The sequence below is a fragment of the Pseudomonas sp. HR96 genome, assembly GCF_034059295.1.
Classification (GTDB): domain Bacteria; phylum Pseudomonadota; class Gammaproteobacteria; order Pseudomonadales; family Pseudomonadaceae; genus Aquipseudomonas.
Window position 1 is genome coordinate 4,878,538 of the sequence record NZ_CP139141.1, and the last position, 57,671, is coordinate 4,936,208.

The 57,671-nt window shown below is 64.4% G+C and carries 50 protein-coding genes (1 of these 50 running past the window's edge); 27 read left to right on the plus strand and 23 right to left on the minus strand.

Features of this window, described 5'->3' with window-relative positions:
• Positions 1-169: 169 nt before the first annotated feature.
• Together SFA35_RS21880 and pmbA are read right to left on the minus strand one after the other, a co-directional pair.
• Positions 170-781, minus strand: a complete 612-nt coding sequence (locus SFA35_RS21880; protein ID WP_320572586.1) for a superoxide dismutase — start codon at positions 779-781, stop codon at positions 170-172.
• Between the two features lie 143 nt (positions 782-924).
• The gene (gene pmbA, locus SFA35_RS21885; RefSeq protein ID WP_320572590.1) at positions 925-2,271 is read right to left on the minus strand and encodes a metalloprotease PmbA; all 1,347 of its coding nucleotides are present in this window, start codon (positions 2,269-2,271) and stop codon (positions 925-927) included.
• 110 nt (positions 2,272-2,381) lie between these two features.
• Here pmbA and yjgA point away from each other — a divergent pair, with 110 nt between their 5' ends.
• A complete protein-coding gene (yjgA, locus tag SFA35_RS21890; RefSeq protein ID WP_320572592.1) occupies positions 2,382-2,903 on the plus strand; it encodes a ribosome biogenesis factor YjgA in 522 nt (173 codons plus the stop codon).
• A gap of 35 nt (positions 2,904-2,938) precedes the next feature.
• Here the strand turns inward: yjgA and tldD are convergent, their stop codons facing one another.
• The 8 genes from tldD to mreB all read right to left on the minus strand — a co-directional run bounded on the left by tldD (position 2,939) and on the right by mreB (position 14,208).
• On the minus strand, positions 2,939-4,381 hold the full coding sequence (gene tldD / locus SFA35_RS21895) for a metalloprotease TldD (protein WP_320572594.1): 1,443 nt from the start codon (positions 4,379-4,381) through the stop codon (positions 2,939-2,941).
• Positions 4,382-4,383: 2 nt separating this feature from the next.
• Entirely contained in the window at positions 4,384-5,280 is an 897-nt protein-coding gene (locus SFA35_RS21900; RefSeq protein ID WP_320572596.1) for a carbon-nitrogen hydrolase family protein, read from the minus strand.
• A 22-nt stretch (positions 5,281-5,302) separates the two neighbouring features.
• Positions 5,303-9,160 carry a YhdP family protein gene (locus SFA35_RS21905; RefSeq protein ID WP_320572598.1) on the minus strand — a complete coding sequence of 1,286 codons (3,858 nt, stop codon included), beginning with the start codon at positions 9,158-9,160 and terminating at the stop codon, positions 5,303-5,305.
• Positions 9,161-9,168: 8 nt separating this feature from the next.
• A complete protein-coding gene (gene rng / locus SFA35_RS21910) occupies positions 9,169-10,626 on the minus strand; it encodes a ribonuclease G (RefSeq protein ID WP_320572599.1) in 1,458 nt (485 codons plus the stop codon).
• A 74-nt stretch (positions 10,627-10,700) separates the two neighbouring features.
• Complete coding sequence (locus SFA35_RS21915; RefSeq protein WP_320572600.1) at positions 10,701-11,279, minus strand: nucleoside triphosphate pyrophosphatase; 579 nt, start codon at positions 11,277-11,279, stop codon at positions 10,701-10,703.
• A 60-nt stretch (positions 11,280-11,339) separates the two neighbouring features.
• A complete protein-coding gene (gene mreD, locus SFA35_RS21920) occupies positions 11,340-11,831 on the minus strand; it encodes a rod shape-determining protein MreD (RefSeq protein WP_320572601.1) in 492 nt (163 codons plus the stop codon).
• A gap of 25 nt (positions 11,832-11,856) precedes the next feature.
• Entirely contained in the window at positions 11,857-12,948 is a 1,092-nt protein-coding gene (gene mreC / locus SFA35_RS21925) for a rod shape-determining protein MreC (protein WP_320579181.1), read from the minus strand.
• Between the two features lie 222 nt (positions 12,949-13,170).
• Positions 13,171-14,208 carry a rod shape-determining protein MreB gene (gene mreB, locus SFA35_RS21930; protein ID WP_008371426.1) on the minus strand — a complete coding sequence of 346 codons (1,038 nt, stop codon included), beginning with the start codon at positions 14,206-14,208 and terminating at the stop codon, positions 13,171-13,173.
• Positions 14,209-14,444: 236 nt separating this feature from the next.
• On the opposite strand from mreB, the gene gatC reads away from it, so the two are divergent.
• The 5 genes from gatC (at position 14,445) to SFA35_RS21955 (ending at position 19,211) form a co-directional block, all read left to right on the plus strand.
• Positions 14,445-14,732 (plus strand): Asp-tRNA(Asn)/Glu-tRNA(Gln) amidotransferase subunit GatC, encoded by a 288-nt coding sequence (gene gatC / locus SFA35_RS21935; RefSeq protein WP_320572604.1) that lies wholly within the window; start codon positions 14,445-14,447, stop codon positions 14,730-14,732.
• Positions 14,733-14,748: 16 nt separating this feature from the next.
• Complete coding sequence (gene gatA, locus SFA35_RS21940; RefSeq protein WP_320572606.1) at positions 14,749-16,200, plus strand: Asp-tRNA(Asn)/Glu-tRNA(Gln) amidotransferase subunit GatA; 1,452 nt, start codon at positions 14,749-14,751, stop codon at positions 16,198-16,200.
• 10 nt (positions 16,201-16,210) lie between these two features.
• Entirely contained in the window at positions 16,211-17,656 is a 1,446-nt protein-coding gene (gatB, locus tag SFA35_RS21945; RefSeq protein ID WP_320572608.1) for an Asp-tRNA(Asn)/Glu-tRNA(Gln) amidotransferase subunit GatB, read from the plus strand.
• Between the two features lie 74 nt (positions 17,657-17,730).
• On the plus strand, positions 17,731-18,108 hold the full coding sequence (locus tag SFA35_RS21950; RefSeq protein WP_320572610.1) for a septal ring lytic transglycosylase RlpA family protein: 378 nt from the start codon (positions 17,731-17,733) through the stop codon (positions 18,106-18,108).
• A 53-nt stretch (positions 18,109-18,161) separates the two neighbouring features.
• Positions 18,162-19,211 carry a calcium/sodium antiporter gene (locus SFA35_RS21955; protein WP_320579184.1) on the plus strand — a complete coding sequence of 350 codons (1,050 nt, stop codon included), beginning with the start codon at positions 18,162-18,164 and terminating at the stop codon, positions 19,209-19,211.
• Positions 19,212-19,219: 8 nt separating this feature from the next.
• Here SFA35_RS21955 and SFA35_RS21960 read toward each other — a convergent pair whose 3' ends face one another.
• The 8 genes from SFA35_RS21960 to SFA35_RS21995 all read right to left on the minus strand — a co-directional run bounded on the left by SFA35_RS21960 (position 19,220) and on the right by SFA35_RS21995 (position 26,590).
• The gene (locus tag SFA35_RS21960) at positions 19,220-20,581 is read right to left on the minus strand and encodes an amino acid permease (protein WP_320572613.1); all 1,362 of its coding nucleotides are present in this window, start codon (positions 20,579-20,581) and stop codon (positions 19,220-19,222) included.
• A 55-nt stretch (positions 20,582-20,636) separates the two neighbouring features.
• Positions 20,637-21,578 (minus strand): AEC family transporter, encoded by a 942-nt coding sequence (locus tag SFA35_RS21965; protein WP_320572615.1) that lies wholly within the window; start codon positions 21,576-21,578, stop codon positions 20,637-20,639.
• 32 nt (positions 21,579-21,610) lie between these two features.
• Complete coding sequence (locus SFA35_RS21970) at positions 21,611-22,357, minus strand: FadR/GntR family transcriptional regulator (protein ID WP_320572617.1); 747 nt, start codon at positions 22,355-22,357, stop codon at positions 21,611-21,613.
• A 63-nt stretch (positions 22,358-22,420) separates the two neighbouring features.
• Positions 22,421-24,157, minus strand: coding sequence for an ABC transporter ATP-binding protein/permease (locus SFA35_RS21975; protein WP_320572619.1), 1,737 nt, complete (start codon positions 24,155-24,157; stop codon positions 22,421-22,423).
• A gap of 77 nt (positions 24,158-24,234) precedes the next feature.
• Positions 24,235-24,795: a response regulator transcription factor gene (locus SFA35_RS21980; RefSeq protein ID WP_320572622.1), complete on the minus strand. Its 561-nt coding sequence runs from the start codon at positions 24,793-24,795 to the stop codon at positions 24,235-24,237.
• On the minus strand, positions 24,788-26,050 hold the full coding sequence (locus SFA35_RS21985; RefSeq protein WP_320572624.1) for an ATP-binding protein: 1,263 nt from the start codon (positions 26,048-26,050) through the stop codon (positions 24,788-24,790). The genes SFA35_RS21980 and SFA35_RS21985 overlap by 8 nt, the downstream gene beginning before the upstream one ends.
• Before the next feature lie 98 nt (positions 26,051-26,148).
• On the minus strand, positions 26,149-26,325 hold the full coding sequence (locus tag SFA35_RS21990) for a hypothetical protein (RefSeq protein WP_320572626.1): 177 nt from the start codon (positions 26,323-26,325) through the stop codon (positions 26,149-26,151).
• Positions 26,326-26,383: 58 nt separating this feature from the next.
• Complete coding sequence (locus SFA35_RS21995; protein WP_320572629.1) at positions 26,384-26,590, minus strand: hypothetical protein; 207 nt, start codon at positions 26,588-26,590, stop codon at positions 26,384-26,386.
• 190 nt (positions 26,591-26,780) lie between these two features.
• On the opposite strand from SFA35_RS21995, the gene SFA35_RS22000 reads away from it, so the two are divergent.
• From SFA35_RS22000 to SFA35_RS22045, 10 genes are all read left to right on the plus strand, one after another.
• Positions 26,781-27,491, plus strand: a complete 711-nt coding sequence (locus SFA35_RS22000; protein WP_320572630.1) for an SIMPL domain-containing protein — start codon at positions 26,781-26,783, stop codon at positions 27,489-27,491.
• An 81-nt stretch (positions 27,492-27,572) separates the two neighbouring features.
• The gene (locus SFA35_RS22005) at positions 27,573-29,171 is read left to right on the plus strand and encodes an ABC transporter substrate-binding protein (RefSeq protein ID WP_320572632.1); all 1,599 of its coding nucleotides are present in this window, start codon (positions 27,573-27,575) and stop codon (positions 29,169-29,171) included.
• 252 nt (positions 29,172-29,423) lie between these two features.
• Entirely contained in the window at positions 29,424-31,022 is a 1,599-nt protein-coding gene (locus SFA35_RS22010; protein WP_320572635.1) for an ABC transporter substrate-binding protein, read from the plus strand.
• A gap of 246 nt (positions 31,023-31,268) precedes the next feature.
• Positions 31,269-32,867 carry an ABC transporter substrate-binding protein gene (locus SFA35_RS22015; protein ID WP_320572637.1) on the plus strand — a complete coding sequence of 533 codons (1,599 nt, stop codon included), beginning with the start codon at positions 31,269-31,271 and terminating at the stop codon, positions 32,865-32,867.
• Between the two features lie 175 nt (positions 32,868-33,042).
• Positions 33,043-34,419: an OprD family porin gene (locus SFA35_RS22020; RefSeq protein ID WP_320572640.1), complete on the plus strand. Its 1,377-nt coding sequence runs from the start codon at positions 33,043-33,045 to the stop codon at positions 34,417-34,419.
• An 80-nt stretch (positions 34,420-34,499) separates the two neighbouring features.
• Positions 34,500-36,095, plus strand: coding sequence for an ABC transporter substrate-binding protein (locus tag SFA35_RS22025; RefSeq protein WP_320572642.1), 1,596 nt, complete (start codon positions 34,500-34,502; stop codon positions 36,093-36,095).
• Positions 36,096-36,175: 80 nt separating this feature from the next.
• The gene (locus SFA35_RS22030) at positions 36,176-37,186 is read left to right on the plus strand and encodes an ABC transporter permease subunit (protein WP_320572644.1); all 1,011 of its coding nucleotides are present in this window, start codon (positions 36,176-36,178) and stop codon (positions 37,184-37,186) included.
• An 11-nt stretch (positions 37,187-37,197) separates the two neighbouring features.
• On the plus strand, positions 37,198-38,130 hold the full coding sequence (locus SFA35_RS22035; protein WP_320572646.1) for an ABC transporter permease subunit: 933 nt from the start codon (positions 37,198-37,200) through the stop codon (positions 38,128-38,130).
• Between the two features lie 10 nt (positions 38,131-38,140).
• Complete coding sequence (locus SFA35_RS22040) at positions 38,141-39,109, plus strand: oligopeptide/dipeptide ABC transporter ATP-binding protein (protein WP_320572648.1); 969 nt, start codon at positions 38,141-38,143, stop codon at positions 39,107-39,109.
• Complete coding sequence (locus SFA35_RS22045) at positions 39,109-40,077, plus strand: peptide ABC transporter ATP-binding protein (RefSeq protein ID WP_320572650.1); 969 nt, start codon at positions 39,109-39,111, stop codon at positions 40,075-40,077. The genes SFA35_RS22040 and SFA35_RS22045 overlap by 1 nt, the downstream gene beginning before the upstream one ends.
• 66 nt (positions 40,078-40,143) lie before the next feature.
• On the opposite strand, the gene SFA35_RS22050 is transcribed toward SFA35_RS22045, so the two are convergent.
• The gene (locus SFA35_RS22050) at positions 40,144-40,527 is read right to left on the minus strand and encodes an OmpA family protein (RefSeq protein WP_320572652.1); all 384 of its coding nucleotides are present in this window, start codon (positions 40,525-40,527) and stop codon (positions 40,144-40,146) included.
• A gap of 243 nt (positions 40,528-40,770) precedes the next feature.
• On the opposite strand from SFA35_RS22050, the gene SFA35_RS22055 reads away from it, so the two are divergent.
• The gene (locus SFA35_RS22055; RefSeq protein WP_320572654.1) at positions 40,771-41,850 is read left to right on the plus strand and encodes a polyamine ABC transporter substrate-binding protein; all 1,080 of its coding nucleotides are present in this window, start codon (positions 40,771-40,773) and stop codon (positions 41,848-41,850) included.
• Here SFA35_RS22055 and SFA35_RS22060 read toward each other — a convergent pair.
• From SFA35_RS22060 to edd, 4 genes are all read right to left on the minus strand, one after another.
• Entirely contained in the window at positions 41,847-43,292 is a 1,446-nt protein-coding gene (locus SFA35_RS22060) for an ATP-binding protein (RefSeq protein WP_320572656.1), read from the minus strand. The genes SFA35_RS22055 and SFA35_RS22060 overlap by 4 nt on opposite strands.
• Positions 43,276-43,998, minus strand: a complete 723-nt coding sequence (locus SFA35_RS22065; protein WP_320572658.1) for a response regulator transcription factor — start codon at positions 43,996-43,998, stop codon at positions 43,276-43,278. The genes SFA35_RS22060 and SFA35_RS22065 overlap by 17 nt, the downstream gene beginning before the upstream one ends.
• Before the next feature lie 77 nt (positions 43,999-44,075).
• Positions 44,076-45,032, minus strand: a complete 957-nt coding sequence (locus tag SFA35_RS22070; protein ID WP_320572661.1) for a glucokinase — start codon at positions 45,030-45,032, stop codon at positions 44,076-44,078.
• Positions 45,029-46,858 (minus strand): phosphogluconate dehydratase, encoded by a 1,830-nt coding sequence (gene edd, locus SFA35_RS22075; RefSeq protein WP_320572663.1) that lies wholly within the window; start codon positions 46,856-46,858, stop codon positions 45,029-45,031. Before edd ends, SFA35_RS22070 begins: the two co-directional genes overlap by 4 nt.
• Before the next feature lie 274 nt (positions 46,859-47,132).
• On the opposite strand from edd, the gene gap reads away from it, so the two are divergent.
• The 10 genes from gap to SFA35_RS22125 form a co-directional block, all read left to right on the plus strand.
• On the plus strand, positions 47,133-48,134 hold the full coding sequence (gap, locus tag SFA35_RS22080) for a type I glyceraldehyde-3-phosphate dehydrogenase (RefSeq protein WP_320572665.1): 1,002 nt from the start codon (positions 47,133-47,135) through the stop codon (positions 48,132-48,134).
• 149 nt (positions 48,135-48,283) lie between these two features.
• Positions 48,284-48,799, plus strand: a complete 516-nt coding sequence (locus SFA35_RS22085; protein WP_320572668.1) for a sigma-70 family RNA polymerase sigma factor — start codon at positions 48,284-48,286, stop codon at positions 48,797-48,799.
• 122 nt (positions 48,800-48,921) lie between these two features.
• Positions 48,922-51,225, plus strand: a complete 2,304-nt coding sequence (locus SFA35_RS22090) for a TonB-dependent hemoglobin/transferrin/lactoferrin family receptor (RefSeq protein ID WP_320572670.1) — start codon at positions 48,922-48,924, stop codon at positions 51,223-51,225.
• Between the two features lie 48 nt (positions 51,226-51,273).
• Positions 51,274-51,876 (plus strand): biliverdin-producing heme oxygenase, encoded by a 603-nt coding sequence (locus SFA35_RS22095; protein WP_320572673.1) that lies wholly within the window; start codon positions 51,274-51,276, stop codon positions 51,874-51,876.
• A 70-nt stretch (positions 51,877-51,946) separates the two neighbouring features.
• The gene (locus SFA35_RS22100; RefSeq protein ID WP_320572674.1) at positions 51,947-52,348 is read left to right on the plus strand and encodes a YbaN family protein; all 402 of its coding nucleotides are present in this window, start codon (positions 51,947-51,949) and stop codon (positions 52,346-52,348) included.
• 102 nt (positions 52,349-52,450) lie between these two features.
• Entirely contained in the window at positions 52,451-54,589 is a 2,139-nt protein-coding gene (locus SFA35_RS22105) for a methyl-accepting chemotaxis protein (RefSeq protein ID WP_320572675.1), read from the plus strand.
• 105 nt (positions 54,590-54,694) lie between these two features.
• Entirely contained in the window at positions 54,695-55,051 is a 357-nt protein-coding gene (locus tag SFA35_RS22110) for a DUF5064 family protein (RefSeq protein ID WP_320572677.1), read from the plus strand.
• A gap of 81 nt (positions 55,052-55,132) precedes the next feature.
• Positions 55,133-55,549: an MbcA/ParS/Xre antitoxin family protein gene (locus SFA35_RS22115; RefSeq protein ID WP_320572679.1), complete on the plus strand. Its 417-nt coding sequence runs from the start codon at positions 55,133-55,135 to the stop codon at positions 55,547-55,549.
• Positions 55,549-56,229 carry an RES family NAD+ phosphorylase gene (locus SFA35_RS22120; RefSeq protein ID WP_320572680.1) on the plus strand — a complete coding sequence of 227 codons (681 nt, stop codon included), beginning with the start codon at positions 55,549-55,551 and terminating at the stop codon, positions 56,227-56,229. The genes SFA35_RS22115 and SFA35_RS22120 overlap by 1 nt, the downstream gene beginning before the upstream one ends.
• Positions 56,230-56,291: 62 nt before the next feature.
• Positions 56,292-57,671 carry the 5' portion of a sigma-54-dependent transcriptional regulator gene (locus SFA35_RS22125; RefSeq protein WP_320572682.1) on the plus strand. The gene runs 129 nt beyond the window's last position, so the window shows 1,380 of its 1,509 coding nt (coding positions 1-1,380); its start codon is at positions 56,292-56,294; its stop codon lies beyond the right edge, outside the window.

Consider the following 57,671-nt stretch of genomic DNA (forward strand, 5'->3'; position numbering starts at 1 on the left):
CACATCGGGCGTGCGAGAGGGGGCGCCAGCGACAGCGTTGGGTAGCCGAGCTAGGCAGCGTGCTCGGCAAACCGCACCATCAGCAACACCAGCCCGGCGATCAGCACCAGCGTGCCGACCACCTTGCGCAGGCGTCGGGGCGCGTCTCGTACAGCCATGAACGCCTCGATCAAGCCAGCGCAGCTTGATAGCGCCGCTCAACCTCAGCCCAATTGACCACGTTGTAGAAGGCGCTGATGTATTCCGGGCGGCGGTTCTGGTATTTCAGGTAATAGGCGTGTTCCCACACGTCGAGGCCGAGGATCGGCGTGTTGCCGTTCATCAGCGGGCTGTCCTGGTTGCCACTGCTCTCGACCACCAGCTTTTTCTCTCTGGTCACGCTGAGCCAGGCCCAGCCGCTGCCGAAACGGCTAAGGGCGGCCTTGGTGAACGCTTCCTTGAAGGCCTCAAGGCCACCCAGCTCGGCGTCGATAGCCTGGGCCACGGCGCCCTGCGGCGCACCACCGCCCTGCGGCGACATCACTTCCCAGAACAATGAATGGTTGGCGTGGCCGCCGCCCTGGTTGATCACTGCGGCCTGGTACTGCTCGGGCAACTGCTTGACGCCGGCGACCAGTTTTTCGATCGGCCACTCGGCGTACTCGGTGCCGTCCACGGCCGCGTTGAGATTGTTGATGTAGGTCTGGTGGTGCTTTGTATGGTGGATTTCCATGGTCTTGGCGTCGATATGGGGCTCGAGCGCATCGTAGGCATAGGTCAAGGCGGGCAAAGTGTAAGGCATCACGATCTCCTGAAAGCTAGCAAACGAAACTCATTATTAATTGTTAATGAGAATCATAGCAACAGGAGATCTTGGGGCGTGTGCCTGGACGAGGTCAGATCGAGCGGCCAGCGGCCGCCCGGACGCGGTATCGATGATCGGCCTCAGCTGCCCGCCACTGTCATCCGCTCGATCAGCACCGAGCCCGTGCGGATGTTGCTGCGCAGTTCCAGGTCGTTGCCCACTGCGACGATCTGCTTGAACATGTCCCGCATATTGCCGGCGATGGTTACCTCTTGCACCGGGAACTGAATTTCGCCGTTCTCGACCCAGAAGCCGGCAGCCCCCCTGGAATAATCACCGGTGACCATATTCAGCCCCTGCCCCATCAGCTCGGTGACCAGCAGGCCACGGCCCATCTGCTTTATCAGCGCCGCCTGGTCCTGGTCGCCGTGGGTGACGAACAGGTTGTGTACGCCACCCGCGTTGGCGGTGCTGGGCAGGCCCATCTTGCGCCCGGAGTAGGTGCTGAGGATATATGACACCAGCACGCCATCCTTGACGAAGGGCTTGGCATAGGTGGCCAGGCCGTCGCCGTCGAAGGCCGAACTGCCCATGGCATGCTTGAGGTGCGGGCGCTCGTCGAGGGTCAGCCACTGCGGGAACAGGGTCTGGCCCATGGAGCCCTCGAGAAACGACGACTTGCGGTACAGATTGCCCCCGGAGACGGCCCCCAGGAAGCTGCCGAACAATCCGCCCGCCAGTTCGGCGGAGAACAGCACCGGCACTTCGCAGGTCGGTACGGGCCGGGCGCCCAGGCGGCTGGCGGCGCGCTCGGCGGCACGCTTGCCGATGCTCACCGGATCGGCCAGCAGTTCGCCTTGGCGATTGACGTCATACCAGTAGTCGCGCTGCATCTGCCCCGAGCCCTCGGCGATCATCACGCAGCTGAGGCTGTGGCGCGTGGAGGCATAGCCGCCGACGAAGCCGTGGCTGTTGCCATACACCCGGCAGCCCTGGTGGGTGTTCAGGGTGGTGCCGTCGGCGTTCTTGATTCGCGCATCCGCCTCGAACGCTGCCGCTTCGCATTGCAGGGCCTTCTCGATGGCCTGCTCGGGGCTGATGTCCCAGGCATGGTAGAGATCGAAGTCGGGCAGCTCGCGGGCCATCAGGGCCGGGTCAGCCAGGCCCGAGCAGTCATCCTCGGAGGTATGCTCGGCAATGGCCAGGGCTGCTGCGACGGTTTCGCGGATGGCCTCGGCGCCGCTGGCCGAGGTGCTGGCCGAGCCTTTGCGCTGGCCGACGTACAAGGTGATGCCAAACCCCTGGTCACGGTTGAATTCGACCGTTTCCACCTCGCGCTGGCGGACCGAAGTGGACAGCCCCTGCTCCAGCGAAACAGCCACCTCACAAGCGGTGGCGCCTTGGCGACGGGCCTCGGCGAGGATCTGTTCAACTTGCTCCTGCAGGGCGGGCAACGCCTGTGGGCCGACGCTCTGAGCTGCGTTCATGCTGTTCTCCACTTCAAATTCTGATTTCGGCAGGGGGTCGATCTACGACCGGGCCGGACAAGCGGCCCCCGACTGGTTATCATGGCGGCGATTATTTTCGGACTGCCCCCATGGTTGATTCTTACGACGACTCCCTCGGCGAGGGAAAAAGCAAAACTCAGGTCAAGCGCGAGCTGCATGCGCTGGTGGACCTGGGCGAGCGCCTTACCACCCTCAAGCCGGACACGCTCAACAAGCTGCCGCTGACCGATGCGCTGCGCAAGGCCCTGGCCGACGCGCCCAAGCACACGGCCAACATCGCGCGCAAACGGCACATCCAGTTCATCGGCAAGCTGATGCGCGATCAGGACACCGACGCCATTCTGGTGCTGCTCGACCAGCTGGACGCCTCGACGCGGCAATACAACGAGCGGTTCCACAACCTCGAGCGCTGGCGCGATCGCCTGGTGACCGGTACCGACGCGGTGCTGGAAGCCTTCGTGAGCGAGTACCCGGATGCCGACCGTCAGCAGTTGCGTTCGCTGATCCGCCAGGCCCAGCACGAGACCGCGCACAACAAGCCGCCGGCCAGCACCCGCAAGATCTTCAAGTACATCCGCGAGCTGGACGAGACCCAGCGCGGTCTGCGCTAGACCCCGCCAAGGCTGGCCAGTGCTGCGGGCGCAGATCATGCGCCCGTGCCGCCCACCGTGATCGCATCGATCTTCAGGGTCGGCTGGCCGACGCCCACCGGCACCGACTGGCCGTCCTTGCCGCAAGTGCCCACGCCGCTGTCCAGGGCCAGGTCGTTGCCGACCATCGACACCTTGCTCATCGCTTCAGGACCATTGCCGATCAGCGTCGCGCCCTTGACCGGCACGGTGATCTTGCCGTCCTCGATCAGGTAGGCCTCGCTGGTGGAGAACACGAATTTGCCGCTGGTGATGTCGACCTGGCCACCGCCGAGGTTGGCGCAGTAGATGCCCTTCTTCACCGAGGCAATGATTTCAGCCGGGTCACTCTGGCCGCCGAGCATGTAGGTATTGGTCATGCGCGGCATCGGCAGGTGTGCGTAGGATTCGCGGCGACCGTTGCCCGTGCAGGCGACGCCCATCAGGCGGGCGTTGAGCTTGTCCTGCATGTAGCCCTTGAGCACGCCGTTCTCGATCAGCGTGGTGCATTCGGTCCGGGTGCCCTCGTCATCGACGCTGAGCGAGCCGCGACGGCCGCTCAAGGTGCCATCGTCGACGATGGTGCACAGGCTCGAGGCCACCCTTTCACCGATACGACCGCTGTAGGCCGAACTGCCCTTGCGGTTGAAATCGCCTTCCAGGCCATGACCAACGGCCTCGTGCAGGAGTACCCCGGACCAGCCGGAGCCAAGCACCACCGGCAAGGTGCCGGCCGGCGCCGGGATCGCCTCGAGGTTGACCAGCGCCTGACGCAACGCTTCGCGGGCGTAACCCATGGCGCGGTCGTCGGCCAGGAAGTAGCGATAGTCAGTACGCCCGCCGCCGCCGTGCCCGCCGCGCTCGCGGCGCCCGTTCTGCTCGACGATGACGCTGACATTGAAGCGCACCAATGGGCGCACGTCAGCGGCCAGACTGCCGTCGGCGGCGGCCACCAGGATGCGCTCCCAGACCCCGGCCATGCTCACCGTGACCTGCTGGATGCGCGGGTCGAGCAGGCGCGTGGCGGCGTCGACGCGCTTGAGCAGGTCGACCTTTTCGGCGCGGGTCAGCACCTCCAGAGGGTTGTCCGGGCCGTACAACTGCACGATGTCGCTGCTGTGGAACGCCTGCACGCGGCCGTTCTGGCCGGCCCGGGAGATCGAGCGGGCGGCGCGGGCGGCCTGCAGCAAGGCGTCCTCGCTGATGGTGTTGCTGTAGGCGAAGCCGGTCTTCTCGCCAGACTGGGCCCGCACGCCCACGCCTTGGTCGAGGTTGAAGCTGCCTTCCTTGACGATGCCGTCCTCGAGCGCCCACGACTCGGAAATCTGCCCCTGGAAATACAGATCCGCGGCGTCGATGCCGGGCCCGGCGAGGTCGCCCAGCACCGACTGCAGGCTGTCGAGCGTCAAACCGCCGGGGGCCAACAGGTGTTCACTGACTGTGGATAACAACTCGCTCATGTTCACTCCAGGATCTGTGCAGGTCGCCAGGCGGCCTGTGAAAAATTCTCGTCGCCGGCAAGCTTGCCTGGCGCAAAGCGCCGGTGATTGGCCACCGGCATGCGCGCCCGTATGGACGCCTGTTCATTGCTGTCGCGGGCGGCCTGCAGCACCGCTTCGCCACGCTCCTGGTGAGCGACGATGCGCCCCCAGGGATCGACGATCGCCGCATGCCCCCAGGTTTCCCGCGGCCCCGGATGGATCCCACCTTGGGCCGCCGCCAGCAGGTAGCACTGGGTTTCGATGGCCCTCGCGCGGATCAGCACCTCCCAGTGCGCCGCGCCGGTAACCGCGGTGAAGGCCGACGGCGCGGTGATCAGCTCGGCCCCGGCCTCGCGCAAGGCCGTGTACAACTCCGGGAAGCGCAGGTCGTAGCATACGCTCAGGCCCAGCCGTCCGACCGGGGTGTCGGCCACCACCACTGCCTGCCCATGAGCATAGTCGTCCGACTCACGGTAGCGCCCGCGTGCATCGGCCACGTCGACGTCGAACAGGTGCAGCTTGTCGTAGCGCGCGGCCTGGCGACCTTGATCGTCGATCAGCAGCGAACAGGCGCGAACCTTGTCGCCGGGCCGACCTTCCGGGGGCAAGGCGACAGTGCCGGCCACTATCCATAACTTGAGGGCGGCAGCGGTGCGTTTCAACCATGGCAGGATCGGACCTTCGCCCTGCGCCTCGGCCAGGCCTATGGCGCCAGCATCGCGCCGCCCCATGGCGGCGAAGTTTTCCGGCAGCACTGCCAGGCGTGCGCCGCCCTCGGCCGCCTGGCGGAGCAACTGCTCGGCCTGGCCGAGGTTGGCCAGCACATCGCTCTGGCTGACCATTTGAATGACGGCGAAACTCTGGCTATCAGCGGACATCGGCGGCTCCGGCGGCGCGCACTCAGCGCTTCTTGTCGAATGGTTTGTCGAAGGTGATCTTCGGCTCCTTCCACGGCCCTTCTACACGGTACTGCACACTGGCCAGGCGCGCGACCCGGTCGCCGAGCAGCTTGTCCACCAGGAACAACGCTCCGCCGATCGCCGGCGCACCGACCAGCAGGGCTGCGATCGGCAGATTGGTGCTGACCGGCAAGGTCACCAGCAGCTTGGCGTCGACCCGATCAGCGGCCATGTCCAGGGTGCCGTTGAGTTCGAAGTTGCTTGAGGGCCCGGTCATGGTGATCGGCTCACGGGTGACGTACACGCCATTGCTGGCCACCAGCAGGCCCTTGACTTGATCGTAGCTCAAGCCTTTGCCCAGCAGGTCGGAGAAGTCCAGGCGCAGGCGCCGACCGATGGAGTTGAAGTTGAGCAGACCGAACACCCGCAAGGCCTGGGCGCCGCCTTCGACTTCGACGAACTGGCCATGCTCCAGGCGCGCGTCGAGACTGCCCGAGAAGCGCTTGAGGGCTATCCAGGCCGGCGAGCCAGGCCAGCGGCCATCGCCGTCGAGGCGGAAACTCTGGCTGGTGACGGTCGGAGCGAAGTTCCACGCCTTGAGCACATCGGCCAGATTCTTGCCTTCCATGCGCCCCTTGAACCAGCTGACCGTATTGCCCGGCGCGCCCTCCCAGGTCCCTGCGCCCTTGAGCTGCAAGCCCTTGAGGCCCATGTCGACATCGTTGAAGGCCAGGCCCTTGGCGGTGGGGCGCAACTTCAGCGACCAGGCGCCCACAGGGTCATCGCCTTGGCTCACCTTGGCGATATTGACGTCCACCGCCGGCAGCTTGCTGGGATCGACCGAGGCCAGCGGGTCGGGGGTGTCCGGGGGATTCTCGACCGTTGCCGCTTTCGGATCGGCCGCAGGCAAGCGCAGGGTCTGCAGGTTGACAGTGATCGGCGCGGCCTTGTCATCCGGCAGGCCGACCGCACCGCTCAGCTGCTGGCTGTCGATGCCCAGGTTCCAGGCCGCCGCCTGACGCTGCAATTGCAGGCGAACCTGATCCAGATCCAGGCCGAAGCCTTTCAAGTGAGTGACCTTGAGGTCGACGCCCGAGAGCAACTGCCTTGGGTCCGCGGCGGCGGTTCCCGCAGCGGGAGCGGAACTGCCCGCAGCGGGAGCGGAATTGGCAGCGCCGGCGTATTGCTCGGCCACCTGCTTCCAGGGGTCGAGGTCCAGCTGGTCGAGCGCGCCACGGATACGCAGGCCCTTGCTGTCAGGCAGTTGTGCATCGCCGGCACCGAGCAGCAAGTCGCCACGGCCATCCGCCAGATTGCTGGCCGGCGCGCTCCAGGCCACCTTGGCAAGGTCGGCATAAGTCACATCGATGCGCCGGTCCGGCCCCTGCAGGTTCATTTTGAAGGTGCTGCTGCGGGTATCGCCCGCGGCCTTGCCATAGGGGGCCGGCAGGTCGATCTTCAGGCCATTGAGATCGGAATTGATGACCAGGCGGCTGTCGTCGCCCAGCCACAACTGCAACTGATACGGAATGTCACCGGACACTGGCGGAGGTTGCTTGAACTGCAGCCAGTCGGTCAGGGCTGCAAGCCCCATCCTGCTCCTGGCAACCACCCGGGTCAGCGGCGCGCCCGGCTTGCCCTCGGCGAAGATCTGCGCGCTGACAGCCTGGCCGAACGCCTGAGCGGACACCGCCGGGCTGCTCAGGCCCTTGTCGTAGTCAAAGCGCATGGCCGCCTTGAGCTGGGTCAGATCCAGGGCTGGGTTGTTCAGCTTCAGGTGGGCATCGTCGGTATTGAAGTCCACCACTACCTTGGGCTGCGAGCCCTTGACCAACGGGATGTCCAGCTTGAGCCGGCCGTTGAGGGCGCCCTCGCCTTGCCAGCCGGCAAAGATAGGGCCGGTGCCGATCGGCGCCTCCTGAAGAATCTTCAAACCGTCGCCCAGCGTGCCGGCGAAGGCGCCGTCCACCAACAGGTGACTGTGCTCGCCGTCGGCCACTCGGGGCACTTCGACGGTCACGTCACTCACCTGTGTGCCAAGCATCTGGCCCTTGTCGGCAAGCACGCGCACGCCGCTGTCTTCGACGTACACGCGGCCATCCACCTGGGTCAGTCCGGGCCAGCCAGGCTGGAAATCCAGCTGCGCATCGCGCACCTTGAAGAACAGGCTGATGTCGCGGCTGTGGTCCGGCGCGGCGTGGGCCAGCGAGCCCTGGTACTGGAAGTAGCCTTCATCGACCTTGCCGGCGACGATGGCCGTGCGCAGCCATTCGTCCAGCGCCGGGCTGAGCACGGCCGGCAGGTATTTGCCGGTGAAGCGGCCGTCGCCCTCGGTCATGCCGACACGCAAATCCATGTAGGGCTCGCGGGTATCGTCGAATGGCAGGCGAATGAGAAAGTCGGCAGCCACCTTGCCCTCGTCACCGGACACCTTGATGTATGGCGCAACCAGGGTGAAGGCGTCCTTGTTCAGGGTCCAGGTCAGCTGGGCATTGGCTTCGCGGTAATACCAGGGGTTTTTGAAGATCGGGTCCAGGTGCAGCATGAAGTCGTGGGTAGCCAGGCGCAGCTCGCCATGGCCCAGGTCGCCACTGATGGCGCCGCTGACGTTGGCCGCCGCCGGCGCGCCGTGATAGGCGGAAAAGGCGACCTTGTCGAGATTGGCGGCGAAGCTGGCGCGCTGGTCACCTTCGGCCTCGGGGCGAATCGCCAACTGCAGGTTGCGCAGGCCGCCCTGCACCTTGAGGTGATCAAGGGTGGTGGCCAGCGCCGGTGGCAGCGGCGCCAAGGCCTCGAGCAGCGGGGTCAGCGGTGTCAGGTCGACCCGGTCGGCCTGGATGCTCCAGCTGGCCGGCTGGCCGCCGCTGGCGCCCTGAGCGTCGATGCCCACGCGGCTTTGCCACCGCTTGGCGGCGTAGGTGAACGCCAGCGAATCAAGGTCCAGGCGCAAACCGTTGGCGCCGCGCTGCAGCCAGGCATTGATGGCGGTGTCGCTCACGGTCACCGGCGGGCGCTCGGCGTAGCTGGCCGTCAGCTGTGGTGCGTTGAAGCGCAGCACGGCGCTCTGCACGCCGCCCTGCCCCCACTCCAGCCAGGCCTCGCCACCGGCCTTGGCCTTGCCCAGGTGCCACTGGCCACTGAGGCTGGGCGGCAGCCACTGCGCCCAGTCACTCTGCGGCAGGCTCAGGTACAGGCTGGCCGGGGCGTCACGCCAGTGTTGCGGCTGGAGCCGCGCGCGCGCGTTCAGGGCCACTGGCTGACCGTCCGGCAGGGTCAGGCGCAGGTCCAGGCGCTGGCGGCCAAAGCTGTTGCGCAGGCTGATGTCGACGTAGGTCAGGGTGAACGGGGCGTGATTCTGCGGTTCCAGGGTCAACTGGCTGCCGAGCACGGAAAGGTGCTCGACCTGCTGAAGCTGGCGCAGGGTCTGCTCGGCGTCGAAAGGGCTGTCGTCTTTGCTGGGCAGGCCCTTGAGCTGCCATTGACCCTGGGCATCTTCGGCCAGGCTCAACTGCAGGCCGCTGAGCTCGACATGGGCCAGGCGCACCTGGCGCGCCAGCAGGCTCGACCAGATGGCCGGCGCCACCCGTACCTGATCCAGGCGCACGGCGCTGCGACCCTGGCCCACCATCACGTCATGGGCCAGCAGGATCGGCGCCAGGCCGCTCCAGCGGCCCTCCAGGCTGCCGATGCGCAGGGGCACGCCCAGCGCCTGCTCGGCCCGCTGCTCGATGTCGGCGCGGTACTCGGCGACCAGTGGGGTCAGCTCACGGCCGAGGCTGACGTACAGGGCCAAGAGAATCAGCAGCAGCGCGCAGAGGCCCAGGCCCCAGCGCGCGACGAACGACAGGCTGCGTTGCAAGGTGTGATTCAGAGGAGCACCACGTCGTATTGTTCCTGGGAATACATGGACTCGACCTGGAACCGAATGGTTCGTCCGATGAAGGTCTCGAGCTCGGCCACGTTACCCGATTCCTCGTCGAGCAGGCGATCGACCACCTTCTGGTTGGCCAGCACGCGATAACCCACGGCCTGGTAGGCCCGTGCCTCGCGCAGGATCTCGCGGAAGATTTCGTAGCACACGGTTTCGGCGGTCTTGAGCTTGCCGCGCCCCTGGCAGCAGGCGCAGGGTTCGCAGAGCACCTGTTCGAGGCTCTCGCGGGTGCGCTTGCGAGTCATCTGCACCAGGCCCAGCTCGGTGATGCCGATGATATTGGTCTTGGCATGGTCGCGCTCGAGCTGCTTCTCCAGGGTTCGCAGCACCTGGCGCTGATGCTCTTCGTCTTCCATGTCGATGAAGTCGATGATGATGATGCCGCCGATGTTGCGCAGGCGCAGCTGACGGGCGATGGCCGTGGCTGCTTCCAGGTTGGTCTTGAAGATGGTCTCTTCGAGGTTGCGATGGCCGACGAAGGCACCGGTGTTGACATCGATGGTGGTCATCGCCTCGGCCGGGTCCACCACCAGGTAGCCGCCGGACTTGAGCAGCACCTTGCGATCGAGCGCGCGCTGGATCTCGTCCTCGACACCATAGAGGTCGAAGATCGGCCGCTCGCCGGGGTAGTGCTCCAGGCGGTCGGCAATCTCCGGCATCAATTCGGCGACGAACTGCGTGGTCTTCTGGAAGGTTTCCCGGGAGTCGATGCGAATCTTCTCGATCTTCGGGTTGACCAGGTCGCGCAGGGTGCGCAGCGCCAGGCCCAGGTCCTCGTAGATTTCGCTGGGTGCGCCAACGGTCTTGATCTGCGCACCGATCTGATCCCAGAGCCGGCGCAGGTAGCGGATGTCCATGAGGATCTCTTCGGCCCGCGCGCCCTCGGCGGCTGTGCGCAGGATGAACCCACCGGCCTCCTTGATGCCCTCGGCGGCCACGCAGTCGCTGACCACCTTCTTCAGGCGCTCACGTTCACCTTCGTCCTCGATCTTCAGGGAAATGCCGACGTGGCTGGTGCGCGGCATGTACACCAGGTAGCGCGAGGGAATCGACAACTGGGTGGTCAACCGCGCGCCCTTGGTGCCGATCGGGTCCTTGGTCACCTGCACCACCAGACTCTGGCCTTCATGCACAAGTGCGCTGATGGTCTCCACCGACGAACCCTCGCGCAGGGAGATTTCCGAGGCATGGATGAACGCAGCGCGGTCCAGGCCGATGTCAATGAAGGCCGCCTGCATGCCTGGCAGCACCCGCACGACCTTGCCCTTGTAGATGTTGCCGACGATTCCGCGACGCTGGGTGCGTTCGACGTGCACCTCCTGCAATACCCCGTTTTCCACCACCGCCACGCGTGACTCCATCGGGGTGATGTTGATCAGGATCTCTTCGCTCATGGCCGGGTCTCGTCAAGGGGTGGCGGGAAGTATTGGAATTATCGAGGCCATCTTGTCAGCCGCAGGCGACGACGTCACGCCTGCCAGCAGGGAATACCGAAATCACCGAGCAATTGCGCCGTTTCGCACAGCGGCAGGCCGACCACCGCCGAGTAGCTGCCCTGCAGGCTTTGCACGAAGACCGCCCCCAGGCCCTGGATGGCATAACCGCCGGCTTTGTCCCGGGGTTCGCCACTGGCCCAGTAGGCCTTGGCTTCGGCGGCGGCAATCGGCCGAAAGCGTACCCGGCTGCTGACGCTGAACACCTGGCTGCGCTCACCGTCGACCAGCGCCACCGAGGTCAACACTTCGTGCTCCTGCCCGGACATCGCCGCCAGGGTGGCCAGCGCGTCGGCTTCGTCCAGCGGCTTGCCGAGGATACGACCGGCCAGCACCACGGCGGTGTCGGCGCTCAGCACCACGCCCGGCCCCGGTGCCTGCTCGGCACCGGCGCGGGCTTTGGCCAGGGCCAGGCGCTCCACATAGGCACGCGGCTGTTCTTGGGGCAGAGGGGTTTCGTCGATGGCGGCGCTGATGACGCTGAACGGCACGCCGATCTGCTCGAGCAGTTCACGCCGACGTGGCGACCCGGAGGCCAGGTAAAGCGCTTTCATGGGACGTCTCCTTGCCCAAAACGGCAGTGTCCAGGCCGGCGCGCCGGGCGGCGCGTGCCGTCAGTTGATTTTCAGGCGCAGAATCAGCCCGCGCAACGCGTAGCTGACCCAGGGCCAGAGCAAGGCGCTGACCAGCGCCGGCAACAGCAGTGCCAGGGTCGGCTGGCGGTTGCCGGTCAGGGCGCTGAGCCACAGTTGCACCAGCTGCGACAGACCGAGCACCACCAGGATCACCAGACTCTGCTGCCACATCGGGAAGCTGCGCACCCGTGGCGCCAGGGTCAGGATAAGGAAGGTGACCAGGCTCAGCACCAACGCATTCTGGCCCAGCAGCGTGCCGTACAGCACATCTTCGGCCAGACCGAGGAGAAATGCGGTGGTCATGCCGATCCTGTTCGGCAGGCTCAAGGCCCAGAACGACATCAGCAGGGCCAGCCACAAGGGCCGCAGGATTTCCATGAACTGCGGCAACGGCGAGACGCTCAGCAGCAGGCCGACGGCAAAGGTCAGCCACACCACCCAGCCATAGTTCGGGGCGCGCACACTCACCATGGGCGATATCTCCGGCTGGCGGGCATCAATGCTGCTCCCTTGATTTGGCTGGCGTCGTCGAATGAGTCGTTGCCGGCCTGGCTGGCGTTGCTGGCGTGGTCGCCGCGCCAGCGGCAGCCGGCGCCGCGCCATGGGGCGCTGCAGTTGCATGGCCACTGGCCGGCGCATGGGCCGCCGGGGCGGCAGCGGGCGTGCTGGTGGCTGCTGGCGTGGCAGCCTGGGTGCCTGCGGGAGTCGCCGCTGGAGCCGCAGCCGGTGCCGCCTGGCCTTGCCGATCGGCCGCTTCCTGGGCCTGGGCGGCATCGCTGGCACGCTGCTCCGGCGAACGACCGTCGGTAAACACCAGCAACAGGTAGCGGCTGCGGTTGAGCGCCGCCGTGGGCACCGCGCGAACGATGGCAAACGGCTGCCCGGAGTCGTGGATGACCTCCTTGACCGTGGCTACCGGATAGCCGGCCGGAAAGCGCTGGCCGAGGCCGGAGCTGACCAGCAGGTCGCCCTCCTTGATGTCGGCGGTGTCGGCAACGTGGCGCAGCTCGAGGCTGTCCGGATCGCCGGTGCCGCTGGCGATCGCGCGCAGGCCGTTGCGATTGACCTGTACCGGAATGCTGTGGGTCGAGTCGGTGAGTAGCAGCACGCGCGAGGTGTAGGGCATCAACTCGACCACCTGACCCATCAGGCCGCGGGCATCGAGCACCGGCTGGCCCAGCACCACGCCGTCGCGTTCGCCCTTGTTGATGACGATGCGATGGGTGAAGGGGTTGGGGTCCATGCCGATCAGCTCGGCCACTTCGACCTTCTCGTTGACCAGCGCCGAGGAATTTAGCAGCTCGCGCAGGCGCACGTTCTGCTCGGTCAGGGCCGCCAGCTTCTGCAGGCGCCCCTGCAACAGCAGGGCTTCGGTCTTGAGTTTCTCGTTCTCGGCGATCAGCTCGGTGCGGCTGCCGAACTGGCTCGCCACACCCTGCCACAGACGCTGCGGCAGGTCGGTGATCCAGTAGGATTGCATCAGCACCAGCGACATCTGGCTGCGCACGGGTTTGAGCAGGGTGAAGCGCGCGTCGACCACCATCAAGGTGACCGACAGCACGACCAGCACCAGCAGGCGTACGCCCAGCGAAGGGCCCTTGGCGAAAAGCGGTTTAATAAGCCGCTCCTCCCAGGCAATGGTTCAAGTGGTCATTCATGGCACAGCAACCGGCTGGAAAAGACAGAACGTCTACAGGCAGCACCTGCGTGCTGCCTACAGTAAGCACACAGGGTGCTGGCTGCAAACGGTAAACGCCTTGCAGGCATCTCTTGGCGAACCGCAGCGGCGAGGCAGAACCTCGCGGCGAGATCATTCGCTGGAGAGCAGGTCCATGGTGTGCTTGTCCATCATTTCCAGGGCGCGACCACCACCGCGAGCCACGCAGGTCAGCGGGTCTTCGGCGACGATCACCGGCAGGCCGGTTTCCTGGGCCAGCAGCTTGTCGAGGTCGCGCAGCAATGCGCCACCACCGGTCAGCACCAGGCCGCGCTCGGCGATGTCGGAGGCCAGTTCCGGCGGCGACTGCTCCAGGGCGCTCTTGACCGCCTGAACGATGGTCGCCAGCGACTCCTGCAGTGCTTCGAGCACTTCGTTGGAGTTCAGGGTGAACGCCCGCGGTACGCCTTCGGCGAGGTTGCGACCGCGCACGTCGACTTCGCGCACTTCGCCGCCCGGGTAGGCGGTGCCGATTTCCTGCTTGATGCGCTCGGCGGTGGATTCGCCGATCAGGCTGCCGTAATTGCGGCGCACGTAGGTCACGATCGCTTCGTCGAAGCGGTCGCCGCCCACTCGCACGGATTCGGCATAGACCACGCCGTTGAGCGAGATCAGGGCGATTTCGGTGGTACCACCACCAATGTCGACCACCATCGAACCGCGGGCTTCTTCAACCGGCAGGCCGGCACCGATGGCGGCTGCCATCGGCTCTTCGATCAGGAACACTTCACGGGCACCGGCACCGAGGGCCGACTCACGGATGGCACGACGCTCCACCTGGGTGGATTTGCAAGGCACACAGATCAGCACGCGCGGGCTGGGCTGCAGAAAGCTGTTCTCGTGCACCTTGTTGATGAAATATTGCAGCATCTTTTCGCAAACGCTGAAGTCGGCGATCACGCCGTCCTTCATCGGACGAATGGCCGCGATGTTGCCAGGCGTACGGCCGAGCATGCGCTTGGCCTCGGTGCCGACCGCGACCACACTTTTCTGATTACCGTGGGTGCGAATGGCCACAACCGAGGGTTCATTGAGGACGATACCGCGCTCACGCACGTAAATAAGGGTGTTGGCAGTGCCCAGGTCGATGGAAAGATCGCTGGAAAACATGCCACGCAGTTTCTTGAACATGGGAAAAGGACCCTAGGCAACGCGTGGGTAAAAAAGTGCGGCAAACTCTAACAACGGCGGGGATTTTGGGCAAGGCGCCAATATGCTAAATTGGTTGTTTTTCCGGACAATCCCTCACCGGATCGCGGCCATCTGACCGTAGAATCGCTGAAGTGTTCCGCAACTGAGCTACGCAATCTAACACACTGCATCCAACACACGGACAGCCTCCGTTTTGTTTTCCACTGGAGATACCCATGGCGCTTGATCGCTCCGACGTGGAAAAAATCGCTCATCTGGCCCGCCTCGGGTTGAATGAAGCCGATCTGCCACGTACCACCGATGCACTCAACAGTATTCTGGGCCTGGTCGACCTGATGCAGGCGGTCGACACCACCGGCATCGAGCCGCTGGCGCACCCCCTGGAAGCCAGTCAGCGCCTGCGCGCCGACCAGGTCACCGAGCACAACAATCGGGACAATTACCAGGCCATCGCGCCCAAGGTCGAGAACGGCCTGTACCTGGTTCCGAAAGTCATCGATTAAGGGAATAGAGCCTGCCATGCATGAATTGACACTGGCCGAGATCGCCCGCGGCCTCGCTGACAAGAAGTTTTCTTCCGAGGAGCTGACCCGCGCCCTGCTGGCGCGCATCCATCAGCTCGACCCGCAAATCAACAGCTTCATCAGCGTCACCGACGAGCTGGCCATCGCCCAGGCCCAGGCCGCCGACGCCCGTCGTGCGCAGGGCGAAAGCGGTGACCTGCTGGGCGCACCGCTGGGCCACAAGGACCTGTTCTGCACCCAGGGCATCCGCACCAGCTGTGCGTCGAAAATGCTCGACAACTTCAAGGCGCCCTACGACGCCACCGTGGTTGCCAAGCTGGCCGCTGCCGGCACCGTGACACTGGGCAAGACCAACATGGACGAATTCGCCATGGGTTCGGCCAACGAGAGCAGCTGGTACGGCGCGGTGAAGAACCCGTGGAACCTGGACCACGTACCGGGCGGTTCGTCCGGCGGTTCGGCCGCCGCCGTGGCCGCGCGCCTGCTGCCTGTGGCCACCGCCACCGACACCGGCGGCTCGATCCGCCAGCCGGCGGCCTTTACCAACCTCACCGGACTGAAACCGACGTATGGTCGCGTTTCGCGCTGGGGCATGATCGCCTACGCTTCCAGCCTCGACCAGGGTGGCGTGCTGGCGCGCACTGCCGAGGACTGCGCACTGCTGCTGCAAGGCATGGCCGGTTTCGACCCGCTGGACTCCACCAGCATCGACCAGCCGGTGCCGAACTACCGCAGCGAGCTCAACGGCTCGCTGCAGGGCCTGCGCATCGGCGTGCCCAAGGAATACTTCGGCGAAGGCCTGGACCCGCGCATCGCCGAGCTGATCCACGCCAGCGTCAAGGAGCTGGAAAAGCTCGGCGCGGTGGTCAAGCCGATCAGCCTGCCGAACATGCAGCACGCCATCCCGGCCTACTACGTGATCGCCCCTGCGGAAGCCTCCTCCAACCTGTCGCGTTTCGACGGCGTACGCTTCGGCTATCGCTGCGAGAACCCCAAGGACCTCACCGACCTCTACGAGCGCTCGCGCGCCGAAGGTTTTGGCGCCGAGGTGCAGCGGCGCATCATGGTCGGCGCCTATGCGCTGTCGGCCGGCTACTATGACGCCTACTACCTGCAGGCGCAGAAGATCCGTCGCCTGATCAAGAACGACTTCATGGCCGCCTTTGAAGAAGTCGACGTAATTCTAGGCCCGACCACGCCGAACCCGGCGTGGAAGCTCGGCGCCAAGAACAACGACCCGGTTGCCGCCTACCTCGAAGACGTCTACACCATCACCGCCAACCTCGCCGGCCTGCCCGGCCTGTCGATGCCGGCCGGTTTCGTCGAGGGCCTGCCGGTGGGCGTGCAACTGCTGGCGCCGTACTTCCAGGAAGGTCGCCTGCTCAACGTAGCCCATCGCTACCAGCAGGCCACCGACTGGCACACCCGTACCCCGGCCGGTTTCTAAGGAGAAAGCTATGCAATGGGAAGTCGTTATCGGGCTGGAGATTCACACCCAGCTCAGCACCCAGTCGAAGATTTTCTCCGGCAGTTCCACCACCTTCGGTTCCGAGCCGAACACCCAGGCCAGCCTGGTCGACCTCGGCATGCCCGGCGTGCTGCCGGTGCTCAACCAGGAAGCGGTGCGCATGGCAGTGATGTTCGGCCTGGCGATCGACGCCGAAATCGGCCAGCACAACGTGTTCGCGCGCAAGAACTACTTCTACCCCGACCTGCCCAAGGGCTATCAGATCAGCCAGATGGAGCTGCCGATCGTCGGCAAGGGCCACCTGGACATCACCCTGGAAGACGGCACCATCAAGCGCATCGGCGTGACCCGCGCGCACCTCGAAGAAGACGCCGGCAAGAGTCTGCACGAAGACTTCAGCGGCAGCACCGGCATCGACCTCAACCGCGCCGGCACCCCGCTGCTGGAGATCGTGTCCGAGCCGGACATGCGCAGTGCCAAGGAAGCCGTGGCCTACGTCAAGGCCATGCACTCGCTGGTGCGCTACCTGGGCATCTGCGACGGCAACATGGCCGAAGGCTCGCTGCGCTGCGACTGCAACGTCTCGGTGCGCCCGGTAGGGCAAAAGGAATTCGGCACCCGCTGCGAGATCAAAAACGTCAACTCGTTCCGCTTCATAGAACGCGCCATCAACAGTGAAGTGGCGCGCCAGATCGAGCTGATCGAAGACGGCGGCAAGGTCATTCAGCAGACCCGCCTGTACGACCCGAACAAGGACGAGACCCGCGCCATGCGCAGCAAGGAGGAAGCCAACGACTACCGTTACTTCCCCGACCCGGACCTGCTGCCGGTGGTCATCGAGGACGCCTTCCTCGACGCCACCCGCGCCACCTTGCCAGAGCTGCCGCCGCAGAAGCGCGAGCGCTTCCAGCGCCAGTTCGGCCTGTCGCTGTACGACGCCAGCGTGCTGGCTTCCAGCCGTGAGCAGGCCGACTACTTCGAGCAGGTCGTCAGCATCGGCGGCGACGCCAAGCTGGCAGCGAACTGGGTCATGGTCGAACTGGGCAGCCTGCTCAACAAGCTGGGCCTGGAGATCGACCAGGCACCGGTCAGCGCCGAGCAACTGGGCGGCATGCTGCTGCGCATCAAGGACAACACCATCTCCGGCAAAATCGCCAAGATGGTGTTCGAGGCGATGGCCAACGGTGAAGGCAGCGCCGATCAGATCATCGAAGCCAAGGGCCTCAAGCAGGTGACCGACAGCGGCGCGATCGAGAAGGTGCTGGACGAAGTGCTGGCCGCCAACGCTGAACAGGTCGAGCAATACCGCGCTGCCGACGAGGCCAAGCGCGGCAAGATGTTCGGCTTCTTCGTCGGCCAGGCCATGAAAGCCTCCAAGGGCAAGGCCAACCCGCAACAGGTGAACGAATTGCTCAAGAGCAAGCTCGAAGGCTGATCGTTCCTCCGGTCAGAAAGCCCGGGGGCAAAGCCCCCGAGCTTTTCCGGGCACCTCGACAAGGATCCCCCGACATGTGGCGCCTGCTCTCGGCTCTCGCCCTCATTAGCCTCCTCGCCGGCTGCGCCAGCCAGGAATCGCTCATCGACCCCCACGGCTACAACGAAACCGGCGCGGCATCCTTCTATGCTGCTCGCCATCAGGGCCGGCGCACCGCCAGCGGCGAGCGCTTCGACCAGAACGACCTGACCGCCGCCCACCGCCGCCTGCCGTTCGACACCCGCGTACAGGTCACCAACCTGGCCAACGGGCGCAGCGTCGTGGTGCGCATCAACGACCGCGGCCCGCACACCCGCTCGCGACTGATCGATGTCTCGCGCGCCGCCGCCGAACAACTCGGCATGATCGGTAGCGGAACCGCGCAAGTGCGGGTACAAAGTCTTTCCGACTGAACTCTCCAGGATCTATCGCCATCTTCGACGTCGCGCCCCCTCTTGCCCTGAGCCTGCTGCAATGGGCCGCCGGCCTGCTGCTGCTGATCGGCGGCGCCGACCTGCTGGTGCGCGCCGCCGTGCGCCTGGCCAACCGCTGGCGGGTACGCCCACTGATCATCGGCCTGAGCATGGTGGCCTGCGGCAGCAGTGCGCCGCAGCTGGTCATCAGCCTGCAGGCAGCCTTGGGCGGCGCCCAGGACATTGCCGTGAGCAGTGTGTTCGGCAGCAACATCTTCAACCTGCTGGTGACCCTCGGCTTGACCGCCCTGCTCACGCCGCTGCGGGTTTCGCGCACCTTGGTGCGCCTGGACATCCCGTTGATGATCGGTGCCAGCCTTCTGGTCTGGTTGCTGTCGCTGAATCAGCAGCTGGGTCGCCTGGAAGGCCTGGCGCTGCTGTGCGGCTTGGCCCTGTACCTGTTCCTGATCCGCCGCCAGGCCCGGCGCCAGCAACGCCCGCTGCCCGCAACCGGGCAGCCGGCAACGCGCGCCTGGCCGCAGCTGCTGGTGCTGCTGGCGGGGCTTGGACTGTTGATCGCTGGCGGCCACCTGCTGCTGGACGCTGCAGTGGACATCGCCGAGGGTTACGGCCTGTCCGATCGCATCATCGGCCTGACCATCGTCGCCGTCGGCACCTCGATGCCGGAACTGGCCACTTCCTTGATCGCCGCGCTGCGCGGCCAGCGCGACCTGGCCGTGGGCAATGTGGTGGGCAGCTGCCTGTTCAACCTGCTCGGGGTGCTGGGCCTGACCGCGCTGGCTGCCCCGCAACCCTTGAGCATTTCACCCAATGCGCTGACGTTCGACCTGCCGGTGATGATAGGCGTTGCAGCCTTGAGCCTGCCGTTGTTTCTCAGCGGCTTTCGCATCACCCGCGCCGAAGGCATCGCCCTGCTCGGCCTGTACCTGGCCTATGGGCTGCACGTGATTGCCTTCAGCACCGGGCTGGGGCTGGCAACACGGCTGGAGCGGCTGATGCTGTTCTATGGGCTGCCGCTGCTGGCGGCGCTGCTGCTGGCCAGCTTCGTGCGAGGGTGGCGCAGGCAGCAACGCAAGGGCTGAGGGACTTGTCAAAGCTTGGAACCGCGCCGACGCTTGATCACAAAGGCCACACCCAGCAACGCCATCCAGAACGGGATCAGGATCACCGAGATGCGGATCCCCGGGGTCATGTACATGATCACCAGGATGCCCGCCAGAAACGCCAGGCACAGGTAGTTGGTCAGCGGGTAGCCCCAGCTGGGAAAGAGGGTCGTCCGACCTTCGCCGCGCTTGGCAGCGCGGAACTTCAGGTGGGTGATACTGATGATGCACCAGTTGATCACCAGCGCCGACACCACCAGCGACATCAGCAACTGCAGCGCTTCGCCGGGCATCACGTAGTTGACCACGACGCACAAGGCCGTGGCCAGGGCCGAGACGCCCAGGGCGGTGAGCGGTACGCCACCGCTGTTGACCTTGAGCAACGCCTTGGGCGCGTCGCCCTGGCGCGCCAGGCCGAACAGCATGCGGCTGTTGCAGTACACGCAGCTGTTGTAGACCGACAGCGCGGCGGTCAACACCACCACGTTGAGCACGTTGGCGACTGCATTGGCGTTCAGGGCGTGGAAGATCAGCACGAACGGGCTACCGCCCTGCACCACGTTCTGCCACGGGAACAGCGACAGCAGAATGAACAGCGCCCCCACATAGAACAGGAGAATCCGGTAGATCACCTGGTTGGTCGCCCGCGGGATGCTGCGCTGCGGATCGTCCGCTTCGGCAGCGGTGATACCCACCAGTTCCAGGCCGCCAAAAGAGAACATGATCACCGCCATGGCGCTGATCAGGCCGCCGACGCCGGTGGCGAAGAAGCCGCCGTGCTGCCAGAGATTGGCAACGCCAGCCTGCGGGCCGCCGTTGCCGCTGAGCAACAGCCAGGCGCCGAAGCCGATCATGGCGATGATCGCCACCACCTTGACCAGCGAGAACCAGAACTCCATCTCCCCGTAGACCTTGACCTGGCTGAGGTTGATCAGGTTGATCAGCACGAAGAAGAACATTGCCGTGATCCAGGTTGGAAACCCTGGCAGCCAATAGTCGACGAACACGCCCACCGCCGTCAGCTCGGCCATGCCCACCAGCACGTACAGCACCCAGTAGTTCCAGCCCGACATGAAGCCGGCGAACTCGCCCCAGTAGCTGTGGGCAAAGTGGCTGAAGGAACCGGCGACCGGCTCCTCGACCACCATTTCACCCATCTGGCGCATGATGAAGAAGGCAATCAGCCCGGCGATCGCATAGCCGAGGATCACCGAGGGGCCAGCCATGCCGATGGTCTGGCCGATGCTCAGGAACAGGCCGGTGCCGAGCGCACCACCCAGGGCGATGAGTTGGATATGGCGGTTTTTCAGGCCGCGGTGCAGGCCTGCGGGCGCCGATTGGTCAACCATGGAGGGGTCCTTCGCAGTGTCGTGAGCGCCGAGGCTGGCGGTGGGCGCACAGGATCTATATCCAGCCGCCGCACTGCAAGAGGAAAATGCCGATATTGGTGGTGATCGCTGCGGCGACGGTGGTGATCACGATGATCGCCGCCGCCAACTGGTGGTTGCCATTGGCCGCGCGGGCCATGACGTAGCTGGCCGCCGCAGTGGGCGCGCCGATGTAGAGAAACAGGATGCCCAGTTCGGCCTTGCGAAAACCCAGGGCCCAGGCGATGAAGGTGAAGATCAGCGGCAGCCAGACCATCTTCACCAGACTGGCGTCGACCGCCAGCGCACCACTCTCGCGCAGGGCCGCCAACGACAGGGTGCCACCGATGCAGATCAGCGCCAAAGGCAGGGTCATCTGCGCCACGTAGTCGCCGGAGGAGAGAATCCAGTTGGGCAGCGGCACCTGCCAGATGGCCATGGGCGTGGCGGCGATCACGCTAATGATCAACGGGTTGGCCACCACGCTCTTGGTGATGCTCCAGGGGTCGGACTTGATCACCGGGCTGTAGATGGCCAGCACTACGGTCGACAGCGAGTTGTAGAGAACAATCACCAGGCCCGCCAGGATCGCCCCCAACGAGATGCCGTAGTCGCCGTACATGCTGGCCGCCAGCGCCAGGCCGATGACGCCGTTGTTGCCGCGGAACGCGCCCTGGGCATAAATGCCACGGTCGGCCAGCGGCGCCCGCCAGATGGCCATGCCCCAACTGATGGCGAAGCTGGCGACCGTAGCGAAGATAAAGTAGAAGATCAGCCCCGGCTTGATCGCGGCGTGCAGGTCGGCGTGGTAGATGCCCAGAAACAGCAGCGCCGGCATGCACACGTTGAACACCAGCGACGACGCGGTGTGGATGAAATTGTCGTTGATCCAGTCGATGCGCTTGAGCAGCACACCGAGAAACAGCATGGCGAACACCGGCATGGTGATGTTCAACGTTTGCAGGAAGATCGCCAGCATGCCGGGGCATCCTTGTGGTCAGGGCTTGTGGGTCACCCTTGAACCTGGGCGTCTTCATGGGCCTGGCGCAGCCGCTCGCGACTGTTGGTCAGGTGCAGGCGCATGGCCGCGCGTGCCGCATCGGAATCCTGGCGGGCGATGGCCTCGTAGATTTCCTCGTGCTCGCGACTCAGGCGGTTCATGTAATGCTGCTGGTCATCATGGGCCAGGCGCGCCGAGTTCAGCCGCGTGCGCGGGATGATGCTGGTGCCTAGATGGGTCATGATGTCGGTGAAATAGCGATTGCCAGTGGAGTAGGCGATCTGCAGGTGAAACTGGAAGTCCGAAGCCACGGCGTCGGTGGCGTGGGCGGCGCTTTCCTGCAGGGCATCCAGCGCGGCGCGCATGGCACCCAGTTGCTCCGGCGAGCGGCGCTGGGCAGCCAGGCCAGCGGATTCCACCTCAAGGCTGATGCGCAGCTCCAGCACGGCCAGCACTTCGCGCAGGGTGACGATGGTCGCCGGGTCGATGCGAAAACCGCTCGGGCTGGGGGTGTCGAGCACGAAGGTGCCGATGCCGTGGCGCGTCTCGACCTGGCCGGCCGCCTGCAGCCGCGAGATCGCCTCGCGCACCACGGTGCGGCTGACCCCCTGCTCTTCCATGATCGCCGACTCGGTGGGCAGCTTGTCACCGCGCTTGAGCTCGCCACTGAGGATCCGCTCCGTCAGTACCGTGACCAGTTCCTGGGCAAGGCTGCGGGGCTTTCTGCGGGCCCGGGGCGGAGCGCTGTGCTTTTCCATATCCAACATCGTTCTCGAACTGTGGTTATTGTCTGCGCATCATAGCGCAAGCGGGTTGTACGATCACAGTGACGGTACTGTCGCACCCTGCGGCACCAGTTGCCCCCCTTCAATGCGCACCTGGCGGGTATGGAAGCGCTTGAGGCTGCTGCGATGGCCGACGCTGACGATGGTCAGGCCTGGCAGCTGCTCGATCAGCGCTTCATACAGGGCCGCCTCGTCCTCCTCGTCCATGGCCGAGGTGGCCTCATCCAGGTACAGCCACTGGGGCGCATAGAGCAAGGCGCGGGCAAAGGCCAGGCGCTGCTGCTCGCCAGGCGACAGCAGGCGCTGCCAGTGATTGCTCTCGTCCAGCCGCTCGACCAGCGCGCTCAGGCGGCAGGCCTGCAACACCTGGGCATAGCGCTCGGCCGCGTAGGCCTCCACCGGCTGTGGATAACTCAGTGCCTCGCGCAGCGTGCCGATCGGCAGGTAGGGCTTTTGCGGCAGGAACAAGGTGCGCTCCGCCGGCACTTCGATCTGCCCACGGCCATTGGGCCAGAGGTTGCCCAGCGCACGCAGCAAGGTGCTCTTGCCTGAACCGGAGCGGCCGCTGAGCAGCACTCGCTCGCCTGCGCCGACGTCCAGCTCGACGCTGTCGAGCAATACCGGGCCATTGGCCAGGCCCAGGGTCAGGTCGGAGACTTTCAGGGCGTGGCCCCGTTGCAGCACCTGCACGCCGCCGCTGCGCTCCTCGTTGGCGTCCATGGCCGCGCGGAAGCTGAGCAGACGATCACAGGTGGCACGCCAACTGGCTAGGCTCACATAGGCGTCGATGAACCAGCTGAGGCTTTCCTGCACGTTGCCGAATGCCTGGGAAATCTGCATGAGACTGCCCAGGTCGATCTTGCCGCTGAAGTAACGTGGCGCCGCGACGATGAAGGGGAACACGTTGGCGATCTGCGCATAGCCACTGGTAAAGAAGCTCATGCGCTTCTGTACCCGCATCATGTCCCAATAGTTGCTCCAGACCCGGCCGAATCGCTGGCTCAGGCGCAGGTTTTCGTTGGCCTCGCCATCGAACAGGGCGATGCTCTCGGCGTTCTCGCGCACCCGCACCAGGCTGAAACGCAGGTCGGCTTCGAAACGCTGTTGCTGGTTGCTCAGGCCGATCAGGCGGCGACCGATCAGGTGGGTGATCCAGCTCCCGACCAGCGCGTACAGCAACGCCGCCCAGAACATGTACCCGGGGATGCTGAGGCCGAACACCTCGATGGAGCCGGAGACGCCCCAGAGGATCACCGAGAACGACACCAGGCTGACCAGATTGCGGATAAAGCCCAGGCCAAGCGCCAGGGTGTCCGAGGTAAAGCTGTTGAGGTCTTCGGACAGCCGCTGATCCGGGTTGTCGGTGGTGGCGCGCTGCTCGAGCTGGTAGTAGTTCTTGTGCGCCAGCCACTTGGCGAAATGCTTTTCGGTCAGCCAGCGACGCCAGCGGATGGTCAGCATCTGCGTCAGGTAGGTGCGAAACACTCCGGCGATGATCGCCACCACGGCAATGCCGCAGAAGTACAGGATCAGCTGCACGAACGCGTCGTAGTCCTTGTGCTCCAGCGCATTGTAGAAGTCACGGTTCCAGCTGTTGAACCATACCGACATGGCCACGCTGATCAGCGACAGGCCGATCACGGTCAGCAGCAGCACCCAGGCGCCGGCTTTTTCTTCGCTGCGCCAGTACGGCGTGATGAGTTTCCACACCCGCGGCAGGAAGCGATCATGCACGGCGTCGTTGACCGCGGAATTTTCAGCGTTCTGGTTCATCGTTCAGGCTCGAAGGTGGCTGGCTGCGCGCAGGGGACGCTCTCGCCCCCCGGCGCGAAACGGCAGGAAATTGAAGTTCAGCGGCGGACCGGGCGCTTTTGCAGCTTGCGCTGCAGGGTGCGCCGATGCATGCCCAAGGCGCGGGCGGTAGCGGAGATGTTGCCCTCATGCTCGGTAAGCACGCGCTGGATGTGCTCCCATTGCAGGCGGTCCACCGACATGGGATTTTCCGGCACCAGGGTGTCGAGGTCGGCGTGCTCGGACAGCAACGCGGCCAGTACGTCGTCGGCATCGGCCGGCTTGCACAGGTAGTTGCAGGCGCCGCGCTTGATCGCCTCGACGGCGGTGGCGATGCTCGAATAGCCGGTGAGGATCACCACGCGCATCTCCGGGTCCAGCTCCAGCAGCTTGGGCAGCAACACCAGACCGGAGTCGCCCTCCATTTTCAGGTCCAGCGCGGCGAAATCCGGCAGGTCCTGCTGGGCCAGCGCCAGGCCTTCATCGGCCGAAGCCGCCGTGCTCACGCGAAAGCCGCGGCGGCCCATGGCGCGCGCCATCACCCGGGTAAAGGTGGCGTCGTCGTCGACCAGCAGCAGGTGGGGCAGGTCTTCGCTTTCAACCTGGGTTTCGTCACTCATGTCCGTCTCCTCGGGCGTCACGGGGCAGGCGCAGCTCGGTGAGCGTGCCGCCATCCTCATGACTATAGAGTTTCACCGAGCCGCCGGCACGTGTCACGCTGGCCTTGCTCAGAAACAGGCCCAGGCCGAAGCCTTTGCCTTTGGTGGTAAAAAAAGGTTTGCCGATCTGCTCGGCGATAGCCAAGGGTACACCGGGACCGTGGTCGCGGATGCTGATGAAGATATTTTCAGAATTCCAGTCAAGCTGAACTTGCAGGTCATCCGGGCAGGCGTCGGCGGCATTGTTCAACAGATTGAGCAGCGCCTGGGTCAGATCGGGCGGCGGCGCCAGCCAGGGCACCATGCCCGGGCCCAGGCATTCGAAGCGGTAGGTGCTTTCCGGGCGCATCAGGTGCCAGCGGTCCAGAGACTCGGCCAGCCAGGCGGTGACTTCGCGGTTGACCACGGCCATGCGCCGGTTGGCCTCGGCGGCACGCACCAGTTGCTGCAAGGTCTCCTTGCACAGCTTGACCTGATCCTGCAGCACCGAGAGGTCTTCCTGCAACGCCGGGTCGGTGTGGTCCTGGCGCATTTCCTTGAGCAGCACGCTCATGGTCGCCAGCGGCGTGCCCAATTCGTGCGCCGCACCCGCAGCTTCGGTGGCCACCGCGAGCAGCTGCTGATCGCGCAGCCCCTCTTCGCGGCGCTCGGCACGCAGCTGCTCCTGGCGCCGCAGCTCCTCGGCCATGCGCGCGGCGAAAAAGGTGATGACCCCCGCCGCCAGGGCGAAGCTCAGCCACATGCCGTAGATCTGCATGTTCTCGCGGGCGATGATCGGGAAGGTTTCCAGCGGATAGAAGCGCACCAGCAAAGTGGTGTAGCAGACCAGCGCCAACCCTGAGAGCCCCAGCGAGTAGACCCACGGCAAAGTCACCGCGGCGATGGTCAGCGGCACCAGGTAGTAGGACACGAAAGGGTTGGTCGAGCCGCCCGAGTAGTACAGCAGCACGCTGTGGATGAGCAGGTCGCAGGCCAGCTGCAGCGAATATTCGAGCTCAGTGACCGGCATCGAGGCGCGCAGGCGCATGGAAGTGACGGCGCAGAGCACGGCCGAACAGGCCAGGGTGATGCTCAATGGCAACCAGGGCAGCGGCAGCAGATGGGTCAGGTAGGCAAAGCCGACCGAGCCGGCCTGGGCGGCCAATACCAGGATGCGTACCAGGGTCAGGCGCCAGAGGTTCTGGCGTGTAGCAGAAAGAGGTACCGAGGCGAGCATGAGCTCTCCATATGGGCGCAGCGGGCAGATCGTGGCAAGTATAACCGTGTGTTACAGAATACCAGCAAACCTGCGGCAAACAGCCACAGCGCCGTCCGCTAACTCATCAGGCTCTTGGCATAGATGACCGCCGCGGCCCCAGCCATGCCAATCACAAACGGAATGAGGCCTGGGGTCCAGATCCAATGGCGCTCGCGTTCACGACGAATTTCCTCATCCAGCTCTCGAGCCAGTTCCCGAACCGAGCGAATTTCATCATCGAATTCGGATTTCATGTTGTCGCTCCTTCTGGTTCGCACCAGGGATAACACCCGAGGCTGGGCGATCACCGCCTCAGCCGGTAGAGAGATAAGCGGACACGGCAGTCAGTATCCCGGCACCGGCCAGCAAGGGGTAAACGAGAATCTGGACGTGGATCTTGAGCCGTTCGGCCTGGAGTTTTTTGGCCTCGATGATCAGTTTTCGCATGTCGGCGATACGTCGGCCCTTTTCCAGAGCGAACGCATCACGGGCGAGGTCCTCCTTGCTGTCGATGAACATTGCGCCTCCTTGTTCGACTCATGGGGCATCCTGCCCTGTGGTTGTCGATGTAAACAGAATTCGCTGCCTTGCACCTCAGCGAAACTGATTCACGATTTTTCCCGAACCCCTGCAGCGGTGGCCTGAACCCACCCCCGGGTTTAGAGTCTGACCCTGCGTCACTTCTGCCCGATTCACAAGGAGCTACCCGATGCCTCGCCTCAGCCGCAGCGCCGCCGTCCTTCTCGCCGCCGGCGCCCTCGCCAGCCTGCCGGCCCTGGCCGACGACGCCCGCTACAACCAGATATCCCTGCGCGCCGAGGTCAGCCAGGAGGTGCCCCGCGACCTGATGATGGTGACGCTCTACACCGAGGCCCAGGACGCCGATCCGGCTCGGCTCGCCGCGCAGATCAGCGACAGTGTCAACAAGGCCCTGGCCCAGGCGCGCCAGGTCCAGGGCGTGACCCTGCGCCAGGGCGCGCGCAACAGCTACCCGGTCTATGACGACAAGGGCCAGAAGATCACCGGCTGGCGCGAGCGCGCGGAAATCCGCCTGGAGAGCCCCGACTTCCCGGCCCTGTCCAGGCTGACCGGCGACCTGCTGCAGAACTTGAAGATGGGCAGCATGGACTTCGCCATTTCGCCCAACAGCCGCAAGGTCAATGAAGACGCCCTGCTCAAGGAGGCCGTCGGCGCCTTCAAGGGCAGCGCAGCCCTGGCCACTGAAGCCATGGGCGGCAAGAGCTACAAGGTCGTCAACCTGAACCTGAACACCAGTGGCTTCAATCCGACCTTCGCCCGTGCGCCGGTGATGATGATGAAAGCCGCACGCGACGCAGCGCCAGTGACGCCGGACGTGGAAGCGGGCACCAGCCAGGTGAGCATCACCGCCGAGGGGACGATCGAGGTAGTGATGCCTTGAGGCGCAGCCAGCCGTTCAAAGCTTGCTCGCGAGGGCCGTAACGCGGTAAACCTGCCCGACTCCCGAAAACCAGAGGCCTCCATGGATCGATTCGCCTTCAAACCCCTGCTGCTCGCCGCCCTGCTCGGCACTGCCCCGCTGGCTCACGCGGCCAGCACGCTGGTCTACTGCTCCGAAGCCAGCCCCGCCGGCTTCGACCCCAGCCAGTACACCAGTGGCACCGATTTCGACGCTTCGGCCGAGACCGTATTCAACCGCCTGACCCAGTTCAAGCGCGGCGGCACCGAAGTCGAGCCCGGCCTCGCCACCTCCTGGGACATCTCGCCGGACGGCCTGACCTATACCTTTCACCTGCGCCAGGGCGTGAAGTTCCACACCACCGAGTACTTCACCCCCAGCCGTGAATTCAACGCCGACGACGTACTGTTCACCTTCCAGCGCCTGCTCGACAAGGACATGCCGTTTCGCAAGGCATACCCCGCCGAGTCGCCCTACTTCACTGACATGGGCCTGGATACCACCATCAAGTCAGTGAACAAGACCGACCCGCAGACCGTGGTCTTCAGCCTGAACAACGTCGATGCCGCCTTCGTGCAGAACCTGGCCATGAGCTTTGCCTCGATCCAATCCGCCGAATACGCCGCGCAACTGTTGAAGGACGGCAAGGCCGCCGACCTCAACCAGCTGCCTGTGGGCACCGGCCCGTTCGTGTTCAAGCGCTACCAGAAGGACGCGCAGATCCGCTACGTGGCCAACAAGGACTACTGGAAGCCGGACGATGTGAAGATCGACAACCTGATCTTCGCCATCACCCCGGACGCTGCGGTGCGCCTGCAGAAGCTCAAGCGCAACGAGTGCCAGGTCAGTGGCTACCCGCGGCCCGAAGACATCGAAGTGGCCAGGCAGGACCCCAATCTCAAGGTGCAGAGCCAGGCCGGCTTCAACCTTGGTTTCCTTGCCTACAACGTCACCCACAAGCCGCTCGATCAATTGAAAGTGCGCCAGGCGCTCGACATGGCCATCGACAAGCCGGCAATCATCAAGGCCGTGTACCAGAGCGCCGGGCAGCTGGCGCAGAACGCCCTGCCACCGGGCCAGTGGTCGTTCGACCCGAACATCAAGGACGCCCCCTACAACCCGGACAAGGCCCGCCAGCTGCTCAAGGAAGCCGGGGTGAAAGAGGGCACCGAGCTCAACCTCTGGGCCATGACCGTGCAACGGGCGTCCAACCCCAATGCGCGCATGTCGGCGCAGATGATCCAGAACGACTGGGCCAAGGTCGGCATCAAGGCCAACATCGTCAGCTACGAGTGGGGCGAGTACATCAAGCGCGCCAAGGCCGGCGAACACGACGTGATGATCTACGGCTGGACCGGCGACAACGGCGACCCGGACAACTGGCTGGGCGTGCTCTATAGCTGCGCAGCGGTCAAGGGCAGCAACTACGCCAAATGGTGTGACCCGGCCTACGACAAGCTGATCCAGCAGGCCAAGTTGTCGAGCAACCGCGACGAGCGCGTGAAGCTCTATCAGCAGGCACAGAAAATCCTCAAGGAACAGGTACCTATCACGCCGATCGCCAATTCCACGGTTTTCCAGCCGATGCGCAAGGAAGTCCAAGACTTCAAGATCAGCCCCTTTGGCCTCACGCCGTTCTACGGAGTCAGCCTGAGCAAGTGATACCGCACGCCCCATTGAAGTGCGCAATATGACTCGAATGGGGTGTTCTGGTGCGCGAAATGCACTGAAATATCCAGTAGCAAACGTTTTTATGAACTAATTTTTATATCCATGCGACATTTTTGGACGTTCGTTCCACAGTCTCGCTAGCAATTGCCCGTTGAGCCTTGATTTGGGTATGCGGCCTGCATAAGTATCCGCAGGTCGACTCACAAGGTCGCCCTCAATCCAAATGACAACAATGAGGCCACCATGCTCAAACACGCAGTCATTCCGTTTCTGGTAGGAGCAAGCCTGCTGGCCAGCGCGCCATTCGCGCACGCCGCCAGCAATCTGGTTTTCTGCTCCGAAGGCAGCCCGGCGGGTTTCGACCCAGGCCAGTACACCACCGGAACCGACTTCGACGCCTCGGCCGAAACCATCTTCAACCGGCTGAGCCAGTTCGAGCGCGGCAGCACCGCCGTGGTCCCGGGCCTGGCGACCAGCTGGGATGTTTCCCCCGATGGCCTGACCTACGTCTTCCACCTGCGTGAAGGCGTCAAGTTCCACACCACCGAATACTTCAAGCCGACTCGCGATTTCAACGCCGACGACGTGCTGTTCACCTTCAATCGCATGCTCGACAAGGACATGCCGTTCCGCAAGGCCTACCCGACCGAATTCCCGTACTTCACCGACATGGGCATGGACAGCAACATCGCCAAGGTCGAGAAGGTCGACGACCACACCGTCAAGTTCACTCTGAATGGCGTCGACGCGGCGTTCATCCAGGACATGGCCATGAGCTTCGCCTCCATCCAGTCGGCCGAATACGCGGCGCAACTGCTCAAGGAAGGCAAGCCCGAAGACATCAACCAAAAGCCTATCGGCACCGGCCCGTTCGTGTTCAGCAAGTACCAGAAGGACGCCCAGATTCGCTACAAGGGCAACAAGGACTACTGGAAGCCTGAAGACGTCAAGGTCGACAACCTGATCTTCGCCATCACCACCGACGCCTCGGTGCGCATGCAGAAGCTCAAGAAGAACGAGTGCCAGGTCACCGCCTACCCTCGCCCGGCCGACATCAAGCCGCTGAGCGAAGACAAGTCCCTGCAGATGCCGAACCAGGCCGGGTTCAACCTGGGTTACATCTCCTACAACGTCACCCACAAGCCGCTGGACAACGTCAACGTGCGCCGCGCACTGGACATGGCGGTGAACAAGCAGCAGATCATCGACGCCGTGTACCAGGGCGCTGGCCAGCTGGCGGTCAACGCCATGCCGCCAACCCAGTGGTCGTATGACACCACCATCAAGGACGCCGGCTACAACCCGGAAAAAGCCAAGGAACTGCTCAAGGCCGCCGGCGTTGCCGAAGGTACCGAGATCCAGTTATGGGCCATGCCGGTACAGCGTCCCTACAACCCCAACGCCAAGCTGATGGCCGAAATGCTGCAATCGGACTGGGCCAAGGTGGGTATCAAGGCAAAAGTCGTCACCTACGAGTGGGGCGAGTACATCAAGCGCGCCAAGAACGGTGAAACCGACGCCATGCTGATCGGCTGGAGCGGCGACAACGGTGACCCGGATAACTGGCTGGGCACCCTGTTCGGCTGCGACGCCATCAACGGCAACAACTTCGCGAAGTGGTGCAACGCCGACTACGACAAGTTGATCAAGGCCGCCAAGGGCACTCCGGATCAGGCCAAGCGTACCGAGCTCTACAAGCAGGCTCAGCACCTGCTCAAGGACCAGGTGCCGCTGACCCCGATCGCGCACTCCACGGTCTACCAACCGATGCGTGCCAACGTGGTGGACTTCAAGATCAGCCCGCTGGGCTTGAACTCCTTCTATGGTGTAAGCCTCAAGTAACAACCTGTTTTCGGGGGTGCATGGAGGCACCCCGAAAACCGCTCGCAACCTCCGGAAATCCTTTTTTCAAAGGCCCCGCCACTGCTTTTGCGCAGCGCGGTGTGCTTTTCAGAATTTTTCCTACTGCGATCCGGAAACGTCGCCTATACGGTCGAGAGCCCAGACCCTCAAAGTCATGGCTTGCCGCATGCGCGCGTCTTCGACGTCAACGTTGCGCGGCCCGACCCATAACAACAAGGACTTTTTATGCGCCATCAAACATTCGTCTCGGCCCTGTGCGGCATCGGCCTGCTGGGCAGCGCTTCGCTGGCCCAGGCTGCGAACTCCCTGGTGTTCTGCTCCGAAGGCAGCCCGGGCGGTTTCGACATCGCGCAGTTCACCGGCGGCACCGACAACGATGCAGCACAGCCGTTGTACAACCGCCTGACCGAATTCGAACAGGGCGGTACCGCCGTGGTGCCCGCCCTGGCGACGCGCTGGGACGTCTCGGCCGATGGCCTGACCTACACCTTTCACCTGCGTGAAGGGGTCAAGTTCCACAGCAACAAAAACTTCAAGCCGACCCGCGACTTCAACGCCGACGACGTGCTGTTCACCTTCAATCGCATGCTCGACCGCAATCATCCGTTCCGGGTCGCCTACCCCGCCGAATTCCCGTACTTCACCAGCATGAGCCTGGACCAGAACCTGGCCAGCGTGACCGCGCTCGACCCGCAGACCGTGCAGTTCACGCTGCGCGAGGTGGACGCCGCCTTCGTGCAGAACATCGCGATGAATTTCGCTTCCATCCTGTCTCTGGAATACGCCGAACACCTGATGGCCAGCGGCCGGCCCAGTGACATCAACCATCAACCGATCGGCACCGGGCCCTTCGCCTTCCAGCGCTATCAGAAGGATTCGCAGATCCGCTACAGGGCCCACCCGCAGTACTGGGCACCGGAGCAGGTCAAGCTCGACCAGTTGGTGTTCTCGATCAACACCGACGCGGCAGTGCGCGTGCAGAAGCTGCGCAAGAATGAATGCCAGGTGACCCTCAACCCACGCCCGGCAGACCTGGCGGCGCTCAAGGCCGACCCCGGCCTGAAGGTCATGGAACAGACCGGCTACAACCTCGGCTACATCGCCTACAACGTCAAACGCGCACCGCTCGACCAACTGCCGGTGCGCCAGGCGCTGGACATGGCGGTGAACAAACAGGCGATTCTGGCGGCGGTCTATCAGCAGGCCGGGCAGCTGGCCGTGGGCGCCATGCCACCCACCCAGTGGGGCTACGACGCGACCATCAAGGACGCGGCCCACGACCCGCAGAAGGCACGCGAGCTGCTGGCGGCGGCCGGCATCAAGGAAGGCACCGAGCTGACACTCTGGGCCATGCCGGTGCAACGCCCGTACAACCCCAACGCCAAACTGATGGCCGAGATGCTCCAGGCCGACTGGGCCAAGGTCGGGCTCAAGGTGCGCATCGTCAGCTATGAATGGGGCGAGTACCTCAAACGCACCAAGGACGGCGAGCATGATATCGCCCTGATAGGCTGGACCGGCGACAACGGTGACCCGGACAACTGGCTCGGCACGCTTTTCAGCTGTGCCGCCATTGGCAGCAACAATTACTCGCAATGGTGCGACCAGCCCTACGACCAACTGGTCCGCCAGGCCAAGCGCATCACCGACCGCGACCAACGCAGCGAGCTGTACCGCCAGGCCCAGCAACGCTTCAAGCAACAGGTGCCGATCACGCCGATTGCCCACTCCATGGTCAATCAGCCTTTGAGCGCCAAAGTCGAAGGCTTCAAGGTCAGCCCGTTCGGGCGGAACGACTTCAACGGCGTCAGCCTGATCGATTAATCCAGAGCACGCTGGAGCAGGCCACCGGCCTGCTCTGGCATGGCACGCGCCGCTTTGAGGAGAAGGGGCGCATAAACGCCATTGCAAACGTTTGCAATGGGCAATTTGGCAGTAAATGTTTCACCCAAAATTAAGCAGGCCCACTCGATGGGACCTGCGAAACAAGGAGCTTCACATGATCATCAAAAAGACGTTGTTGGCACTCTCCATCGGCGGGCTCAGCAGCCTGGCGTACGCGGAGCCTGCCAGTCAGGAATTCGTTCCCACCACCCTGGCGACTACCAGCGCCCAAGGCGAGGCGAGCGGTTTCATCGAAGGTCAGTCGCTGGGTGGCACCACTCGCAACTGGTACGCCAATGAGCTGGCTCGCCGCGACAGCAGCTTTTCCTACAACAAGGATGGCGTCTCCACGCCTACTTCGCGTCGGATCAACTGGGTGCAGGGCACCATCGTCAACTACACCTCGGGCTTCACCCAGGGCACCGTTGGCGTCAGCACCGAACTGGCCGTGTACAACGCAGTGGCACTGGACCGCAGCCGCCGCGACCTGGCCGGCGGCTCCAACCGCACACTGACCGAAGACGACGGCGATGCCGTGGGCCAATGGAGCAAGCTGGGCCTGGGCAACATGAAGTTCCGCGTCAGCAATACCACCCTGACCGCCGGCCGCCAGTCCATGGACTCGCCAATGGTCGCCAGCATCGGCAACCGCGCACTGCCCTCCAGCTTCCAGGGCCTGGCCGTGCACAGCGCCGAGTTCAACAACCTCTCGTTCGATGCCGGTACCTTTGACCGGGTGTCGCCGCGTACCGAGCAGAGCCTGACCAAGTTCGTTTCCGAGTACGGCAACCGCGATGTCAGCGCCGACCACGTCAACACCGCAGGCGTCAACTACCGGCCATTCAAGAGCCTGACGACCACCTTGTTCGCCACCCAGGCCGAGGACATCTGGAACCAGTACTACTTCGGTGCCAGCCATGACCTGGGCGACAGCGATGTATTCGCGCTGAACACCAGCGTGAACTACTACAAGACCAAAAACACCGGCAAGAGCCTGCTCGGCGGTATCGACAACGACACCTACAGCCTGGCCTTCACCGGTACCCACAAGGCCCACAGCCTGACCCTGGCCTATCAGGAAGTGTCCGGCAACGAGTACTTCGACTACCTGCACGAAACCAACGGCATCTTCCTGGCCAACTCCCTGCTGTCGGACTTCAACGGCCCGAACGAGAAGTCCTTCCAGGTCGCCTACGGCCTGAACATGGGCGAGTACGGTGTACCTGGCCTGAAGTTCAGCATCTACCATGCGCGCGGCTGGGGCATCGACGGCACCCACTACCGGGGTACCGGCTACAGCGGCCTGACCGCGATGGACGGCGAGCACCACTACGAATACGGCGTGGGGACTTCCTATGCCGTGCAGAGCGGCCCGCTCAAGGCCACCACCGTGCGCGCCACCTACACCACCCACCGCGCCAGTGAAAACCAGGCCGACGGCAACTTGAACGAGTTCCGTCTGGTCACTACCGTTCCATTCACCATCCTGTAACTGCGCCACCCCACCGGCCAGGGTCGATTCCACGAATCGACCCTGGCTACCACGCTGCCACTCGGCCATAGAGGGACCTGATGAAACCGCTAACAATCAAAGCTGCATTAGTCGCAGCCTTGCTCGGCGCCAGCGTCGGCGTTCAAGCCAAACCGCTGGTGGTATGCACCGAAGCGAGCCCTGAGGGGTTCGATATCGTGCAGTACACGACCGCCACCACGGCCGACGCCTCTTCGGAAGCGATCTTCAACCGCCTGGTGGATTTCACCCCCGGCACCACCGACACCCAGCCGGGCCTGGCCGAGAGCTGGGACATCAGCCCCGACGGCACCCAGTACACTTTCCACCTGCGCCGTGGCGTGAAGTTTCAGACCACCGACTACTTCAAGCCCAGCCGCGAGCTGAACGCCGACGATGTGCTGTGGAGTTTCCAGCGCCAGCTGGACCCCAAGCATCCCTGGCACGACAAGAGCCCGATGGGCTTCCCCTATTTTGAATCCATGGGCCTGCAGAACCTGATCAAGAGCATCGACAAGCTCGACGACTACAGCGTCAGGTTCACCCTCAATCGCGCCGAGGCACCGTTCCTGCGCGATATGGCCATGGGCTTTGCCTCGATCTACTCCAGCGAATACGGCGACCAGCTGCTCAAGGCCGGCAAGACCGAAGAGCTGAACGCCAAGCCGGTCGGCACCGGGCCGTTCATCCTGGTGCGCTACTCCAAGGACGCCCAGATCCGCTACAAGGCCAACCCTGACTACTACAAGGGCAAGCCGCCGGCCGACCCGCTGGTGTTCGCCATCACCACCGACAGCAATGTGCGCCTGCAGAAGTTGCGCGCCAACGAATGCCAGGTGATGGTCTACCCCAAGCCCGAGGACGTCGCCAGCATCAAGGCTGATGCCAACCTGCACCTGGAAGAAATGGACGCGCTGATGACCAGCTACGTGGCCATCAACACCGAGCACAAGTGGCTCAGCGACGTGCGCGTGCGCCGCGCCATCCAGATGGCGCTGGACAAACCCAACCTGGTGGGCGCCCTGTTCGGGCCGGGCAACGCTACCTTGGGCGTCAATCCCTATCCGCCGACCTTGCTGGGCTACAACAAGGCAATCGTCGACACCCCCCACGACCCGGCCCAGGCCCGCGAGCTGCTCAAGCAGGCCGGCGTGCCGGAAGGCACCACCTTGACCATCTTCACCCGCAATGGCGGTGGCGCCACCAACCCCAATCCGACCCTGGCAGCGCAATTGTTGCAAGCAGATCTGGCCAAAATCGGGCTCAAGGGTGATATTCGCGTATTCGAGTGGGGCGAATTGAACAAGCGAGCCAAGGCCGGGGAGCACGACCTGCTGTTTTACGGCTGGGCCGGCGATAATGGCGACCCGGACAACTTCCTCAGCCCCAACTTGAGTTGCGATGCAGCCAAAAGTGGCGAAAACTCTGCACGCTGGTGCAACAAGGAGTTTGATGATCTGATTGCCAAGGCGCGCGGCGAGAATGACCCGGCTGCACGTGCAACGCTTTATGAACAGGCGCAGGTGGTGTTTCACGACCAACAGCCATGGCTCAGCCTGGCCCACCCGAAACTGTTCAGCGCCACCCGCAACAATGTCGAAGGCTTCCATATCAGCCCGCTGACCAATAATAACTTCGCCACCACCCAGGTGAAGTAGAAAACCATGTCAGCCCAAGGCCCTACCCCGGCCTTGGGCGACTTGCCTGACCGGCCGATGAACCGAGGTACCCCCCCACAATGCTTAGCTTTATTGCCCGCCGATTGGGATTGCTTATCCCTACCTTCTTCGGCATCACCTTGTTGACCTTTGCGCTCATACGCCTGATACCCGGCGACCCCGTCGAAGTGATGATGGGCGAACGTCGCGTCGACCCCGAGATGCATGCGCAGGCCTTGGAACGGCTAGGCTTGAACAAACCCTTGTATGCCCAGTACCTGGACTATGTCGGCAACCTCGCCCATGGCAACCTGGGTGAATCCCTGCGTACCCGCACCAGTGTCTGGACCGAGTTCAAGACGTTGTTCCCGGCCACCCTGGAGCTGTCCATCGCCGCGCTGGTCTTCGCCGGCATCCTCGGCCTGCTGGCCGGGGTGATCGCGGCCCTCAAGCGAGGGTCCCTGTTCGACCATGGGGTCATGGGTATCTCGTTGGCGGGATACTCGATGCCGATCTTCTGGTGGGGCCTGATCCTGATCATGTTCTTCTCGGTGAGCCTGGGCTGGACCCCGGTGTCCGGACGCATCGACCTGCTCTACGACATCGAGCCCAAGACCGGCTTCATGCTCATCGACACCCTGCTCAGCGACGAAGAAGGCTCGTTCCTCGACGCGTTGCGTCACCTGATCCTGCCGGCCATCGTGCTGGGCACCATCCCGCTGGCGGTGATCGCCCGCATGACCCGCTCCTCGATGCTCGAAGTGCTGCGCGAAGACTACGTGCGCACCGCCCGCGCCAAGGGCCTGTCACCGGCCCGCGTGGTGTTCGTGCACGGCCTGCGCAACGCGCTGATTCCGGTGCTGACGGTGTTCGGCCTGCAGGTCGGCACCCTGCTCGCCGGTGCGGTACTGACCGAAACCATCTTCTCCTGGCCCGGCGTGGGCAAGTGGTTGATCGAGGCCATCGGCGCTCGTGACTACCCTGTCGTGCAGAACGGCATCCTGTTGATCGCCTGCCTGGTGATCCTGGTCAACTTCGTCGTGGACATTCTCTACGGCCTGGCCAACCCACGCATCCGCCATCAGCGCTGAGGAATTGATCCATGAGTACTCCCAACCCTGTTGCGGGCGCCAACCCGGCTGCCGCCACCGTCGACCAGAGCCTGCTGTATCCGTCACCGTACAAGGAATTCTGGCAGGCATTCGCCAAGAACAAGGGCGCAGTCGCTGGCCTGGCCTTCATGGTGCTGATCGTTTTTTGCGCCCTGTTCGCCCCCTGGGTCGCGCCCCATGACCCCATCCACCAATATCGCGAGTTCACCCTGACCCCGCCGGTGTGGCTGGCAGGCGGCCAATGGCAGTTTCTGCTGGGCACTGACGAATTGGGCCGCGACCTGCTCTCGCGGCTGATCCAGGGCTCGCAGCTGTCGCTGCTGATTGGCTTGTCGTCGGTGGTGATGTCGCTGATTCCGGGCATCCTCATGGGCCTGCTGGCCGGTTTCTTCCCGCGTATCCTCGGCCCGTCGATCATGCGCCTGATGGACGTGATGCTGGCCCTGCCTTCGCTGTTGCTGGCCGTGGCGATCGTCGCCATCCTCGGCCCTGGCCTGATCAACACCGTGATCGCCATCGCCGTTGTCTCCCTGCCGTCCTACGTGCGTCTGACCCGCGCTGCGGTGATGGGCGAACTGAACCGCGACTATGTGACCGCTGCGCGCCTGGCCGGGGCCAACCTGCCGCGCCTGATGTTCATCACGGTGCTGCCCAACTGCATGGCGCCGCTGATCGTGCAGGCCACCTTGAGCTTCTCTTCGGCCATTCTCGACGCTGCGGCCCTGGGCTTCCTGGGCCTGGGCGTGCAACCGCCGACCCCCGAATGGGGCAGCATGCTGGCCTCGGCCCGCGACTACATCGAACGCGCCTGGTGGGTGGTGAGTCTGCCCGGCCTGACTATTTTGCTCAGCGTGCTGGCAATCAACTTGATGGGCGACGGCCTGCGCGATGCGCTGGACCCGAAACTCAAGAACGCCGCCTGAGGAGATTCCCATGTCACTGCTTGAAATCAAGAATCTCAACGTTCGCTTCGGCGACAGCAAAGCCGTGCCGGTGGTCGATGGTCTCGACCTGAGCGTGGAAAAAGGCGAAGTCCTGGCCATCGTCGGCGAGTCCGGCTCGGGCAAATCGGTGACCATGATGGCCCTGATGGGCTTGATCGACGCCCCCGGCATCGTCACCGCCGATGCCCTGCGCTTCGACGGCAACGACATGCTCAAGCTCAACGCCCGCCAGCGCCGCAAGGTGGTCGGCAAGGACCTGGCGATGATCTTCCAGGACCCCATGACTGCGCTGAACCCCAGCTACACCGTGGGCTTTCAGATCGAGGAAGTGCTGCGCCAGCACCTGGGCATGTCCGGCAAGGCGGCGCGCCAGCGCGCTCTGGAACTGTTGAAAAAGGTCGAGATCCCGGCGGCCGAGAGTCGCCTGGACGCCTACCCCCATCAACTGTCCGGCGGCATGAGCCAGCGCGTGGCAATCGCCATGGCTATCGCCGGCGAACCCAAGCTGCTGATCGCCGACGAACCGACCACTGCGCTCGATGTGACCATCCAGGCGCAGATCATGGAACTGCTGCTCAGCCTGCAGCAAGAGCAGAACATGGGCCTGATCCTGATCACCCACGACCTTGCCGTGGTCGCCGAAACCGCCCAGCGCGTCTGCGTGATGTACGCCGGCCAGGCGGTGGAAGTGGGCCAGGTGCCGCAGTTGTTCGACATCCCCGCGCACCCCTACAGTGAAGCCTTGCTGATGGCCATTCCCGAGCACAGCGAGGGGGCCGAGCGCCTGGCCACCCTGCCCGGCATCGTCCCCGGCCGTTACGATCGGCCGCAAGGCTGCCTGCTGTCGCCCCGCTGCCCCTACGTGCAGGACAACTGCCGCAGCCAGCGCCCGGCGCTGGACCCCAAGGCGCAGAGCCTCGCGCGCTGCTTTTATCCGCTCAATCAGGAGGTGGCGTAATGAGCGTCGTTCTGACCGCCCGCGACCTTACCCGTCACTACGAAGTTTCCCGGGGCCTGTTCAAGGGCCACGCGCTGGTGCGCGCCCTCAACGGCGTGTCGTTCGAACTGCAGGCCGGCAAGACCCTGGCCGTGGTCGGCGAGTCCGGCTGCGGCAAGTCGACCCTGGCCCGCGCCCTGACGCTGATCGAGGAGCCATCGTCCGGCTCGCTGAAAATCGCCGGCCAGGAAGTTGCAGGCGCCAGCAGGGATGAGCGCAAGCAACTGCGCCGTGATGTGCAGATGGTGTTCCAGAGCCCCTATGCCTCACTCAACCCGCGGCAGAAGATCGGCGACCAGCTGGGCGAGCCGCTGCTGATCAACACCACCCTGAGCAAGGCCGAGCGCCGCGCCAAAGTGCAGGCGATGATGCAGCAGGTGGGCCTGCGCCCCGAGCACTACCAGCGCTACCCGCACATGTTCTCCGGCGGCCAGCGCCAGCGTATCGCTCTGGCCCGGGCGATGATGCTGCAACCCAAGGTGCTGGTGGCCGACGAGCCGACTTCGGCGCTCGACGTGTCGATCCAGGCCCAGGTGCTCAATCTGTTCATGGACCTGCAGCAGGAGTTCAACACCGCCTACGTGTTCATCTCGCACAACCTGGCCGTAGTGCGCCATGTGGCCGACGACGTGCTGGTGATGTACCTCGGCCGCCCGGCGGAGATGGGCCCCAAGGAGGACCTCTATACGCGTCCGCTGCACCCCTATACCCAGGCGCTGCTGTCGGCCACGCCGACCATCAAGCCGGACCCGCTCAAGCCAAAGATCAAGATCGTCGGCGAACTGCCCAACCCGCTCAACCCGCCCAGCGGCTGCGCCTTTCACAAGCGCTGCCCCTATGCGACCGAACGCTGCGCCACGGAGATTCCGGAGTTTCGCCAGGTCGATACACGGCAGGTGGCGTGCCACTACGCCGAGCAGTTTCTGTAGTCGCTCCAGCCCCCTCCCTGCTGTGGGAGGGGGCGCAGCGTTCGAAAGGCTACCTGGCCAGTGTGATCAGGCTGCCACAGGATAAAGACTGAGTTCCACGCGCCGGTTGAGCGCCCGACCTGCTTCGGTGGCATTGTCGCCTGCCGGACGCTGAGCCCCGAACGATTCGCGGTGAATATTGTTCTGCGGCACGCCCGCCATGAACATGAAGCGCCAGACCGCCGCATTGCGTCGGTCCGAGACGGCCATGTCATAGCTCCCATCGCCACTATCGTCGGAGTGCCCATCAAGGGTAACCACCGAGGTCTTCGCAGTGTCGATGATCTTCAGCAGCAAGGCCTGCGCCTCGACGGACAGATCCGCCGATTCGGCAGCAAAATACACCACAAGATCAGGACTGGCTTTACGCTCGCGCGGCAGGGAATGGCTGGCAGTTTCAGGCGTTTTCATCGCAAGTTCTCCAGGAGAGGAGACCCCAGTAGGCGCCCGCCTACTGCAGGCCGCCATTGGCGAAACTCTTATTCAGTTGCTGGCCTAGACCGTGGCCCTTGATTTGTTGATGGCCGACATTGGACCATCACGCTTGGCACATCACGGCCATATCGACCCTGCCGACTCGCGCAACCTTGCTCGCAACAGGGCCAGCACTGTAGATTCGAAGCTCGAGCCACGCTGCCGCCCAGGAAGTCACAGATGCTCCGTCAGGTCGTCGCTGCACTGTTGCTGGTCCCCTGCCTCGCCCCTGCGGCCGAGACGGTCAGGGTCTATAACTGGGCCGATTACGTCGCACCCGACACGCTGGCCAATTTCCAGCATGACACCGGCGTGCACCCCACCTACGACCTCTACTCCACCAATGAAACCCTCGACAGCCGCCTGCGCACCCAGGCCTCGGGCTACGACGTGGTCTTCCCTTCCATTCATTTCATGACCCGGCAGATCCAGCGCGCCGACCTGCAGCCGCTGGACCGCAGCCAGCTGCCGAACTGGAAATACCTCAACCCGATCCTGCTGCGGGTGCTGGACAACAGCGACCCTGGTAACCGCTACGGTTTCCCCTACCTGTGGGGCAGCACCGGCATCGGCTACGACCGCGCGGCCCTGCGCAGCGCCCTGGGCGACGATGCGCCGGTAGACTCGTGGGACCTGATCTTCAAGCCGCAATACCTGAGCAAACTCAAGCGCTGCGGCGTGGCCATCGTCGACAGCGAGGCCAACCTGATCCCCATCGCGCTCAATTATCTAGGGCTGCCGCCCAACAGCACCAACCCCGAGGACTATCTCAAGGCCCAGGCGTTGTGGCTCACGGCGCGGCCTTTCGTGCGCTACCTGGATTCGCAGAAATACATCGAAGACCTCGCCCACGGGCGTATCTGCGTGGCCATCGGCTACTCGGGCGACGTGCTGCAGGCCGAAGATCGTGCCCGGGCGGCACACAATGGCCTGGATATCGGCTATTCGGTACCCCGCGAGGGCTCCGCGCTGTGGTTCGACATGGTCGCCATGCCGGCCAACGCACCCGACCCCAAGGCTGCCTACGCCTTCATGAACTACCTGCTCGAACCACAGGTCATCGCCAACATCACCAACCATGTGCGCTACGCCAATGGCAACGAAGGCGCCGACGAGCTGGTCGACCCGGCCATCAAGGCCGACCCGAAGATCTACCCCAACAGCCAGCTGATGAGCAAACTTTTCACGCTCGAGCCCCTGCCACGGGAGATTTATGTTCTGCGCAGCCAGGTGTGGCAGCACATACGCGACGGCAGCTAGCCGCCGCGGGCCAGCACCAGGGTCACCCGCAGGCCGCCGTCACGCAGGTTCTGCAAGGTCACCTCGCCGCCATGGCTGTGGGCGATATTGCGCGCGATGCCCAGCCCCAGGCCGTAGCCCTGCTGCTGCCCGGCCAGGCGAAAATGCGGTTCGAACACCTGCTCCAGGCGCTGTTCGGGCACCCCGGGGCCTTCATCATCGACGTGCAGGACGAACGCATGGCGGTTGTCCTCGACGAACAGGTGCGCGGTGTTGCCGTACTTGAGCGCGTTGTCCACCAGGTTGCCGATGCAGCGCTTGAGCGCCAGCGGCTTGCCCGGGTAGGGCCGCCGCGCGGCGCCATGCAGGGTCACCCGGCCGCTGGCCAGGAACGGCTCGATCAGGTGGTGCATCAATCCGTTGAGGTCCACCGGCTCGATGTTCTCGTGGATGTCGGTGTCTTTCACACACTGCAGCGCCCCCTTGACCAGCAGCTCCAGCTCGTCGAGGTCGCGGCTGAACTTGGCCTGCACCTGCTCGTCCTCGAGCAGTTCCACGCGCAGGCGCAGACGCGTGATGGGCGTGCGCAGGTCGTGGGATATCGCACTGAACAACTGGCTGCGCTCGGTCAGGTAGCGACTGATGCGCTCGCGCATGGCGTTGAATGCGCGCCCCACCTCGACCACCTCGCTGCCACCGCCCTCCACCTGCGGCTCCTCCACCACCGCGCCCAGCGACATGTCCCGCGCCGCCCGCGCCAGACGCTTGAGCGGGCGGCTCTGCCAGTGCACCAGCAGGCCGATGAACAGCAGCAGAAACGCACTGGTCATGACGATGAAACCCACCTGCTGCGTCGGCAGGCCTTCTTCCTCCAGGCTGGTGTAGGGCTCGGGCAGCAACGAGGCGATGTACAGCCATTCAGCGGGCGCCAGTTGAATCTGCGTGACCAGTACCGGCGGGTTGACCGGCTCCAGGGTCAGCGCGTAGTGCGCCCAGGAGCGCGGCAACTCGTCGAGTTTCAGGCCACTGTTGAAGATCCGCAGGTCACTGGGGCTGACGAAGGTGACCAGGATGTCCATGTCGGCGCCGAGCTTCTCGCGCAGTACCTGTTCCACCGCCTGGGTCACCGCGCGCTTGCGCGGTGTTTCCTGCAACGCGCGCATGTCCAGCGGCTTGTCGTTGAGCGAAACGAAGAAGCGCGTGCCGCCCATGCTGCGCAGCTGGTCCAGCACCAGGGGCCGGTAGGCCAGTGGCAGGGAGCGGAAATAGCTGACGCTGGCCCCCATCGAATGGGCCAGGCTACGCGCGCTGGTGACCACGCCTTCAAGCTCGGTGGCGCGCAGCTGCGAGACCCAGATCACGCTGGACAACCCCTGGGCGAGGCTGACCACCAGCAAGGTCAACAGCAGCATGCGCCCGAGCAGCGAGCGCGGCACCGGCAGGCGCTTAAGCAGTGGCAACATGGGCTGCCAGCAGGTAACCGCTGCCGCGTACCGTACGGATCAGCCGCGGCGGCTTGTCGGTGTCGCGCAGACGCTGGCGCAGACGGCTGACCGCCATGTCGACGATGCGGTCCAGCGGCATCGGCTCCCGGCCACGGGTGGCGTTGCCGATGGTGTCGCGGTCGAGGATCTGCTGGGGGTGGTCGAGAAACAGCTTGAGCAAGGCGAAGTCGGCCCCGGAGAGAAATACTTCTTCGCCGTCGGTGTGGAACAGCCGATGGCTGACGATATCCAGCCGCCAGTCCTCGAAGGCGATGATCTCACCGCCGCTGCGCTCCTGACCGAACTGCGCGCGACGCAGCAGGGCCTTGATGCGCGCCTGCAGTTCGCGGGGGCTGAAGGGTTTGCCGAGGTAGTCGTCGGCGCCCAGTTCCAGGCCGATGACCCGGTCGGCCTCGTCGGAGCTGGCGGTGAGCATGATGATCGGCACCTGCGCCTGGCGCGGATGCTGGCGCACCCAGCGACACAGGCTGAAACCGTCTTCGTCGGGAAGCATGACATCGAGGATCACCAGGTCGGCGCTCGCCTCATTGAGAGCCTCGCGAAAGCTGCGGCCGTCCTCCGTGGTGCGCACGGCGAAGCCCGCCCGGGTCAGGTAGGTGTGCAGTAGCTCGCGGATTTCCTGGTCGTCGTCGACCAGCAGTATCGACTTGCCGGCAGTGCTCATGGGCGTCCTTTTTTATTCTGGTTGAACACCCGCAGCGCAGAGGCGCGCCGCGAGTATTTTCAACGCAGATTAAACGCCTAGCGAGCCCCTTGCTGCAAGGCGACACCTGCACCCAGCAGCCCCGAGAACTCGGCAGTCACAACCCACACGGGAATGCCGCCGAAGTAATGGCTCATGCAGCCTTTGTCGCCGAAGCTGTCGGCGAAGCCGCTTTGCAGAAACAGCTCGAGAAAATGCGGAATCACCCCGCCCACGATGTACACGCCACCACGGCCGCCCACAGTGAGCACGTTGTTGCCAGCCACGCGGCCGAGGAAGCGGCAGAACTGGTCGATCACTTCGCGCGCCACCGGGTCACCGGCCAGGCCGGCCTTGGTGATCTCGGCCTGGTTCTGCAGCACCGGCTGATGACCGTCGACCTTGCACACCGCGTGATAGAGGCGCAGCAAGCCGCCACCGCTAAGTACGGTTTCAGCACTGACGTGGCCGATCTCATCGCTGATGGCCTGGCGCAGCTGTGCCTCGCGGACCGTGCCCACCGGCAGGTCGACGTGACCGCCCTCGCCCGGCAGCGCCATCCAGCGCTGGTCGCCGAGATTGATCAGGGTACCGACGCCCAGGCCGGTGCCAGGGCCGATGACCACGGCCGGGCGCAGCGGGTCGGCCTTGCCTGGGCAGACGGTCTGGAATTCACCGTCCTTGAGCTGGGTCATGCCCAGCGCCATGGCCGTGAAGTCGTTGATCAGCAGCAGCTCGTCGACCTTCAGCGTCGCGCAGAACGCTATGCGGCTCAGGCGCCAATGGCTGTTGGTGAAGCGAAACTCGTCGCCGTCCACCGGGCCGGCCACCGCCAGGCACACCGAGCCGACGCTGCCAGGTGGCAGCCCCAGGTCGCCCAGATAGATGCCGATCGCCTGCTCCGGGCTGCTGTAGTCGGCGGTCGGGAAAACCCGTACCGAGTGCAGCTGCTGGTTTTCCCACAGCGCGAAGCGCGCGTTGGTTCCACCGATATCACCGACCAGCGCCAGTTTCATTTCAAACCCTCAAGAGCGGAAGTAAAGGCGCTGGCGCCCTGCTCCGCCGAGCTGAAGGCCACGCGCATGAAACCGAACAGCTCGCGCCCACAACCCACGCCGTTGGCCAGGGTGCCGATGGCGGGGGTACGTGCGTTGAGTTCGGCGGCGTCCACCAGCACCTCAAGGGTACCGTTGACGCCATCGACGCGGATGATATCGCCATTTTGCAACAAAGCCAGCGGCCCGCCGCTGTGGGCCTCGGGATTGACGTGAATGGCCGCCGGAATCTTGCCCGAAGCGCCCGACATGCGGCCGTCGGTGATCAGCGCCACCTTGAAGCCTCGGTCCTGCAACACGCCGAGGAACGGGGTCATCTTGTGCAGCTCGGGCATGCCGTTGGAGCGCGGCCCCTGGAAGCGCATCACGGCGACGAAGTCTTTCTCCAGTTCGCCAGCCTTGAAGGCATCGGCCAGTTGCTGCTGGTCTTCGAAGACGATGGCCGGGGCCTCGACAAAGCGATGCTGTTCAGCCACGGCGGACACCTTCATCACCCCGCGACCCAGGTTGCCTTCCATCACGCGCAAGCCGCCTTCACTGGAGAACGGCCGCGCCACTGGGCGCAGGATGCTTTCATCGAAGCTCTCGGTGGGGCCGTCGCGCCACACCAGCTTGCCGTCGACCAGGAAGGGTTCTTCGGTGTAACGGCGCAGGCCACGCCCCGCCACGGTGTTGACGTCTTCGTGCAACAGACCGGCATCGAGCAACTCGCGAATCAGGAACGACATGCCGCCCGAAGCCTGGAAGTGGTTGATGTCGGCCTTGCCGTTGGGATACACGTTGCACAGGGTCGGCACCACCTCGGAGAGGTCGGCCATGTCCTGCCAGGTCAGGATGATCCCGGCGGCCATGGCGATGGCCGGCATGTGCAGGGTGTGATTGGTCGAACCCCCGGTGGCGTGCAGCGCCACGATAGAGTTGACCAGCGCCTTCTCGTCGACGATCTCGCCGATCGGGGTGAAGCCTTCGCCGCTGATTTTGGTCAGGCGGGTGATCTGGTACGCCGCCTCGCGGGTCAGGGCGTCGCGCAGCGGCGTATTCGGGTTGACGAAGGAGGCGCCCGGCAGGTGCAGGCCCATGACCTCCATCAGCAACTGGTTGGTGTTGGCCGTGCCGTAGAAGGTGCAGGTGCCCGGGCTGTGGTAGGACTTCATCTCCGATTCCAGCAGCTCGTGGCGAGTCGCCTTGCCTTCGGCGTACTTCTGCCGTACGTCGGCTTTTTCCTTGTTGGAGATGCCCGACGGCATGGGCCCGCCCGGCACGAAGATCATCGGCAGATGGCCGAAGCGCAAGGCCCCCATCATCAGGCCGGGAACGATCTTGTCGCAGATACCCAGCATCAGCGCAGCATCGAACATGTTGTGCGACAACGCCACGGCCGTCGACAGGGCGATCACCTCGCGGCTGGCCAGGCTCAGTTCCATGCCGGCCTCGCCCTGGGTCACGCCATCGCACATGGCCGGCGCGCCGCCGGCGAACTGGCCGACCGAACCGATCTCGCGCAGGGCCTGCTTGAGCTGTTCGGGGTAGGTTTCATAGGGCTGGTGGGCGGAGAGCATGTCGTTGTAGGTGGAGACGATGGCGACGTTGGCGGCATTCATCATGCGCAGGCTGTGCTTGTCGTCGCTGCCGCAGCCCGCCACGCCGTGGGCGAAGTTGGCGCATTGCAGCTTGCCGCGCATCGGGCCATCGCTGGCGGCACCCCGGATGAGTTGCAAATAACGCTGACGCGTATCGCGACTACGGGCAATCAGTCGCTCGGTGACCTCAAGAACGCGGGGATGCATGGGAAAACTCCAGGCTATGGGAGGCGACCTCTGCGTCTATGCTCAACCTGCCATTGGGCGCCCGAGGTGAACAAGTGGGCGTTCAAAGACTCGACAAATTGACGACGTACCGGTCGCTCGTTGTAGATAAAACAAAATATTGCCACTAAAAAGGCTTGTTTTCTATTTCTATGCGAATAATCTTGTAATTCCAACAACAAAACAGATTCCGTGACCGCCATGTCCTGGCCTCGAACCTCCGGGGACATCACCAATCTGACAGCAGGTATCACTAATGACTCTTCGCATCGCTATCAACGGCTTCGGTCGCATCGGCCGCAACGTCCTTCGTGCACTCTATACCCAAGGCTACCGTCAGGACCTGCAGGTCGTCGCCATCAACGATCTGGGCGACAGCGCCATCAATGCCCATCTGCTCAAATACGACAGCGTCCATGGCACCTTCGACGGTACGGTCGACCACGACCAGGAAGGCCTGATCGTCAACAATGACCGTATCACCGTCACCGCCATTCGCAACCCGGCCGAGCTCCCCTGGGAAGACCAGCAGATCGACGTGGTGTTCGAATGCACCGGCCTGTTCACCGACCGCGAGAAGGCTGCCGCCCACCTGACTGCCGGCGCGCGCAAGGTCATCATCTCGGCCCCCGCCAAGGGCGCCGACGCCACCGTGGTCTACGGCGTCAACCATGAAGTGCTGCGCCAGTCGCACCAGATCATCTCCAACGCCTCGTGCACCACCAACTGCCTGGCCCCGGTGGCCCAGGTGCTGCACCGCGAGCTGGGCATCGAGCAAGGCCTGATGACCACCATCCACGCCTACACCAACGACCAGGTGCTGACCGACATGTACCACAGCGACCCATTCCGGGCGCGTTCGGCCACCCAATCGATGATTCCGAGCAAGACCGGCGCGGCAGAAGCCGTCGGCCTGGTCCTGCCGGAGCTGGCTGGCAAGCTGACCGGCATGGCGGTCCGGGTACCGGTGATCAACGTATCGCTGGTCGACCTGACCCTAAATGTCAGCAAGCAGGTCAGCGCCGCCGACATCAACGCGCTGATGAAGCAGGCCAGCGAAGCCTCCAAGGTGCTGGGCTACAACACCCTGCCGCTGGTCTCGATCGACTTCAACCACAACCCGCTGTCGTCGATCTTCGACGCCAACCACACCAAGACCAACGGCAAGCTGGTCAAGGTCATGGCCTGGTATGACAACGAGTGGGGCTTCTCCAACCGCATGCTGGACAACTGCCTGGCGCTGGTCAACGCGCAGTAGGGGCTTGCGGGAGTGGCCTCGGGGCCACTCCTGCCCGGCGTGGGGGGCCATGCGCCCAGCCGGGCCAGACACATCTCGGAATAGTCCCATTGCCCCCTGCCTGACAGGGAAACACTATCATCGGCCTTTCGCTCGGTCGGTGCCCGCTCGTGACCTCTGTACCCTTCACCACCCTCTTCCAACAGCAACGTCAGTGCCTGCTGCGCACTGTGCAGCGCATGGTGGGCAGCCGCAGCACCGCCGAAGACCTGCTCCAGGACACCTACCTGCGCGTGGCGCGGGCGCTCGCCCAGGGGCCGGTCGAGCACCTCGAACCCTTTCTCTACCAGACCGCACGCAACCTGGCCCGCGATCATCTGCGCGGGTGCAAGCGGCGTGAGCGCACGTTGGTCGACGGCATTGCCGATGAAGTGCTGCTCAATATCGCCCAGCCCGCCAGCTCCCCCGAGCGTGCCACCCACGCCGAGCGCACCCTGCGCCGCCTGAGCCACAGCCTGGCCGGCCTGACCGCACGCCAGCAGCGCATCTTCGTGCTCAACCGCCTGCACGACTGCAGCTATCAGGAAATCGCCGGCCAGCTTCAGGTCTCGCCCAGCACGGTGCAGAAGGAGCTCAAGCTGATCAGCGCGCTGTGCGCCTGCATCGCCCAGCGCCTGGAGGCATGAATGCCTGAGTTTATTTTTACGCGATGGCCGCGCTTCACTCGTCTAGTTATAGCCAACGCAAATGATTCGCATTTGGAAATTATTTGCAATACTATAATTTGCAAGTCAGGGAGCGTCTTTCGATGCCTTGTGCTTCACCGTTTCGCCCTACCCCACATCGGCTGTCCGTACTCGCCCTGGCGGTCTCGATCGCCCTGCCCGCAGCCATCGCCCAGGCCGACTCCGCCATGAGCACATTGGCGCCCATCACTATCACCGCCACCCGCCAGGCCGAGTCCGTCGACAAGGTACCGAGCACCGTTACCGTGACCGACCGCGAGGCGCTCGACCGCGACAACGTGCACAACCTTCACGACCTGGTGCGCCACGAGCCAGGCGTTTCGGTCGGCGGCGCCGGCAAGCGCAGCGGCACCAGCGGTTACAACATCCGCGGCATCGACGGCGATCGCGTGCTGACCCAAATCGACGGCGTCGAGGTGCCCAATGGCTTCTTCAGCGGCCCCTACGCGCAAACCTCGCGCAACTATGTCGACCCGGAGATCGTCAAGCGCGTGGAGATTCTGCGCGGCCCGGCTTCGGTGCTGTACGGCAGCAACGCCATTGGCGGGGCGGTCAGCTATTTCACCCTCGACCCCGAGGACATCATCAAGCCGGGCCAGGACACTGGCGCGCGGCTCAAGACCGGCTACAACTCCGCCGACAACAGCAACCTGACCTCGGGCACTTTCGCCGGGCGCAGCGAGGTCTTCGACGGCCTGCTGCACTTCAGCCAGCGCAATGGCCGCGAGACCGAGTCCTACGGCGACATCGGCAGCACCGGCCTGGGCCGTACCGCAGCCAACCCGCTGCAGGCGCGCACCACCAATGTCCTGGCCAAGGCCGGCTGGAACTACGCCGACGACGCGCGCCTGGGCCTGACCTATGAAAAATATGACGACGACCGCCACTCCAGCCAGAAGAGCGCGGTGGGTGGGCCCTTTGCCGGCGGTGTCGGGCGCAACATGTACCGCAGCCGCCAGGCGTGGGACACCGTCAGCCGCGAGCGCTTCGGCCTGAATCAGGACTTCACCCTCGACTCGATGCTGGCCGACCGCGGCAAATGGAGCCTGAACTACCAGATCGCCAAGACCGACCAGCACACCGAGGAGCACTATTCGGTGCCCTTCAGCCGCGAAGTGCTGCGGGTGCGCGATACCGAGTACAAGGAACGCCTGTGGACCCTCGACGGGCAGCTGGACAAAGCCTTCGAGGTTGGCGAAAGCCAGCACCTGCTGACCTACGGCGCGACCCTCAAGCGTCAGCAGGTCACCGGCCTGCGCAGCGGCTACGGCAACTGCCTGGTGGTGCTGGGAAGCTGCCGAGTCGTGGGCGCGGACAGCCCGCAGGACCGCCTGCAAAGGTCCAGCGACTTCCCCGACCCTACCGTCTACACCGCCAGCCTGTTCGCCCAGGACCAGATCAGCTGGGACCAGTGGACCCTGCTGCCCGGCGCCCGCTACGACTACACACGCATGGCGCCGCGCATCACCGACGAATTCCTGCGCACCGTCGATCCCAAGGGCGACGCCCAGATCAACGACGACAGCAAGACATGGCACCGCTTCACCCCACGCCTGGGCCTGACCTACGCCTTCGATGCGCACTACACCGGTTATGGCCAATACAGCCAGGGCTTTCGTACGCCCACGGCAAAAATGCTGTTCGGCCGCTTCGAAAGCCGCAACCCGGAGTACATCGTCGAGCCCAACCCCGGCCTGAAGCCCGAACGTAGCCAGAGCTTCGAGACCGGCCTGCGCGGCCAATTCGACGCCGGCAGCTTCGACCTGGCGCTGTTCTACAACCAATACCGCAATTTCATCAACGAAGACGCCGTGGCAGCCGGCTCCGACCAGGTCACCTTCCAGAGCAACAACATCGACCACGCCACCATCTTCGGCGCCGAGCTCAAGGGCCGGGTCGAGCTCGACCACTTCGGCGCAGCCGAAGGCTTTTATGGCCGCGGTTCGCTGGCCTGGGCTCGTGGTCGCAACGACGACAACGGCCAGCCGATCAACAGCATCAACCCGTTGACCGGCGTGCTCGGCCTGGGCTACGAACAGCGCCAGTACGGCGGCCTGCTCAGCTGGACCCTGGTGCAGAAGAAAACCCGTGTCGACGACACCACCTTCTTCGCCCCGGACGGCGCCAGCCGGCAGTTCAGGACACCCGGCTTTGGCCTGCTTGACCTGACCGGCTTTTATAAAGTGCGCGATGACATTACCCTCAACGCAGGGCTGTACAACCTGACCGACAAGAAATACTGGCTGTGGGACGACGTGCGCAGCTACGACGGGGTTGGCGAGGCCTCCATGCTGGCGCCGGCCAACCTCGATCGCCTGACCCAGCCGGGCCGCAACTTTTCGCTCAACGTGGTGTGGGACATCTGACCTGCCTGCCACCCTGTACGCATGACCCACTCAATTCAGGAAGACCGCATGACCACCGAAAACACTACCGCCCAGCCCCGCTCCGCCCGCCTGCGCGCCCTCAGCCAGAGCCTGCACGACAGCCTCGAGCATGCCGTGGCCGCTTACGCGCCCTTCGACAGCCGGGAAAGCTACGGTCATTTCTTGCAGATGCAGTACCTCTTCCAGTCCCAACTCAAGGCCCTGTACCAGGACCCGGCGTTGGTGGCGATCTTTCCCGACCTGCCTGGGCGCTGCCGCGCCGACGCAGCACTGGCCGACCTTGCCGACCTCGGCGTGCCCGTGCCGGCAGAGCTTGCGGGTGCACCGAGCAACCTGAGCCAGGCCCAGGCGCTGACCTGGATCCGCGTCTCCGAAGGCTCCAAGCTGGGCGCCGCCATCCTCATCAAGCGGGCCAATGCCCTGGGCCTGGACAAGGACTTCGGTGCGCGCCATCTGGCCGAGCCCGAGGGCGGTCGCATGCCTGCCTGGAAGGCCTTCAACCAGGTCTTCGACGCGCTGCCCTTCACCGCCGCCGAGGAAGCCGAAGCCGATCAAGCCGTCATCGACGCCTTCTCCCGTCTGCAGGTACTCTTGCGCCACACTTACGCCGGGCAACCGGAAACCGTCTGACCTGTCCCGGCCAACGGGATACACCGGGGCGGCTTCGCGCCCCGGTGAACGCTTTCGATGCAACGGCGCCATGGACAATCCAACACCTCAACGCTCCAAACTCGCCCGGGTGCTCTATGCCATCCTGGCCTACACCTGCGTGGCGATCGGCCTGATAGCCATCGTCGTGCCCGGCCTGCCCACCACCGAGTTCATCCTGGTCGCCGCCTGGGCGGCGACCCGCAGTTCGCCGCGCCTGAGCGCCTGGCTGGAAAACCATCGAGTGTTCGGCCCCTTGCTGCACAACTGGCGCAACGGCCGGGTCATCCCGCGCAAGGCCAAACTCAGCGCCACCCTCAGCATGCTGGTCTGCGCGGTGGTGATGTGGTTCACCCTGCCCCACCACTGGTTCCTGTTCACCGCCATCGCCTGCATGGTAATGGTCAACCTGTGGATCTGGTCGCGACCCGAGCAGGTGGTCGCGGCTGACTAAAGTTTCATCCGGCCACGCCGATGCGCTCTCACGCTAGAAGGATTTGGCGGGGCGCAGCTGACTGACTCGCGCCGTCCATCATCCGTTCGCGAGCGCCACAGCATGTTTCAATCTATTTCAATTCGCCTGAAAATCGTGCTCCTGGCCGGGCTCTGCCTGCTGGCCGTGGTCACTTCCATCGTCGCCATGAACATCTGGCAGACCCGGCAAAGCAACCTGCTGGTCGGCAGCTCCAGCCAGCAGATGCTGGCCAGCAGCGTCGACAAGCTGCTCGATGCCAAGGCCGCCGAAAAGGCCGCCGTCATGCAGAAGACCTTCGGCGACAGCCTGCTGGTGGTCACTGCCCTGGCCGACCAGGTGCTCGACCTGCGCAGCGCTGCGAACCGCCGCAGCCTGACCCCGGCCGTGCTGCGCGAAGACCTCAATAACGCCCTGCACACAGCCTTCGAACGCAACAAGGGCGTGCTGGGCGTGTGGCTGGTGTTCGAACCTGATGCACTGGACGGCCACGACGCCGATTTCCTCAACGACCTGCCCCACGGCGGCAACCAGAATGGCCAATTTGCCAGCTACTGGACCCGCCCCGACGGCACCGCCAACAACCAGCCCATCGAGCAGGCGGACCTGGTCAAGACCGATGTCGGCATCAGCGGCGCGGCGTACAACAGCTGGTACACCTGCCCGAAAGATACTGGCCAGACCTGCATGCTGGAGCCTTACACCGACACCATCGGCGGCCAGACCATCCTGATGACCACCACCTCGCTGCCCATTCGCGTGGACGGCAAGGTCATCGGCGTGATCGGTATCGACACCGCCCTCGACTCCCTGCAGAGCGCTGCGGTCAAGGCTCAGAGCGAGTTGTTCGGCGGCGCCGGGCACATGCTCATCGTCTCCGGCACCGGCGTGATCGCCGCCAACAGCTCGGACGCCGCCAGCATGGGCAAGAAGATCGACCAGGTGATCGCCAGCGAAGCGGCACAGATCAAGCAGCTGCTGGCCTCCGGCAATGCCAGCGTGATCGAGCAGGGCGAGACGATTCGCGCCGTGCACCCGGTGCAGTTGTTGCCGGGCAGCAAACCCTGGGGCGTGATCATCGACCTGCCGCAGCAGGTGCTGCTGGCCGACGCGATCAAACTGCAGGCCCTGCTCGATGACGCGCAGACCAGCGGCACACTCAAGGCGCTGCTGGTGGCGGCCGTTGCCGGCCTGGTGGGCCTGCTGCTGCTGTGGCTGACCGCCTCGGGCGTGACCCGGCCAATCAACGGCGTGGCCGCCATGCTCAAGGCCATCGCCAGCGGCGACGGCGACCTCACCCAGCGCCTGCACTACGCCAGGCAGGACGAACTGGGCGAACTGGTGAGCTGGTTCAACCGCTTCCTCGACAAGCTTCAGCCGACCATCGCGCAGATCAAGCAAAGCATCACCGAGGCCCGCGCCACTGCCGATCAGTCCTCGGAGATCGCGCGGCAGACCAGTGACGGCATGCAGGTGCAGTTCCGCGAAATCGACCAGGTGGCCACCGCCTCCAACGAGATGAGCGCCACCGCCCAGGATGTCGCCAGCAGCGCTTCCAACGCGGCCAGCGCCGCGCGCGGCGCCGACCAGTCGGCCCGCGACGGCATGAGCATCATCGAGCGCAGTACCCGCGACATCACCCTGCTCGCCGAAGAGGTGAGCAAGGCGGTCGCCGAGGTCGAAGAGCTGGCGGTCAACAGCGAGCAGATCGGCTCGGTGCTGGAAGTTATCCGCTCGATCGCCGAACAGACCAACCTGCTCGCGCTCAACGCCGCCATCGAAGCCGCCCGTGCTGGCGAAAGCGGCCGAGGCTTCGCCGTGGTCGCCGATGAAGTGCGCAACCTGGCCAAGCGCACCCAGGACTCGGTTGAGGAGATCCGCCTGGTCATTGAGCGCATCCAGAACGGCACCCGCGGCGTGGTGCAGACCATGCACTCCAGCCAGAGCAAGGCCCAGGACAACGCCGGGCAGATTCAACATGCGGTGCAGGCGCTGGGCAAGATCAGCGACGCGGTGACGGTCATCAGCGACATGAACCTGCAGATCGCCAGCGCCGCCGAACAGCAGAGCGCCGTGGCCGAAGAGGTCAACCGCAACGTCTCTGCGATCCGTACGGTCACCGAAACCCTGACCGGCCAGGCCACCGAATCGGCCCAGGTGAGCAGCCAGCTCAACGCCCTGGCGACGCAGCAGATGCGCCTAATGGATCAGTTCCGGGTGTGAACGCGCCCGCCTGGGCGCCTCGCGCATGAAACTACCGTGATCGAGGGATCATCCCCGGTGCGTGGCGGTCTACCCCTGACCGCCACAAACCCCGGAGCGCTCAACATGTTCGAACCTGGCCACCTGCACATTACTCACACCGCCATCGCCAAACCCGACGTGAGTTACAGCATCGACCTGCGTTACGAAACCTGCACCGACCCGGTAGAAGGCAGCTGCATGCTGTTCAAGCTCAGCGGCAGCATTGCTGGCAAGGCCTTCGAAGATCAGTTCCAGCTGCCCCGCGACAGCGCCTTCAACTTCGCCAGCAAGGTCGACCGCAGCGCCCGCAAGCATGGCCTGCCGGCCAGCCAGTCGCTGCCGTTGATCGAGCACCACCAGTACGACGCGATGTTTGCCGACGTGCGCCAGCAGCTCGACCTGCGCAGTGGCGAACCGATGCAACCGCAGCACATCCGCTGAGTGCAACATCCAGATATAGATGCGCTGGTTGTTTTAATCCATACAAGGAGTAAGCTGGGTCCATCCTCCCAGGAGAAGCCCATGCCGCATCTCGCCCACGCCTCCCCTGCTGACCTGCAAGCCAGCGACCTGCAAGGCGGCGATGCCGGGCGGGTCGCCTTGAAGTTCTTCTTCCAGCTGATGGAGCTGTGGCAGTGCAATGTCGAGCAGCAGCGCAAACTGCTCGGTGCCATCGGCAATTCCACTTATTTCAACTGGAAGAAGCAGCCTGCCGTGCGCCTGCCACAGGACACCCTCGAGCGCATTTCCTATCTCATGGGCATTCACAAGGCGCTGCGCATCCTCTTCAGCAATCAGCCGGAGCGCGCTTATGAATGGGTGCACAAGGCCAATCAAGCCGCCCCGTTCAATGGCCAGTCGGCGCTGGACTACATGCTGGCCGGGCGCGTGGTGGACCTGAGCGACGTGCGTCGCTACCTCGACGGCGTGCGCGGCTGATGGCAGCCCCGCTGCTCCCAGGATGGGACAACGCCTACCGCATCATCAACAGCGCCTTCCCACCGATCGATATCTTCGAGGACACCCTGGACCCCGAAGACCTGGAAGTCGCCTTTCTGATCGAGGCCATGACCAACGATCGGCTGCGTGATCAAGCCGGTTCGCTGCAGCGCGTGGCCCCGGCTGATCGGGTCAGCGGCCCGGGGTCGACGGCGGTGATGGCAGCCTTTACCCATATCGGTCGGCCCAGCCGATTCACCGACGGCAGCTACGGCGTCTATTACTGCGCCAGCAGCCTGGAGGCGGCCATTGCCGAAACGCGCTATCACCAGGAAGCCTTCTGGCGCGCCACCTGTGAAGACAGCATCGAAGTCACCATGCGCAGCTACATCAACCAGGTGGTAAAGCCCATGCACGACGTGCGCAGGCGCGCCGCCCTGCACGATCCCTCCCCCGCCACCTATGGGCGCTGCCAACAACTGGCCCGCGACCTGCGGCAAACCGGGGCCTGGGGCCTGCTGTACCGCAGCGTGCGTTCGCCCGGTGCCGAATGCGTCGCCGCCTTGCGGCCACCCGCCGTCAGCCTGCCGGTGCAGGGTGCGCATTTTCGCTACCGCTGGGACGGCAAGGCCCAGCGCTTTTTGCACGTGCTGGAGGTCCACCTGTACACCAGCCAATAGCCTGCTGCACCTGCCTGCCTCATACTGCCCGCCTCCGCCCACCAGAACTTCGCCACGCCTTCATGCGCATTCACGTCAGCTTCATCGATCGAGTCGGCATCACCCAGGAAGTCCTGGCCCTGCTCGGCGCGCGCAACCTCAACCTGGATGCGGTGGAGATGGTTCCCCCCAACGTCTACATCGATGCCCCTGAACTCAGCTCGCAGGTACTGGACGAGCTGCGCGAGGCGTTGTTCGGCGTGCGCGGCGTGCAGGCGGTGACGGTGGTCGACATCCTGCCGGGTCAGCGCCGGCACCTGCAGCTCGATGCCTTGCTGGCAGCCATGACCGACCCGGTGCTGGCGGTGGACAGCGCCGGCCATGTGCTGCTGGCCAACCCGGCGCTGCTGGCCCTGTGCGGTCGCGACCCGGCCGGTGAGTCGCTGGCACAACTGTTTGCCGAACCCTCCCTGCTGCAAGCGTTGCGCGAACAGGGCTTTCGCCTGCCTCTGCGCGAGGTGACGCTCGATGGCCAGACCCTGCTGCTGGACGCCACCCCGATCACCGATGCCGGCGCCTTGCTCACCCTCTACCCGCCCAACCGCATGGGCGAGCGTCTGGCCGCCCTGCACCATGATCACGCCGAAGGCTTCGACTCGCTGCTCGGCGAATCGCCGGCCATCCGCACGCTCAAGGCTCGGGCCCAGCGAGTGGCGACCCTGGATGCGCCATTGCTGATCCAGGGCGAGACCGGCACCGGCAAGGAGCTGGTCGCCCGCGGCTGCCATGCCATCAGCAGCCGCCATGGCGCGCCGTTCCTGGCACTCAACTGCGCGGCGCTGCCGGAGAACCTCGCCGAAAGCGAGCTGTTCGGCTATGCCCCCGGCGCCTTCACCGGCGCCCAGCGCGGGGGCAAGCCGGGGCTGATGGAGCTGGCGAACCAGGGCACAGTGTTTCTCGACGAAATCGGCGAGATGTCGCCCTATCTGCAGGCCAAATTGCTGCGTTTTCTCAATGACGGCAGTTTTCGCCGGGTGGGCGGTGACCGTGAGGTCAAGGTCAATGTGCGCATCCTCAGCGCCACCCACCGCAACCTCGAGAAGATGGTCGCCGAAGGCAGCTTTCGCGAAGACCTGTTCTACCGGCTCAATGTGCTCAACCTTGAGGTCCCGCCGCTGCGCGAGCGCGGCCAGGACATCCTGCTGCTGGCGCGCTATTTCATGCAGCAGGCGTGCACGCAGATCCAGCGCCCGGTCTGCCGCCTGGCGCCCGGCACCTACCCGGCACTGCTCGGCAACCGCTGGCCCGGCAACGTGCGCCAATTGCAGAACGTGATCTTCCGCGCCGCCGCCATCAGCGACAGCAGCCTGGTCGATATCGGCGACCTCGACATCGCCGGCACCGCGGTGGCTCGTCAGAGCGACGCAGAGGTGTCGAGCCTGGAACAGGCAGTGGACGATTTC

What these genes read in the sequence shown, in the direction of transcription:
- SFA35_RS21950 (WP_320572610.1), top strand. Translation starts at nt 17,731, where the DNA reads ATGTGGCGCCTGCTCTCGGCTCTCGCCCTCATTAGCCTCCTCGCCGGC.
- SFA35_RS22050 (WP_320572652.1), bottom strand. Translation starts at nt 40,527, where the DNA reads ATGAAAACGCCTGAAACTGCCAGCCATTCCCTGCCGCGCGAGCGTAAA.
- SFA35_RS22005 (WP_320572632.1), top strand. Translation starts at nt 27,573, where the DNA reads ATGGATCGATTCGCCTTCAAACCCCTGCTGCTCGCCGCCCTGCTCGGC.
- SFA35_RS22025 (WP_320572642.1), top strand. Translation starts at nt 34,500, where the DNA reads ATGAAACCGCTAACAATCAAAGCTGCATTAGTCGCAGCCTTGCTCGGC.
- SFA35_RS22100 (WP_320572674.1), top strand. Translation starts at nt 51,947, where the DNA reads ATGGACAATCCAACACCTCAACGCTCCAAACTCGCCCGGGTGCTCTAT.
- SFA35_RS22015 (WP_320572637.1), top strand. Translation starts at nt 31,269, where the DNA reads ATGCGCCATCAAACATTCGTCTCGGCCCTGTGCGGCATCGGCCTGCTG.
- gatB (WP_320572608.1), top strand. Translation starts at nt 16,211, where the DNA reads ATGCAATGGGAAGTCGTTATCGGGCTGGAGATTCACACCCAGCTCAGC.
- SFA35_RS22090 (WP_320572670.1), top strand. Translation starts at nt 48,922, where the DNA reads ATGCCTTGTGCTTCACCGTTTCGCCCTACCCCACATCGGCTGTCCGTA.
- mreB (WP_008371426.1), bottom strand. Translation starts at nt 14,208, where the DNA reads ATGTTCAAGAAACTGCGTGGCATGTTTTCCAGCGATCTTTCCATCGAC.
- SFA35_RS21965 (WP_320572615.1), bottom strand. Translation starts at nt 21,578, where the DNA reads ATGCTGGCGATCTTCCTGCAAACGTTGAACATCACCATGCCGGTGTTC.
- SFA35_RS22040 (WP_320572648.1), top strand. Translation starts at nt 38,141, where the DNA reads ATGTCACTGCTTGAAATCAAGAATCTCAACGTTCGCTTCGGCGACAGC.
- SFA35_RS22065 (WP_320572658.1), bottom strand. Translation starts at nt 43,998, where the DNA reads ATGAGCACTGCCGGCAAGTCGATACTGCTGGTCGACGACGACCAGGAA.
- SFA35_RS21990 (WP_320572626.1), bottom strand. Translation starts at nt 26,325, where the DNA reads ATGAAATCCGAATTCGATGATGAAATTCGCTCGGTTCGGGAACTGGCT.
- SFA35_RS22110 (WP_320572677.1), top strand. Translation starts at nt 54,695, where the DNA reads ATGTTCGAACCTGGCCACCTGCACATTACTCACACCGCCATCGCCAAA.
- SFA35_RS21915 (WP_320572600.1), bottom strand. Translation starts at nt 11,279, where the DNA reads ATGAAAGCGCTTTACCTGGCCTCCGGGTCGCCACGTCGGCGTGAACTG.
- SFA35_RS22105 (WP_320572675.1), top strand. Translation starts at nt 52,451, where the DNA reads ATGTTTCAATCTATTTCAATTCGCCTGAAAATCGTGCTCCTGGCCGGG.
- rng (WP_320572599.1), bottom strand. Translation starts at nt 10,626, where the DNA reads ATGAGCGAAGAGATCCTGATCAACATCACCCCGATGGAGTCACGCGTG.
- pmbA (WP_320572590.1), bottom strand. Translation starts at nt 2,271, where the DNA reads ATGAACGCAGCTCAGAGCGTCGGCCCACAGGCGTTGCCCGCCCTGCAG.
- SFA35_RS22055 (WP_320572654.1), top strand. Translation starts at nt 40,771, where the DNA reads ATGCTCCGTCAGGTCGTCGCTGCACTGTTGCTGGTCCCCTGCCTCGCC.
- SFA35_RS22020 (WP_320572640.1), top strand. Translation starts at nt 33,043, where the DNA reads ATGATCATCAAAAAGACGTTGTTGGCACTCTCCATCGGCGGGCTCAGC.
- gatC (WP_320572604.1), top strand. Translation starts at nt 14,445, where the DNA reads ATGGCGCTTGATCGCTCCGACGTGGAAAAAATCGCTCATCTGGCCCGC.
- mreD (WP_320572601.1), bottom strand. Translation starts at nt 11,831, where the DNA reads ATGGTGAGTGTGCGCGCCCCGAACTATGGCTGGGTGGTGTGGCTGACC.
- tldD (WP_320572594.1), bottom strand. Translation starts at nt 4,381, where the DNA reads ATGAGCGAGTTGTTATCCACAGTCAGTGAACACCTGTTGGCCCCCGGC.
- SFA35_RS21960 (WP_320572613.1), bottom strand. Translation starts at nt 20,581, where the DNA reads ATGGTTGACCAATCGGCGCCCGCAGGCCTGCACCGCGGCCTGAAAAAC.
- SFA35_RS22060 (WP_320572656.1), bottom strand. Translation starts at nt 43,292, where the DNA reads ATGTTGCCACTGCTTAAGCGCCTGCCGGTGCCGCGCTCGCTGCTCGGG.
- edd (WP_320572663.1), bottom strand. Translation starts at nt 46,858, where the DNA reads ATGCATCCCCGCGTTCTTGAGGTCACCGAGCGACTGATTGCCCGTAGT.
- SFA35_RS22010 (WP_320572635.1), top strand. Translation starts at nt 29,424, where the DNA reads ATGCTCAAACACGCAGTCATTCCGTTTCTGGTAGGAGCAAGCCTGCTG.
- yjgA (WP_320572592.1), top strand. Translation starts at nt 2,382, where the DNA reads ATGGTTGATTCTTACGACGACTCCCTCGGCGAGGGAAAAAGCAAAACT.
- SFA35_RS21985 (WP_320572624.1), bottom strand. Translation starts at nt 26,050, where the DNA reads ATGCTCGCCTCGGTACCTCTTTCTGCTACACGCCAGAACCTCTGGCGC.
- SFA35_RS21995 (WP_320572629.1), bottom strand. Translation starts at nt 26,590, where the DNA reads ATGTTCATCGACAGCAAGGAGGACCTCGCCCGTGATGCGTTCGCTCTG.
- gatA (WP_320572606.1), top strand. Translation starts at nt 14,749, where the DNA reads ATGCATGAATTGACACTGGCCGAGATCGCCCGCGGCCTCGCTGACAAG.
- SFA35_RS22070 (WP_320572661.1), bottom strand. Translation starts at nt 45,032, where the DNA reads ATGAAACTGGCGCTGGTCGGTGATATCGGTGGAACCAACGCGCGCTTC.
- SFA35_RS21980 (WP_320572622.1), bottom strand. Translation starts at nt 24,795, where the DNA reads ATGAGTGACGAAACCCAGGTTGAAAGCGAAGACCTGCCCCACCTGCTG.
- SFA35_RS21900 (WP_320572596.1), bottom strand. Translation starts at nt 5,280, where the DNA reads ATGTCCGCTGATAGCCAGAGTTTCGCCGTCATTCAAATGGTCAGCCAG.
- SFA35_RS21975 (WP_320572619.1), bottom strand. Translation starts at nt 24,157, where the DNA reads ATGAACCAGAACGCTGAAAATTCCGCGGTCAACGACGCCGTGCATGAT.
- SFA35_RS22045 (WP_320572650.1), top strand. Translation starts at nt 39,109, where the DNA reads ATGAGCGTCGTTCTGACCGCCCGCGACCTTACCCGTCACTACGAAGTT.
- gap (WP_320572665.1), top strand. Translation starts at nt 47,133, where the DNA reads ATGACTCTTCGCATCGCTATCAACGGCTTCGGTCGCATCGGCCGCAAC.
- SFA35_RS22000 (WP_320572630.1), top strand. Translation starts at nt 26,781, where the DNA reads ATGCCTCGCCTCAGCCGCAGCGCCGCCGTCCTTCTCGCCGCCGGCGCC.
- SFA35_RS22030 (WP_320572644.1), top strand. Translation starts at nt 36,176, where the DNA reads ATGCTTAGCTTTATTGCCCGCCGATTGGGATTGCTTATCCCTACCTTC.
- SFA35_RS21880 (WP_320572586.1), bottom strand. Translation starts at nt 781, where the DNA reads ATGCCTTACACTTTGCCCGCCTTGACCTATGCCTACGATGCGCTCGAG.
- SFA35_RS22095 (WP_320572673.1), top strand. Translation starts at nt 51,274, where the DNA reads ATGACCACCGAAAACACTACCGCCCAGCCCCGCTCCGCCCGCCTGCGC.
- SFA35_RS22120 (WP_320572680.1), top strand. Translation starts at nt 55,549, where the DNA reads ATGGCAGCCCCGCTGCTCCCAGGATGGGACAACGCCTACCGCATCATC.
- SFA35_RS21970 (WP_320572617.1), bottom strand. Translation starts at nt 22,357, where the DNA reads ATGGAAAAGCACAGCGCTCCGCCCCGGGCCCGCAGAAAGCCCCGCAGC.
- SFA35_RS22115 (WP_320572679.1), top strand. Translation starts at nt 55,133, where the DNA reads ATGCCGCATCTCGCCCACGCCTCCCCTGCTGACCTGCAAGCCAGCGAC.
- SFA35_RS22035 (WP_320572646.1), top strand. Translation starts at nt 37,198, where the DNA reads ATGAGTACTCCCAACCCTGTTGCGGGCGCCAACCCGGCTGCCGCCACC.